The 48,807-nt window shown below is 38.3% G+C and carries 47 protein-coding genes, 2 tRNA genes and 4 pseudogenes; 14 read left to right on the top strand and 39 right to left on the bottom strand.

Annotated elements, in window-relative coordinates:
• Positions 1 to 50: 50 nt before the first annotated feature.
• Together J7E63_RS25950 and J7E63_RS25945 are read left to right on the top strand one after the other, a co-directional pair.
• Complete coding sequence (locus tag J7E63_RS25950; RefSeq protein ID WP_215017798.1) at positions 51 to 998, top strand: DNA-directed RNA polymerase subunit alpha; 948 nt, start codon at positions 51 to 53, stop codon at positions 996 to 998.
• A gap of 309 nt (positions 999 to 1,307) precedes the next feature.
• On the top strand, positions 1,308 to 1,502 hold the full coding sequence (locus J7E63_RS25945; protein ID WP_215017796.1) for an IDEAL domain-containing protein: 195 nt from the start codon (positions 1,308 to 1,310) through the stop codon (positions 1,500 to 1,502).
• Between the two features lie 160 nt (positions 1,503 to 1,662).
• Here the strand turns inward: J7E63_RS25945 and J7E63_RS29875 are convergent.
• Positions 1,663 to 1,776, bottom strand: a pseudogene (locus J7E63_RS29875) (VOC family protein); the annotation flags it as partial.
• A gap of 323 nt (positions 1,777 to 2,099) precedes the next feature.
• On the opposite strand from J7E63_RS29875, the gene J7E63_RS25940 reads away from it, so the two are divergent.
• Complete coding sequence (locus tag J7E63_RS25940; RefSeq protein WP_215017794.1) at positions 2,100 to 2,369, top strand: helix-turn-helix domain-containing protein; 270 nt, start codon at positions 2,100 to 2,102, stop codon at positions 2,367 to 2,369.
• A gap of 14 nt (positions 2,370 to 2,383) precedes the next feature.
• On the top strand, positions 2,384 to 2,665 hold the full coding sequence (locus J7E63_RS25935; RefSeq protein WP_215017792.1) for a hypothetical protein: 282 nt from the start codon (positions 2,384 to 2,386) through the stop codon (positions 2,663 to 2,665).
• 78 nt (positions 2,666 to 2,743) lie between these two features.
• Here the strand turns inward: J7E63_RS25935 and J7E63_RS29870 are convergent.
• The 5 genes and pseudogenes from J7E63_RS29870 to J7E63_RS25920 all read right to left on the bottom strand — a co-directional run.
• Positions 2,744 to 2,857: pseudogene (locus tag J7E63_RS29870) on the bottom strand (DNA replication protein DnaD); the annotation flags it as partial.
• Between the two features lie 205 nt (positions 2,858 to 3,062).
• Positions 3,063 to 3,194 (bottom strand): hypothetical protein, encoded by a 132-nt coding sequence (locus J7E63_RS30235; protein WP_285289976.1) that lies wholly within the window; start codon positions 3,192 to 3,194, stop codon positions 3,063 to 3,065.
• A complete protein-coding gene (locus J7E63_RS25930; protein ID WP_215017790.1) occupies positions 3,181 to 3,357 on the bottom strand; it encodes a hypothetical protein in 177 nt (58 codons plus the stop codon). The genes J7E63_RS30235 and J7E63_RS25930 overlap by 14 nt, the downstream gene beginning before the upstream one ends.
• A gap of 240 nt (positions 3,358 to 3,597) precedes the next feature.
• Positions 3,598 to 4,839 carry an NADP-dependent malic enzyme gene (gene ystJ, locus J7E63_RS25925; protein WP_215017789.1) on the bottom strand — a complete coding sequence of 414 codons (1,242 nt, stop codon included), beginning with the start codon at positions 4,837 to 4,839 and terminating at the stop codon, positions 3,598 to 3,600.
• A gap of 91 nt (positions 4,840 to 4,930) precedes the next feature.
• On the bottom strand, positions 4,931 to 5,077 hold the full coding sequence (locus J7E63_RS25920; RefSeq protein ID WP_215017787.1) for a hypothetical protein: 147 nt from the start codon (positions 5,075 to 5,077) through the stop codon (positions 4,931 to 4,933).
• Between the two features lie 410 nt (positions 5,078 to 5,487).
• On the opposite strand from J7E63_RS25920, the gene J7E63_RS25915 reads away from it, so the two are divergent.
• A complete protein-coding gene (locus J7E63_RS25915) occupies positions 5,488 to 5,661 on the top strand; it encodes a hypothetical protein (protein WP_168242971.1) in 174 nt (57 codons plus the stop codon).
• 103 nt (positions 5,662 to 5,764) lie between these two features.
• Here J7E63_RS25915 and J7E63_RS30640 read toward each other — a convergent pair whose 3' ends face one another.
• From J7E63_RS30640 to J7E63_RS25900, 3 genes are all read right to left on the bottom strand, one after another.
• The gene (locus J7E63_RS30640; protein WP_374193803.1) at positions 5,765 to 6,124 is read right to left on the bottom strand and encodes a tyrosine-type recombinase/integrase; all 360 of its coding nucleotides are present in this window, start codon (positions 6,122 to 6,124) and stop codon (positions 5,765 to 5,767) included.
• Between the two features lie 18 nt (positions 6,125 to 6,142).
• Positions 6,143 to 6,421: a site-specific integrase gene (locus J7E63_RS25905; RefSeq protein WP_215017783.1), complete on the bottom strand. Its 279-nt coding sequence runs from the start codon at positions 6,419 to 6,421 to the stop codon at positions 6,143 to 6,145.
• 200 nt (positions 6,422 to 6,621) lie between these two features.
• Positions 6,622 to 7,875 carry a sensor histidine kinase gene (locus J7E63_RS25900; protein WP_215017781.1) on the bottom strand — a complete coding sequence of 418 codons (1,254 nt, stop codon included), beginning with the start codon at positions 7,873 to 7,875 and terminating at the stop codon, positions 6,622 to 6,624.
• A gap of 382 nt (positions 7,876 to 8,257) precedes the next feature.
• Between J7E63_RS25900 and J7E63_RS25895 the strand changes: the two genes are divergently transcribed.
• Positions 8,258 to 8,464 carry a tyrosine-type recombinase/integrase gene (locus J7E63_RS25895; protein WP_215017779.1) on the top strand — a complete coding sequence of 69 codons (207 nt, stop codon included), beginning with the start codon at positions 8,258 to 8,260 and terminating at the stop codon, positions 8,462 to 8,464.
• A gap of 118 nt (positions 8,465 to 8,582) precedes the next feature.
• Here J7E63_RS25895 and J7E63_RS25890 read toward each other — a convergent pair.
• A tRNA-Sec gene (locus J7E63_RS25890) sits at positions 8,583 to 8,679 on the bottom strand.
• Positions 8,680 to 8,993: 314 nt separating this feature from the next.
• On the opposite strand from J7E63_RS25890, the gene J7E63_RS25885 reads away from it, so the two are divergent.
• Positions 8,994 to 9,419 carry a DUF2621 domain-containing protein gene (locus J7E63_RS25885; protein ID WP_215017777.1) on the top strand — a complete coding sequence of 142 codons (426 nt, stop codon included), beginning with the start codon at positions 8,994 to 8,996 and terminating at the stop codon, positions 9,417 to 9,419.
• Positions 9,420 to 9,717: 298 nt separating this feature from the next.
• Here J7E63_RS25885 and J7E63_RS25880 read toward each other — a convergent pair whose 3' ends face one another.
• Both J7E63_RS25880 and J7E63_RS25875 read right to left on the bottom strand, forming a co-directional pair.
• The gene (locus tag J7E63_RS25880; protein WP_215017775.1) at positions 9,718 to 10,197 is read right to left on the bottom strand and encodes a CcdC family protein; all 480 of its coding nucleotides are present in this window, start codon (positions 10,195 to 10,197) and stop codon (positions 9,718 to 9,720) included.
• 196 nt (positions 10,198 to 10,393) lie between these two features.
• Positions 10,394 to 11,101, bottom strand: coding sequence for a cytochrome c biogenesis CcdA family protein (locus tag J7E63_RS25875; RefSeq protein ID WP_168242909.1), 708 nt, complete (start codon positions 11,099 to 11,101; stop codon positions 10,394 to 10,396).
• Between the two features lie 276 nt (positions 11,102 to 11,377).
• On the opposite strand from J7E63_RS25875, the gene J7E63_RS25870 reads away from it, so the two are divergent.
• The gene (locus tag J7E63_RS25870) at positions 11,378 to 11,554 is read left to right on the top strand and encodes an aspartyl-phosphate phosphatase Spo0E family protein (RefSeq protein ID WP_215017773.1); all 177 of its coding nucleotides are present in this window, start codon (positions 11,378 to 11,380) and stop codon (positions 11,552 to 11,554) included.
• A gap of 91 nt (positions 11,555 to 11,645) precedes the next feature.
• Here J7E63_RS25870 and J7E63_RS25865 read toward each other — a convergent pair whose 3' ends face one another.
• The 8 genes from J7E63_RS25865 to yneA all read right to left on the bottom strand — a co-directional run bounded on the left by J7E63_RS25865 (position 11,646) and on the right by yneA (position 19,838).
• On the bottom strand, positions 11,646 to 13,439 hold the full coding sequence (locus J7E63_RS25865; RefSeq protein ID WP_215017771.1) for an ABC transporter ATP-binding protein: 1,794 nt from the start codon (positions 13,437 to 13,439) through the stop codon (positions 11,646 to 11,648).
• A gap of 1 nt (position 13,440) precedes the next feature.
• Entirely contained in the window at positions 13,441 to 15,192 is a 1,752-nt protein-coding gene (locus J7E63_RS25860; protein ID WP_215017769.1) for an ABC transporter transmembrane domain-containing protein, read from the bottom strand.
• Between the two features lie 185 nt (positions 15,193 to 15,377).
• Positions 15,378 to 15,593, bottom strand: a complete 216-nt coding sequence (locus J7E63_RS25855; protein WP_088086539.1) for a YneF family protein — start codon at positions 15,591 to 15,593, stop codon at positions 15,378 to 15,380.
• A 71-nt stretch (positions 15,594 to 15,664) separates the two neighbouring features.
• Positions 15,665 to 16,105: a sporulation inhibitor of replication protein SirA gene (gene sirA / locus J7E63_RS25850; RefSeq protein ID WP_215017767.1), complete on the bottom strand. Its 441-nt coding sequence runs from the start codon at positions 16,103 to 16,105 to the stop codon at positions 15,665 to 15,667.
• A gap of 257 nt (positions 16,106 to 16,362) precedes the next feature.
• On the bottom strand, positions 16,363 to 18,369 hold the full coding sequence (gene tkt / locus J7E63_RS25845; RefSeq protein ID WP_215017765.1) for a transketolase: 2,007 nt from the start codon (positions 18,367 to 18,369) through the stop codon (positions 16,363 to 16,365).
• Between the two features lie 177 nt (positions 18,370 to 18,546).
• Positions 18,547 to 18,777, bottom strand: a complete 231-nt coding sequence (locus tag J7E63_RS25840; RefSeq protein ID WP_088086536.1) for a DUF896 domain-containing protein — start codon at positions 18,775 to 18,777, stop codon at positions 18,547 to 18,549.
• Between the two features lie 77 nt (positions 18,778 to 18,854).
• The gene (locus J7E63_RS25835; protein ID WP_215017763.1) at positions 18,855 to 19,502 is read right to left on the bottom strand and encodes a YneB family resolvase-like protein; all 648 of its coding nucleotides are present in this window, start codon (positions 19,500 to 19,502) and stop codon (positions 18,855 to 18,857) included.
• 12 nt (positions 19,503 to 19,514) lie between these two features.
• Positions 19,515 to 19,838 carry a cell division suppressor protein YneA gene (yneA, locus tag J7E63_RS25830; protein WP_215017761.1) on the bottom strand — a complete coding sequence of 108 codons (324 nt, stop codon included), beginning with the start codon at positions 19,836 to 19,838 and terminating at the stop codon, positions 19,515 to 19,517.
• A gap of 157 nt (positions 19,839 to 19,995) precedes the next feature.
• Between yneA and lexA the strand changes: the two genes are divergently transcribed.
• The gene (gene lexA / locus J7E63_RS25825; protein WP_168242900.1) at positions 19,996 to 20,619 is read left to right on the top strand and encodes a transcriptional repressor LexA; all 624 of its coding nucleotides are present in this window, start codon (positions 19,996 to 19,998) and stop codon (positions 20,617 to 20,619) included.
• Between the two features lie 679 nt (positions 20,620 to 21,298).
• On the opposite strand, the gene J7E63_RS25820 is transcribed toward lexA, so the two are convergent.
• From J7E63_RS25820 to hflX, 5 genes are all read right to left on the bottom strand, one after another.
• Entirely contained in the window at positions 21,299 to 21,553 is a 255-nt protein-coding gene (locus tag J7E63_RS25820) for a hypothetical protein (RefSeq protein WP_215017759.1), read from the bottom strand.
• Positions 21,554 to 21,905: 352 nt separating this feature from the next.
• A complete protein-coding gene (glnA, locus tag J7E63_RS25815; protein ID WP_215017757.1) occupies positions 21,906 to 23,240 on the bottom strand; it encodes a type I glutamate--ammonia ligase in 1,335 nt (444 codons plus the stop codon).
• 37 nt (positions 23,241 to 23,277) lie between these two features.
• Positions 23,278 to 23,679 carry a MerR family transcriptional regulator gene (locus J7E63_RS25810; RefSeq protein WP_215017755.1) on the bottom strand — a complete coding sequence of 134 codons (402 nt, stop codon included), beginning with the start codon at positions 23,677 to 23,679 and terminating at the stop codon, positions 23,278 to 23,280.
• Positions 23,680 to 23,804: 125 nt separating this feature from the next.
• Entirely contained in the window at positions 23,805 to 25,076 is a 1,272-nt protein-coding gene (locus J7E63_RS25805) for a methionine gamma-lyase family protein (protein WP_215017753.1), read from the bottom strand.
• A gap of 14 nt (positions 25,077 to 25,090) precedes the next feature.
• Positions 25,091 to 26,350, bottom strand: coding sequence for a GTPase HflX (gene hflX, locus J7E63_RS25800; RefSeq protein ID WP_215017751.1), 1,260 nt, complete (start codon positions 26,348 to 26,350; stop codon positions 25,091 to 25,093).
• Positions 26,351 to 26,547: 197 nt separating this feature from the next.
• Between hflX and J7E63_RS25795 the strand changes: the two genes are divergently transcribed.
• Positions 26,548 to 27,153, top strand: a complete 606-nt coding sequence (locus J7E63_RS25795) for a trimeric intracellular cation channel family protein (RefSeq protein WP_215017749.1) — start codon at positions 26,548 to 26,550, stop codon at positions 27,151 to 27,153.
• A 54-nt stretch (positions 27,154 to 27,207) separates the two neighbouring features.
• On the opposite strand, the gene spoVK is transcribed toward J7E63_RS25795, so the two are convergent.
• The 3 genes from spoVK to miaA form a co-directional block, all read right to left on the bottom strand.
• Positions 27,208 to 28,155 carry a stage V sporulation protein K gene (gene spoVK / locus J7E63_RS25790; protein WP_088086526.1) on the bottom strand — a complete coding sequence of 316 codons (948 nt, stop codon included), beginning with the start codon at positions 28,153 to 28,155 and terminating at the stop codon, positions 27,208 to 27,210.
• 304 nt (positions 28,156 to 28,459) lie between these two features.
• Positions 28,460 to 28,690, bottom strand: a complete 231-nt coding sequence (hfq, locus tag J7E63_RS25785; protein ID WP_088086525.1) for an RNA chaperone Hfq — start codon at positions 28,688 to 28,690, stop codon at positions 28,460 to 28,462.
• Positions 28,691 to 28,716: 26 nt separating this feature from the next.
• On the bottom strand, positions 28,717 to 29,673 hold the full coding sequence (miaA, locus tag J7E63_RS25780) for a tRNA (adenosine(37)-N6)-dimethylallyltransferase MiaA (RefSeq protein ID WP_215017801.1): 957 nt from the start codon (positions 29,671 to 29,673) through the stop codon (positions 28,717 to 28,719).
• 308 nt (positions 29,674 to 29,981) lie between these two features.
• Here miaA and mreBH point away from each other — a divergent pair, with 308 nt between their 5' ends.
• Entirely contained in the window at positions 29,982 to 30,989 is a 1,008-nt protein-coding gene (gene mreBH / locus J7E63_RS25775; RefSeq protein ID WP_088086524.1) for a rod-share determining protein MreBH, read from the top strand.
• Between the two features lie 686 nt (positions 30,990 to 31,675).
• Here the strand turns inward: mreBH and J7E63_RS30770 are convergent.
• The 3 genes and pseudogenes from J7E63_RS30770 to mutS all read right to left on the bottom strand — a co-directional run.
• Positions 31,676 to 31,851: pseudogene (locus J7E63_RS30770) on the bottom strand (transposase); the annotation flags it as partial.
• Between the two features lie 312 nt (positions 31,852 to 32,163).
• The gene (gene mutL, locus J7E63_RS25770) at positions 32,164 to 34,080 is read right to left on the bottom strand and encodes a DNA mismatch repair endonuclease MutL (RefSeq protein ID WP_215017747.1); all 1,917 of its coding nucleotides are present in this window, start codon (positions 34,078 to 34,080) and stop codon (positions 32,164 to 32,166) included.
• Between the two features lie 13 nt (positions 34,081 to 34,093).
• A complete protein-coding gene (gene mutS, locus J7E63_RS25765; protein WP_215017745.1) occupies positions 34,094 to 36,703 on the bottom strand; it encodes a DNA mismatch repair protein MutS in 2,610 nt (869 codons plus the stop codon).
• A 233-nt stretch (positions 36,704 to 36,936) separates the two neighbouring features.
• Here mutS and J7E63_RS25760 point away from each other — a divergent pair, with 233 nt between their 5' ends.
• Positions 36,937 to 37,680, top strand: coding sequence for a YwaF family protein (locus J7E63_RS25760; protein WP_215017744.1), 744 nt, complete (start codon positions 36,937 to 36,939; stop codon positions 37,678 to 37,680).
• 64 nt (positions 37,681 to 37,744) lie between these two features.
• Positions 37,745 to 37,818: transfer RNA gene (locus J7E63_RS25755), tRNA-Arg, on the top strand.
• Positions 37,819 to 38,122: 304 nt separating this feature from the next.
• On the opposite strand, the gene J7E63_RS25750 is transcribed toward J7E63_RS25755, so the two are convergent.
• From J7E63_RS25750 to J7E63_RS25725, 6 genes are all read right to left on the bottom strand, one after another.
• Positions 38,123 to 38,281 carry a hypothetical protein gene (locus J7E63_RS25750; RefSeq protein WP_214718423.1) on the bottom strand — a complete coding sequence of 53 codons (159 nt, stop codon included), beginning with the start codon at positions 38,279 to 38,281 and terminating at the stop codon, positions 38,123 to 38,125.
• Between the two features lie 151 nt (positions 38,282 to 38,432).
• Positions 38,433 to 41,618 (bottom strand): carbamoyl-phosphate synthase large subunit, encoded by a 3,186-nt coding sequence (carB, locus tag J7E63_RS25745; RefSeq protein WP_215017742.1) that lies wholly within the window; start codon positions 41,616 to 41,618, stop codon positions 38,433 to 38,435.
• Complete coding sequence (locus tag J7E63_RS25740; protein WP_215017740.1) at positions 41,596 to 42,702, bottom strand: carbamoyl phosphate synthase small subunit; 1,107 nt, start codon at positions 42,700 to 42,702, stop codon at positions 41,596 to 41,598. The genes carB and J7E63_RS25740 overlap by 23 nt, the downstream gene beginning before the upstream one ends.
• Positions 42,703 to 43,183: 481 nt before the next feature.
• Positions 43,184 to 44,947: a GMC family oxidoreductase gene (locus J7E63_RS25735; protein WP_374193802.1), complete on the bottom strand. Its 1,764-nt coding sequence runs from the start codon at positions 44,945 to 44,947 to the stop codon at positions 43,184 to 43,186.
• Between the two features lie 466 nt (positions 44,948 to 45,413).
• Complete coding sequence (locus J7E63_RS25730) at positions 45,414 to 45,551, bottom strand: TetR/AcrR family transcriptional regulator (RefSeq protein ID WP_215017736.1); 138 nt, start codon at positions 45,549 to 45,551, stop codon at positions 45,414 to 45,416.
• 92 nt (positions 45,552 to 45,643) lie between these two features.
• Positions 45,644 to 46,411: an MBL fold metallo-hydrolase gene (locus J7E63_RS25725; protein WP_308162023.1), complete on the bottom strand. Its 768-nt coding sequence runs from the start codon at positions 46,409 to 46,411 to the stop codon at positions 45,644 to 45,646.
• Between the two features lie 17 nt (positions 46,412 to 46,428).
• Between J7E63_RS25725 and J7E63_RS25720 the strand changes: the two genes are divergently transcribed.
• Positions 46,429 to 46,626 carry a hypothetical protein gene (locus tag J7E63_RS25720; protein ID WP_215017734.1) on the top strand — a complete coding sequence of 66 codons (198 nt, stop codon included), beginning with the start codon at positions 46,429 to 46,431 and terminating at the stop codon, positions 46,624 to 46,626.
• Positions 46,627 to 46,830: 204 nt separating this feature from the next.
• On the opposite strand, the gene J7E63_RS25715 is transcribed toward J7E63_RS25720, so the two are convergent.
• Both J7E63_RS25715 and J7E63_RS25710 read right to left on the bottom strand, forming a co-directional pair.
• Positions 46,831 to 47,808, bottom strand: a complete 978-nt coding sequence (locus J7E63_RS25715; protein WP_215017732.1) for an AraC family transcriptional regulator — start codon at positions 47,806 to 47,808, stop codon at positions 46,831 to 46,833.
• Between the two features lie 135 nt (positions 47,809 to 47,943).
• Positions 47,944 to 48,271: pseudogene (locus tag J7E63_RS25710) on the bottom strand (class II aldolase/adducin family protein); the annotation flags it as partial.
• Between the last annotated feature and the right edge of the window lie 536 nt (positions 48,272 to 48,807).

Raw genomic sequence — 48,807 nt, 5'->3', positions numbered from 1 at the left:
TTGATTTAGTGTTGACATACCATAATGACTAAAAGGGGTGTATAATTCGGATGTTAAAAATTGAAGTGCCAAGAATTGAAAAGGTTATGATTAGCGAGGATGCCAAGTATGGAAAGTTTGTCGTTGAACCACTCATGCGAGGATTTGGAACGACACTTGGCAACTCATTACGTCGCATCCTTTTATCTTCACTCCCCGGTGCCGCTGTCACTACCATACAAATAGATGGGGTGCAGAATGAATTTTCAACTATTGATGGGATAGAAGAAGATGTAACAACTATCATTTTGAACATAAAAAAATTATCTATGAATATTCTCTCTGACGATGAGAAAGAATTGATGATCGATGTACATAGAACCGGTACAATAACAGCTGCAGATATTTCTCATGATAGTGATGTAGAGATCTTAATCCCCGATTTGCATCTTGCTACCCTTATAGAAAATGTACATTTTAGAATGCGCCTAACTGCAAAACGCGGACGTGGTTATGTTCCTGCAGAGCAAAACAAACGTGGTGGCCTTCAAGTAGGAGTCATACCAATAGATTCAATCTATACACCGGTTTCACGCGCCAGTTATTTAGTTGAGAACACTCGTGTAGGTCAATTGGATAGTTTTGAAAGGTTATATTTTGAACTTTGGACAGATGGGAGTTTAGGGCCCAGCGAAGCCATTTGTGAAAGTGCAAAAATGTTTAATGAACATCTTTCTATTTTAGTAGGACTTAATCCTGAATCACAAGATATCCCAATTATGGAAGAACAAGAAGAAGTTTCAAATGAAAAAGAAATACTTAAACTGACTATTGAGGATTTAGACTTTTCTGTTCGTTCTTTCAACAGTCTAAAACGCAGTGGGATTAATACTATTCAAGACTTAGCTAATAAATCCGAAGAAGATATAAGAAAATTACGTAACTTAGGACAAAAATCTTTAAAAGAGATCTTAGATAAATTAGAAAGTTTGGATATAATCGTACGCAAAGATGATTAAAATCCATCATTATTTTCCTTGTGATTTCCCCTGAAGCAAAAGTTCACCGGTATCTCGAAGAAAGTACTAATGGGCGGTAGTTATAAATGATTTTAAATGTAGTAAGTAGGTGATAATTAATTATGAATACCTACTTACTGCATGGACAGTGCAATTATGTTTTCCTCCATACTCATGAATTGATTCGTAACCAAATATGCAGATAAAGTATGTTTCATTTTGTTGCTTTCTCAAATTACCAATTTCAAATATTTGAATAGTCAGAAAATTATTAGTATAATAGAAAAAAGGTCAAGGAGTTGATTTCTTATGGAAAAGAACTTGCTTAATTCACCACAACCTGAAGTATATGTCATGGATTCTCTATTTGCTGAAATGGTGTTAGACAAAGCCCTGCGTGATTTCCGAAAAGAGAAAATTCAAAAGAAAATCGACCTGTCCTTACGAGACAAAAATAAAGCAGAATTCCTACGATTAACAGAGGAATTAAAGAAAGTTTCTTAAAATTGTTTTATGTAATCGTTCTTAAAAGGATCTTCCAGTCGAAGATCCTTTTATACTGCTTGTTGAACTATTATTGGACTCGGTGTCGCCTTTTTTTTACCTTTTTAATAGAAATCTCCTAGCTACCAGTTTTGTTGTACCACCCATTGCCCCCATCATCGTTTTCGTCAGTCATTACAGCAAATGAATCGCCATGTATGCTCTTGGTTTGTAGCTCGAAATATTTCGCCAAGAACTCTCGGGCAGCGTTAACGTCAGTGACCGTAAGATTGATATGATTTAGTTTCCTAGGTTACACTTCCTCTTCTTAGGAATAACTTTCTAAACCGTTCTACCACACTTGATGTAGACCTTCTTGTTTCTTCCTCTCTATTGTAACGATTAATATAGGTCCAGGAATCGATAAAATGAATGAAGTTCCCTACAACTTTAGATCGAGGTTAAGACCTCGGTTTATTTATCGAATTGTTCGTTAAAAACGTAATTTACTTTTGATGCTGACCTTATATCCAAAACGGGCGCGTATCCTTTCGCAGGAAACGCGCCCGATTCTTACATAATCTATTGCAATCCTAAAAATTAGGAGGTGTTTAAACATTGGATTGTAATAGAGGCCCCTACAATACCCATTTAGATTACCGTTACATCAAACAAGTCCGTTTCATACGTAATAAGACTCTCGCTGAGTTCAGTACTTATATGAATGTAGATAAATCCACCATAGCGAAACTTGAAAAGAACGAACTAGCCTTTACACCACACTATGAGGATAAATTAAGGGACGCTATTAAGCGGTTAAGGGTATCTAATGTTGAGTTGAACAGTATCAATAAAATTCTTGAAATAAAAGCTATGAGAAGCTATTAATAGGGGGAACTGAAATGATTTTTAAAGTAGATAGAAAAGCGATTGATAAAGCTGTTGAGGGTATGAACCTATTTAATGATACTAAAAAGTGTTTAGCAGCGTATCATGCTGAGGCTAATAAGCTAGTCGATAAGGGTAAACTGCTAGACCAAAAACTACAGGATTTACAATTTAAACATACGGCTATTTTACTTGACCTACAAAATACTGATGATATTTCGGAACAAATATATCTAAACAAACAAGCTAGGGATGCAGTCAATGAAACAACCGTGATTGAATACACCTTTTTCTGAATAAACCTTTATCCACCTATTTCTTGATTGTTTAGATATTGTTCTAGCAAATTGGATGGTGCCTGGCACTTTATCATTCGTATGTGGATTGGAAAGAAGATACAGATAAAAGTATTTGTCCTCGGGGCTCATCTCTTCTAAAACAACCGGATTCTTCCAAAAATCAGTACGCACCATTCTATATTTTGCCATCCTCGACCACTGCCTTTCTTCTAATAAAATTCATTCATAATTGATATAGAATTAAATGTCTGTTTTTCTAGTATCACTATGTACCCTCAAGTACTGATAAATCAAGCCTTTTTGCTTCCTAGTGTTTTCTGGTGATTTGTAATTTATAAAATTTGGGCACCAAAGCACCTAGGCATGAGGATCTCCAGTGATAATTTGTTGTTTATCAACGGCTTCTTAATCTGCCTAAAGCTTGGACATCTACGGCTCCCCAAAATATTGGAAGTAAGTTTTCTTCTGGTGGAATCGTGTATCGAGTTGTCCGTTGTTCTGCAACATTTAAATTATTTATTTTCACTTGCTTTATCTCCTTTAGATTTTAATTGTTCCAAGCCCCGTTTAAGAAAAAAGTTGTCCCGGTATTTCCGAGCCTTTGCCCTGTTTTCTGGTTTCTCCCTATATCGGCAATAATAAGCCCGCCTGCCTTGGTCAATGAGCGATGCAATCTCATCTTTTTTCACAATTTTTCACCGCATTTCTAGTCATTTTTGTTTGTTTTATTTTGCATAATTTTTGGGATTTTTATGCATCCTATATACTTTTGTATACCATTAAAAAGAACCCCTAGTTAAAATTTAGGGGTTCGAAAGGCAGTCGATAATTCGTGATTTAATTCGCACTAACTGAAACTTCAAAAAATTTATATTAAATTTCTGAACAACTAAAGTAGTAGAGAAACTTTCTTTGTTGTTCAGTAAGAATTATACAAAAACAGGTTGTTCTTCCTCTTCTAATAGGCGCCTTTTGATTTCTTCTCCATTGATATATTTTTGTGATACTCCTGTTTCTATTGCAGCGTTCGCAACAGCTGCTGCTACATTAGCCACTACTCGCCGGTCAAATGGATCTGGAATTACATAATCCGCGTGAAGGTCTTCATCTGAAATCAATCCAGCAATGGCATAAACGGCAGCAAGTTTCATTTCCTCATTAATTGCTTTTGCACGAACGTCTAAAGCACCACGGAAAATGCCAGGGAATGCGAGGACGTTATTCACCTGATTGGGGAAATCAGAGCGTCCGGTTCCAACTACGAGTGCCCCCGCTTTTTTTGCCTCTTCCGGCATAATCTCAGGTATCGGATTGGCCATGGCAAAAATAATAGGATTCTGATTCATAGAACGAACCATTTCCTCCGTAACAATACCTGCAGCAGATACCCCCACAAACACATCAGCCCCAACAAGAGCATCTGCTAATACACCTTGTTTTTGTTCGCTATTGGTGATGCATGCCATTTCCTCTTTAAATTGATTCATTCCAAACGGGCGGCCTTTATAAATGATTCCTTTTGTATCACATAAAATGACATCTTTTACACCCATTTGAAGAAGCAGCTTAACAATCGCCACCCCTGCAGCACCCGCCCCGTTTGCTACAACACGAATGTCTTCAATCTTTTTTTCAGCTAATTTTAAAGCATTGATTAACCCAGCAGCAGTTACAATGGCTGTTCCGTGCTGGTCATCGTGGAAAATAGGGATATTACAAACTTTTCGTAATCGATCTTCAATTTCAAAGCAATGCGGTGCTGCAATGTCTTCTAAGTTCACTCCGCCAAATGTCGGCTCCAATAAAGTAACGACCTCCACAATCTTGTCCGGGTCCGTTGTATCTAAGCAAATCGGGAATGCATCGACACCCGCAAACGATTTGAATAACAAAGCTTTTCCTTCCATGACCGGCATGGCCGCTTTCGGACCGATATTTCCAAGACCGAGTACTGCTGTTCCGTTCGAAACAACAGCTACCAGATTTCCCTTCATGGTATATTCATAGGCTTTGCTTTCATCTTCATAAATGTCCAAGCATGGCTCCGCTACACCTGGAGAATAAGCAAGACTTAAATCTTTTGCATTACGTACGGGAACTTTTGAATGAACACCAAGCTTTCCTCGATTTTCCTTGTGCATCTTTAATGCTTCTTTACGTAAAGTTGACATATAATGTCTCTCCTTAATTTAATAGATGTTTGTTTTAGTAAACAAATAGTTAAAAAATTCTCAGACCTCTGAGAAAGATCTTAAACAGTAGCTAAGCAACATAATGATCATTAAAGTAAACAACCTCGGAAAGAATCTTGCATCCTTGAATATTCTTGAAAGCTTCCCTTGCTTCTTTTTCTGTGTCAAATTCAAACATCGAAGTAATTTCCTTTGAATAGACAGTGATTACCCACATATAAAATTCCCCCAATAAAAGATTACTTTTCTCTTTTCCCATAGACTGATTGATAATTTCTAATACTGTAGGTTTAATTTATATAAGGAACTACATAATCTTACGTAAAAATACAAAACAAATTAAAATTTTCAAAATTTATTTTGCATTACGTACGAGAACTTTTGAATGAACACCAAGTTTCCCTCGATTTTCCTTGTGCATCTTTAATGCTTCTTCACGTAGTGTTAACATATCAAAGTCTCTCCTTTTGTAATACCGAGTTCCTTCTACTATATACCCCGGGTAGGTATATTTGTAATGTCCTCTATAATTCCGTCAAATAAATAATATTAAGAAGGAAAACGCTTACAACTTGGCGAATATATACTTTGAGTTACTAATAAAAGTACACGGAGGGATGTCTTTTGATGAACTGCAAAAAATGTGAAAAAGAGTTTTATTTCCAAGTTACGGAAATGAATGTCCCTGGAGGCAGAGAGCGTGAGTATATAAATTGCCCCCATTGCGGTGAAACAAATGGTTCAGTTGTAACGAGCGGTGTCGTGTATATTCATAAAATTGAGGAAAACTCTAAGAATTAATTATCGATACTTTACACGACAATTGGGCCCTTGAACATAGGGCTTTCTTTAATTTTTGTACAAATAAAAACGCCACCCGTTAAGGTGACGCATTTGGTAAACGTTATTTAAATACATAATTCAGCGGAGAGTGCGCGCTATTCTGATTTTGTACGTCCATGTTCGTCATTTGCACATAACGTCGTACCATGTTCATATGCGAATGGCCGAGTATTCGCTGCAAGCAAAACGGAGCACCTCCGTTAAGGATATAATATAACGCCCCAGTGTGCCGAATCGTGTGCGGACTGACTCGCTTATTCGTTATCTTCGCAACCTGACCATAGACACGCAAGTTATCGCGGACAGTGGCCTCGCCTATCTTTTCACCCTTATACGTCAGAAACAAGTACTCATTACCGCAGTCTTCCGTCTCATGTAAATACTCGCTTAATAGTTTCGCAGTACGTGCGGAGATTGGCACCACGCGTCCGACTCGCGACTACGTATCCGCTGTTTCTAGCCGTATAGACATGGTTTTAAAATCGACATTCTGCCGCTTTATATCTACCAACTCGCATACACGCACCATCGTGTCGAGTAAGACAAACGTCATAACCTTCGTCCGAAATCCGACATAGGTTTCGTCATCTATGGCGGCAACTAACTGTCTGTACTCCTCGACTGTAAATGCCTCAACCACGTCTATAGGTGTCTTAATCGGCTTGAAGCGTTTATGTATCGGCTCATGAATCCACGCTTTATACCTTGATGGGCACACTTGCTATCCACCTATTTTTCATTATAAAGAAAATCTCTTTCATTTTTAAAGTTTTCCATAATACAAGTTTTTACAATTACTTTAAGTATATAGCATCAAATTTGAATTTCTCCCCAATAGCCTTTTGACTTTTCGGCAAACCAATTGATAATAAAGGTGCCAGGTGCCATCCAATATCTGGATGGCACCTGGCACCTTGTTCATGAAGTATAAATAGGAAGTGTTATTCTTATCGTTGTTCCTTTATTTAAAACACTATTTATCTTAATTTTCCCATTCATTGTCTCGATTGTTTTTACAACAACCATTGAACCTAATCCAGTCCCCTTTTCTTTAGTGCTGTAATAAGGTTCGCCAAAACGGTTTATTTGTTCTTTACTCATTCCAACACCGTTATCGCTTATCTCGATAATGATATCGAATTTACTTACGAGTGTAACTAAACTAAGCTCCCCACCGTTTGGCATAGCCTCTATACTATTTTTAATCAGGTTTAAAAAACATTGCTTGAAATGTTGAATATTTCCGCGTGTAATTCCTGGCACTAACTCTTCTGATACCTTCACCGAATTCAAATTGGCCAATGGTTTCGTCATTTCAATAATACTTCTTATTTCACGATCTATTAAAATAATACCTATATCTTCGGTTGCAGGTTTTGCATATGCTAAGTAATCACTAATAATTGTCTCTGCAGATTTAAGCTCTCTAACCACATGTTGAAAGTACTGTTCTCTAACTTCTTGAGAAAGGTTAGGGGCTTTTAGGAGATCAATAAACCCCTTTACAACTGTTAAAGGATTTCTAACTTCGTGGGAAATACTCGCTGCTAACTGGCTAACAACTTCCATCTTTTCTAGCTTTACTATTTTTGACTTTATACTAATTGCGTCACTTAATATTTCTATTATATATACAACGAAAAACATGACTACTGGAGGAAGGAAAATAAAATAAAACATATAAGCTTCAGTCACCCTAAATGAATCAGATATGATAACAGCTATAGAAGTTGTTAGTATTCCAAGACACAAAGATAACAGAACTGTGAAAATAAGCTTATTTTTTCTATTGAACATGCTGAACTTTTTTGAAAAAAGTGCCGTTATAATAAAGATCACGATATAAACAATAAGAGTTAGAGAATTGAATCCATAAATAAAAAATCTAATCGCCAACGAAATTATCAACAAGGCAGCCCCGACAGGCCATCCGCCATAAAGTATACCAATTAAAAAAGGAATTTGCCTTAAATCATGTACACAATATTCATCAATATAAATAGGGAATTTCATACATAAAATACTTGGTAAACTCATGCATGCTGTAATAAGGGTTTTTTGATAATTTTTAAGCGTTTTAAAATTATCACTTAAAACGAAGAAAACAAAAATACTTACTAAAATGTAAAACAAGTTATCTATAACATTTTGATTAATATAAATGAAGTCCATAGTAAATATCCTTTGTCAAAATTTATTAACATATTTAATTATAAGGGATAAGTCCTATAAAAGAGAGCTTTTTTTATTTAAGTGAAAAATTCCCAAAAATGAATATTAACCTACTAGTTAAGCTTCAATGTTATGACCAAAAAAAATATATTACTAGAACAAAGTTCACTGTGACGCCCCGAAAAGTCTTGTTTCATTCGATTGTTCCACACACAGATAATTGAGAAGAAAAAGATTATGCTCCTTCAAATTATACTAAAAAAACATTTGCAGCAGTTTTCACATACTTGATTGCTGTTTGTAGAAAAAAATTAGTCCATCCATAGACTCACTCACCTTTTCATCGCTCTAATATCTGTAAATCTGACGTGGTAAGAGAGCATTGAAAGCAGCTAACCTTCCCGACATCTGGTTTCAAGATTTGCGGCGTTCCCACGCGACCATGTTACTTAAGGAAAACGTACATTCCAAAGTAGTCAGCGAGCGATTAGGACACTCCAAAATTCAAGTTACATTGGATACCTATTCCCATGTAACTGATTCCATTGAAGGCATCGCAGTAGATCACTTAAATGGATTGCTTGAATAAATATCAAGGGCACCAAAATGTGAATGGCACCATTTGGGCACCAATCAATAAAAAAAGACCGAGTGCCCTCTGGTCTATGTAAAATAAGAATTCGTTAGAACCCTTGATATGATTGAGTTGGCGGGACTGCGTAGGAATCGAACCCACCAGACCTGGCACGCAGGTCTCAAGCAGTTTTGAAGACTGTGGAGGACACCAGTACCCCATTCAGCCCCATGGATGAAGATGTTTGGACTACATTAACACAGTCTATTGGCGAAAGAAACAAATTACTTCGCTTCCCTATCATTTGATATCATATTACTATGGAATATGGTGATAATCAATAGAATCAATGGATTTGTCATTTTTTCGACAAGCTTTTCATCAGGAAACTACAGAACCATTACCTGTTTCGCGCATTCATTATAATTCGATTCTTGATTAAAATCTTAAGTATAATTTCATTCAATTTTGTCCAATACTTGTCTTAATTCATAAAATCAGACTATAATAAGAAGAAAAATAGTTATCTTGTAGGTGAATAGATATGCTTCATGGTTGGTTTCTATGGTTTATCCTGTTCTGGGTATTTTTCCTAGTTGGCTCATTTGCCATCGGTGGATTTTTTATGTTCCGAAAGTTTTTGAAGAAGATGCCGAAAGAAGACGGAAAGTCAGTTATGGATTGGGAAGAACATTATGTAAATGAATCGCGGCACTTGTGGGGGCCCGAGGAGAAAGAACTCCTAGAGGATTTAGTCAGCCCTGTTCCCGAATTATTCCGCGATGTTGCCAGACATAAGATTGCCGGAAAGATTGGCGAAATCGCCCTTAAAGAAAAAGCTCCTAAAATCACTCAGGACCTCGTCATTCGTGGATATATTCAAGCAACACCCAAAAGAGATCATAAATTTTTACGAAAAAAGCTTTTTGAAAATAGAATTGATGTCGCTCCTTTTGAGCACCTATTTTAACCGTCTAGCTAATAGACGGTTTTTTTATTTTGTCATCAACGGACTCCATTGGATACATTTTTCATAGTTTTTTCCTAACTTTTGTCGTCAACAGCCCTCATTGGCGATACTTTTCACTGTTTTTTCCTGCCTTTTGTCGTCAATAGCCCTTATTGAAGACACTTTTTATTAATTTCCCCTGAATTCCTGTATCCAATACCCCGGTCCTATCAAACTATTCCCTCTACAATTCAATAACATAATCCAACAAATCCTAAAAAGAAAAACTGATCCAATAAAGGACCAGTCTCTCACATAATTATAATTGCTTATCTCCATGAAGTTGCCTAAACAACTTTTTGTAATCGATATACATCGCAATACGCCAAGGCACAATCATACAGTAAGCAAGGAAGAAGAACATGCCACTTAATTCTCCAAAATCAATGGTTGCACTTAGAACCGACTTCATAACAAGGCGAACAACTAATAGTCCAATTAAAATAAAGAAAAATGCCTTGGATCGCTTTAGATAAATATCGTTATCGCGGATCTCAAACTTTGAGGTTTTAATTAGTAAGATTGAGAATAGCATCCCCACAATCGCTGCCTCGATCATTTCTGCTCCAGTTAGTCTAAATTGCGGATCTATATACATTAAAGCCCCACTCGACATGAAAAATGGAGGTAGAATTATTTTACGAGCATTCGTGGGTTTCTTTGCGGCTTTCATGCGGACAACCAAGGCAAGGGTGCCCATAAACACCGCTCCAATTGAAGAAGCAAGAACTATGTTCATTAGATTCATTCCTTATCTAATTTATTTTCTAACCCATTATATCGCAAATAAATTCATTTGAAAAAATTTAGCTCATAATAAAATGTTCCCATTTTTACCACACAGGTAATTGATACAAAAAAGGAAAAAACCTCCTAAGGAAGTTCCCTTTCAAAGAATATAATATTTTTATATATTTATCATTTTCGAGTTTACATTAGAACCCCGTAAAGCCACCAAACATTCCTGAAAAAATAGTAATGATTTTAGTCATCCAGTCAAAGAAGAGAACAACCCCCATGACAATCATTATGTAACCGCCAATTTTTACAATTTTGCCGCTGTTCTTCTTAATCCAAGTCATGCGGCCAAGGAAGAACGAAAGAATAAAGAATGGTATGGCAAAGCCTAGGCAATAGGCAATCATATACATCATACCTGAACCTGGATTTGTGGCTGCTAGGGAAATAACAAACGATAGAATCGGACCTGTACAAGGCGTCCAACCAGCTGCAAATGCCATCCCAATTAAAACAGAACCAAAATAACCTGAAGGACGATTTTTAAATTCAATGCGGCGGTCCTTCATCATAAACTTCGGATTTAAAATTCCTACGATCACTAAACCAAAGAAAACAATAAAAATTCCGCCTAGTTGACGAATAAGATCTTTATACTGTAAGAAAAAGCTTCCTAGAAACGAAGTTCCAAATCCAATCGCAATAAAAATAATCGAAAAGCCTAAAAGGAAAAATAATGTGTGGAGTAGACTCCGCTTTTGAAGCATGGCGTTTTCACTTTTTAGCTCCCCAACAGACATACCTGTGATGTACGAGAGAAATGCAGGATAAAGCGGTAAACAACAAGGAGAAATAAAGCTTAAAAATCCTGCCCCTAAGGCTAAAAATATATTTACATCTGACATATTAACACTCCCACTATAGTCGATACGTTTATATTCTAACAAATGTTTGATATAAATGATAATGGTTAACTTGAATATTTTGTGTCGCCGCCTTTTTTTGTTTCACTGAAATGCCTCTTCCATAAAATATATGCATAAATTCGTTGGATATTTATTTACAAATGTCTTTGAAAAAATTTACATCATAGGTTATACTAGTAAAACCAATGTCATTTTGATATATTTGTAGTCTATTTGCACCATAATTTAGGGGTTACTCCGGAAAGGACATCGGCCGTGACAAAAAATGATTTAGGTACATTAATTGAAAAAAAACGAGCTGAATTAATTCAAGTCGCCATCACCAACGGCTTGACATCCTCCGTTGCAATTCGTTACAGCCAGGAACTTGATCATCTCTTAAATGAATATCATAGAATATATATAAACAAGATGCCTTCATCAGCTAGTTAAAAGAAAGTCGTTGTATGTCGTCATCATTAGAAATAGACAATAGACCTATATAATGGAAAAAAGCCTGGCGACTCCGCCAGGCTTTTTTCCATTAATTCACGACATCCTCAAGACGTTCTACCGCTCCGTTTTGCAAAAGGAACATTTTATGGTACAAGCCACCCTGGGCAAGCAGTTCTTGATGGGTTCCCCTTTCAACAATTTCCCCCTGATGCAATACTAAGATTAAATCAGCATCCTGAATGGTGGACAGGCGATGCGCAATGGCAATAGTCGTTCTACCTTTTCGCATTTTGGCGAGTGCGGTTTGAATGGCTTCTTCTGTTTCTGTATCAATGTTAGCGGTCGCTTCGTCGAGTACCAATATTTTGGGATTAGCGGCGATCGTTCGGGCAAAAGCGATTAGTTGCCTTTGACCGCTTGAAAATGTGGTACCACGCTCGACAACCTTATGTTCAAAGCCATCCTCCAACTTTTCAATAAAGGTGTGGGCTTGGACAAACTTTGCTGCTTCTTCGACTTGTTCATCCGTCATCTCATTCGAATGAAGGCGGATATTATCCTTCACCGTCCCGTAGAACAGGAATGGATCCTGTAAGACTAAGCCCATTTTCTCCCTGAGTTCTGTCTTTGTGAAGTTCCGAATCGATTGACCATCAATCAAAATGTCCCCCCTTTCATATTCATAAAAACGCATTAACAAATTGATAATCGAGCTTTTTCCACTTCCGGTATGGCCAACCAGTGCGACTGTTTCACCAGGATTTGCCGTAAAGGAAATAGATTTTAGCACATCACGTTTTCCATCATAGGAAAAACTTAAATTCTTAAACTCAATCATTCCTTTTTCAATGGAAATGGTCCGCTCTTCCTTTTGTATTGGTGCTAATTCTTCCTCATCCAACAGTTTAAAAACACGCGAGCCAGCAACAATCGCTTGTTGGTACAAGGAAAGCCTCATCATCATCTGATTAACCGGTTCGAAAAAACGATCCAAATAATTTATGAAGGCATATAACACGCCGATTTCCACCACCTTGTTAAAAGACGTTATTCCGAAATAACTTAATACAATGATTAAACCCAAAATATAGATTAAATCAATCGCTGGTCTTAACAGGAGGCTATCTATTTTGATATTTTTCATTCCTGCCTGATAGTGTTGGTCATTAATAGCTCCGAATTCTGCCTGGAGTCTTTTTTCCTGCCGAAACACTTGGATAATACCCATTCCAGATAATGATTCACTGAGCTTGGCATTCAACTGGCTTAGCCGTTCGCGCATATCAAGGTAAAATCGTGAACTTAATTTTCTGTATAGGTTCATGACAAACAATAATAGTGGAAGGATCACGACACATAATAAGCCAAGTTTGATGTTCAGAATAAACATCGCAATAAAAATACCTAGCAATAAAAATCCACCTTGGATAAACGTTGCAATAACGGTAACAAACATGTCTTTAATGGCTTCCGTATCATTGGTCACCCTTGAAACGATACTTCCTGCTGGGGTCTTATCAAAATACTTTAGCCCGAGCGACTGTACTTTAGAAAAAACATCAATGCGCAACTGTTGGATAATTTTCAAAGCCAGTTCCTGGAATTTAACCAATTGAAAAAACATTAGAATCGCTTTAATGATTTGGATTGACATGTACGTGGAACCTAGGATCAAAAGTGGCTGAAACTCAAGCTTTCCAGGTGTTAAATAATCATCGATAAATATTTTTACGATTATCGGCAAAACGATATCGCCGATCGTTGTTAGTATTAAGAAAATAAATGCTATGACAATCGTTTTTTTTTGTGGTTTAGTATAGGATAGCAGCCGGAATAAAATATTTCTTTGTTCACGATCTGTAAGCTGAATTTTTTCGTCCATCTTAATGCCCTCCATGCTCAACCAACTCTTCTAGCTGCTGGCGTAAATACATTTCCTTATACCATCCACCCGATTCCATCAATACTTCATGTGTACCTCTTTCCACAATCTTTCCATCCTCAAGAACCAGAATGAGATTTGCATGTTGAATGGCACTTAATCGGTGTGAAGTGATGATGGTTGTTTTTCCTTCCCTATTCTGTTTTAATGCTGAAAGAATGGCTTCTTCTGTTTTTGCATCTACTGCAGATAAGGAATCATCGAGTACTAACACTTCTGGCTTCATCAAAATAGCCCGGGCAATCGAAATCCTTTGCTTCTGCCCGCCCGATAAGGATACCCCACGCTCTCCAACAACCGTTTGATACCCTTCAGTAAATTGAAGGATATCAGTATGGATATTGGCAAGCTTAGCGGCATTCTCGACTTCCTCTATTAATGCCCCATGGTTTGTAAAGGCGATATTTTCACCAACAGAGGCTGAAAACAGGAAATGATCTTGCGGTACATAACCAATGGCCTCGCGTAATTTTTCAAGCTTGTAATCCTGCAGAGAATTCCCTCCAAATCTAATCTCACCTTGATAACTATCAAACTCACGAATGAGCAGTTTTAAAAGAGTGGTTTTACCAGCACCGGTTTTACCAACAATGCCCACCGTCTCGCCGGTATATAACGAAAAATTTATATCCTTTAAAACCGGTGTGGTTTCTCCAGGATAGGTAAAGCTAGAAAGATTGTATTCAATATCACCCGCGGGCACCACGTTTAAGGCCCCCTCCTTATCGGTTATATCTTCTTTTTCTTGAAGGAGCATGGAAACTCGGTCATAGGAAGCACTGCCTCGCTCAACAATGTTAAATAACCAGCCAAATGCAAGCATCGGCCAGATGAGTAAACCTAAATATGTAGTAAACGAGAGTAATTGCCCGATTGTTAGTTCCCCATTAAGCACGTATTTTGCACCAAACACAATCGATAAGAAAAAGGAAATACCAACAATAATCGAAATCGTCGGATCGAAGAGAGAATCAATTTTGGCGACAGTGATATTTTTTTGGACGACATCTTCTGATTGCTTCCGAAAATCCTCGATATCTTCCTTTTCCTGACCAAACGTCTTAATCACTTTAATCCCAGTAATACTTTCCTGAGTTTTATCATTTAATGACGAAAATGCTTCCTGTGCCTGATAAAAGGTTCGATGGAGCATTGTTCCAAACCAGCTTGTAAGGATTACCATAAAGGGCATCGGAATTAAACAGATTAATGTTAATTTCCAGCTAATCGTAAATGCCATGGCACAGATAACAAACCCACCAGTTGAAAGAGAATCAACGAAGGTTAGCACGCCTACGCCCGCTGTTTGTTGAATGGCTGACAGATCGTTGGTGGCATGTGCCATTAAATCCCCTATTCGACGTTTTTGGTAAAATGATGGCGACATATTTGTAAAATGATGATACAGCCGATTTCGAAGCAACTTACTTAACTTAACTGATGATCCAAAAATCATAATTCTCCAGTAGTACCTAAGGAAATACATTGCAAGAGCAATAATAACTAATACGGCCATCCACTTCAAGAGAATTCCCGTTGTCATCGTCCCATTCTTAATTTGGTCAGCAATGATTCCTATGATCTTAGGCGGCACCAGTTGCATAATTGCTACAAGCATTAAGAGGAAAATCCCCGATATATATGCTTTTTTCTCCTGTTTAAAATACCAGCCTAATTCTAAAAATACTTTCATTAAACCGCCCCCAAAACACGAGTAATCGATCTGCCAAAAATTGAATACGTTTTTAATTAAAGTTATTCGGAAAAATAATCCAACGGACTGAGGTTTAATTTTACCAAATTTTTATAAAATAATAAAGATTTAGAATATTTTATCAGCACGTAAAAAGCACCCATCTATATGAGTGCTAGTCCGTTTTATTTTGATTGTTGTTTGTTCATGGCAGCCATCATTTGGTTGATCTTCTTTTGTGATGGTTTTTGTCCCATTTGCATCATCATCATTTTTAACATTTGTTCATTGATTGGCGGATTTTTCTTTAAGTAGCTCATCATATATTTACGAGCAATGAAAAATCCTAGTGCTACACCAGCTGCTAATGCTAGTATACCAACTAGAATGTAATAACCCATATTCAACTTCCTCCTTCATGTTGTCTACCATACAGTGTACTAAATAAAACACGATTAGACAATATCTGCAATTAGATAAATTTTCTTTCCTTTATCGGCTTTAACCAACCGTATCGCTGATGTTCAAGGTCAAGTGCCAAAAAGGAAGTTTCACATTTTCTTAGAACTTCAAAAAAAGCCGTCTCAGCTTCATAGCTGCCTTGTGCCTCGATTGTAATTAAGTCTTGAAAAACCTCTAACTTTGCCGTACTTAGTTTTCCACTTAATTCAATTGAATATGCACCATGCTCAGCTTTAAATCCCTTGATTTTTCCAAGCTGCTTTTGGATAAGTTGATGGATCTTTAGTACCTCAACCTTTTTTGTTATATAGGAAATTTGTTTTTGTGTAATAAATTTAAGTTCGCCGTTTGCTTTTCGATGTTCCTGAAAAAGCTGAAAAAACAATCGTTCTCTTCCGAAGTAATGGGTCGCAAATTCATCTTCTATTAAATATAGCTGATATTTTCTCACCACTGTTCTCTCCTTCGTTGATTACCCTTTTTACTATTATAAAAAAAGACTAACGAAACATATGTCTTACGGCGGCAAAAACTTCCACTATTTTTGTCGATTTGCAGGAAACTAAACTATTCTTCTATAAATTCGGTAGATTTGTTGAATTTTCCTGCAAATAATAACTTTGTTCATAATATTGTTGAAATTTGTACTCATTAAACCATCAAAAAAGGAGAACGGATGATTTCCGCTCTCCCTAAAATCTCATTATTTTATTTTTGCAAAAGTGCTTTTACACGTGCAACTACGTTGTTTACAGTGAACCCGAATTCTTCCATAATCTTTTCTCCTGGTGCTGAAGCTCCGAAATGATCAATAGCAAGAACATCGCCTTCGTCACCAGTGTATTTGTGCCAGCCAAATGATGCTCCCACTTCAATTCCAAGACGCTTTTTCACACTTCTTGGCAGAACAGAGTCTTTGTACTCTTGAGATTGCTGCTCGAATCGATCCCATGAAGGCATACTTACAACCGAAACATGAACACCTTCTCCAGCAAGCGCTTTTTGAGCTTCCACTGCAAGGCTTACTTCTGATCCAGTTGCTAATAACAACGCATCTGGAGTTTCTCTTTCTGAAGGAGACACTACATATGCCCCTTTAGAAACTCCCTCGTACGCATTGGTATCCGTTCCTTTTAATGTAGGTAAATCTTGACGAGTTAAAACAAGTGCAGTTGGTTTGTTGGTAGACTCCACTGCAAGTTTCCAAGCAGCTGCCGTTTCATTACCGTCTGCAGGACGAATGATTGATAATCCTGACATTGCACGTAATGCTGCAAGCTGTTCAACTGGCTCATGTGTTGGTCCATCTTCCCCTACAGCAATACTGTCATGGGTAAAGACATAAGTGACAGGTAATCCCATTAAAGCTGCTAGACGAATGGCAGGACGCAAGTAGTCAGAGAAGACAAAGAATGTTCCGCCAAATACTTTTACGCCGCCATGAAGAGCAATACCATTCATTGCAGCTCCCATCGCAAATTCACGAACGCCAAACCAGATATTGCGACCTTCATAGGAACCAGGCATAAAGTCTTTCGTACCTTTAATCATCGTTTTATTCGAACCAGCAAGGTCTGCGGATCCACCGATAAAAATAGGTAGATTCTTAGCAATACCATTTAATACTTCCCCTGAAGAGGCACGGCTTGCAAGGCTTTTTCCTTCTGGATATACAGGGATTTCTTTATCCCAACCTGCAGGAAGTTCATTATTTAATGCTTGTTCAAGCTGAGTAGCTAGTTCAGGGTACTCTTTTTTATATTGAGCGAAAAGATCATTCCACTCTTTTTCCTTTTTCTCGCCATTTTCAACGATCAGCTTCTGGAAGTTGTCATAGACTTCTTGCGGCACATGGAAATCTTCTTCAAAAGTCCATTTATAAGCCTCTTTTGTAAGTTTTAATTCATTTGCTCCAAGTGGTGAGCCATGAACACCTGAAGTTCCAGCACGGTTTGGTGAACCATAGCCAATGACCGTTCTTACTTCAATCATTGTTGGTCTGTCTAAATCATTTTTAGCTTCTTCCAAAGCTTTCGCAATTTCATCCAGATTATTGCCGTCTTCAACACGAACATATTGCCATCCGTATGATAGGAAGCGATCTTTGACACTTTCTGAGAACGACTTATCTAGGTCTCCATCAAGTGAGATATCGTTTGAATCATAAAGGACTACCAATCGCCCTAATTTCAAGTGTCCTGCTAGCGACGCTGCCTCAGCAGATACACCCTCCATCAAATCTCCATCTCCACAGATACTGTATGTAAAATGGTTCACAAGTTCATATTTATCTTTATTATAAACACTTGCAACATGGCGTTCTGCCATTGCCATTCCTACTGCCATTGCAATCCCCTGTCCAAGTGGACCAGTAGTTGCTTCTACACCCTCAGTGTGGCCATACTCTGGGTGTCCCGGTGTTTTAGAGCCCCATTGGCGGAATTGCTTTAAGTCATCCATTGTTAAGTTGAAACCAGACAAGTGAAGCATGCTGTATAACAACGCTGAACCATGACCTGCTGACAAGACAAAACGATCACGGTTAAACCACTGTGGATTCTTTGGATTTTGGTTCAAGAAACGCGTCCATAAAGTATAGGTCATTGGCGCTGCACCCATCGGCATTCCTGGATGTCCTGAGTTTGCTTTTTCGATCGCATCAATGGAAAGCGTTCGAATGGAGGTTACAGATAAATCATCAATAGTATTAAACATGAATTACATCCTTTCCTAATCACAAGGTTACTAAATACATTTTCAATTTTATATCGCTACCGTTTTTTATTCAACAAATAGCATAATAATAAGAAACAAAAGTCACTATTTTTTTATTTTTACACAAAAATAGTCAGTATATGTAAATAGGAATACAAAAAATGTATTCCTGAACTTTTAGTGAAGTGTATTTTTTTTCCTAGCCTTGATTTTTTCCGGTGTAACGTCATTTCCTTCCGGATCAATAAACTTGGTGTTGGTAAGGGTATCAAGCATATTCGAACGAAAAGTAGCCAAATATTCACTTCTTAATTTAGTTTGCTCTTTCGCTTCTGTTTCAGTCAATCCCGTTGCTTTTGCTTTTCGTGCCAGCTCATTAATTCTAGCCATCTTTTCTTTTGAAAGCATTCAAAGACCTTCCTTTCAACCTATTTACATGACACCTGATTTTACTAAAAAAAAAACCTAATGACAAGGCAAAAGGTCTATTCTTCTTGTGATTCAATATATTCCTGGAATCTTCTATGAACCGTGGCTTTAGAAATGTTATAGCCAAAACCTCTAAGTGTAGCAGCTATTTCTGAAAAAATTAATCCATTTTTTCTTAACCGGACAATTTCTCCAATTGGAACTTCAATTTTCTCTCGTCCAGAGGATTCTCCGAGATTTTTTAAGTTTTTTTCTGGTTTATATCCATTCTGGACTGCTCGCTTCATTCCACGTTTGATTTTTGCATTATGTAGTTTCCGTTGGTACTCTTCAACCATACTTACGATGTTCAAAACCATGGAATCCGATTCGGAAAGCTGTAATTCTCCACTATGGGAGATACTATAAAGTTTAATATTTTCTTTTAATATGCAATGCAAGAGTGCAATTTTGGCATTCCCCCTACCGAGCCGTGTTTCATCCTGAATTAAGAGGGCTTGTACCTGTTTATCTCTAATTCGTTCTAATAAATGAAAAATCCCCTCACGATTAAAATCATAGCCACTAGCCTTTTCCCTAATTACCCTATCAATCTCAAAGTGATAGGTGTTAGCTAGTTGCGTTAATTCCTCTTCCTGACGCTTTAACGAAGTTTCTTGTGTTTCCTTATTTGTGCTGACACGGCAGTATATAATTGCTTTCATAAAAATTCCTTTCTATTCACCAACGGCACTAGCAAATTCATTCTTAGATGAGACTTCTTTACTCACCGGAATGATAATTTCTTCACCAGGAAAAATTTGATCATCATCTAATTCATTATGCTTTTTTATCCAAGCAACAAACTCCTTGTTTGATAATGAATGTTGACCCGAAAATTGATTAGAGATTTTCCATAGTGAATCTCCTTCTGTGATTGTAACCTTTAAAAAATTTTCTTGCGCGTTGGAATGATGTTGGAATGATAATATGATTGAAAGTGAACAACTTAAAATAATAAGAGTAATAGCATAGGAGTATTTGTTCCATAATTTTTTCATAAATAACACCTCTATAAGAATGTATGTTCGTTTTATTATTTTCATTATAAATCGAACGTTTGTTTGTTGTCAACCATATTTTCGAACTTATGTTTGTATAAAAAATGCGAACATGTTATAATAAAGTCAACATTAACCAGGCGAGGTGGATTTTATCATGGCTAAAATATCAAAGAGGCAGCAAGATATCTTAGACTTCATTAAAAGTGAGGTTAAGAGTAAAGGATATCCCCCTTCAGTAAGGGAAATTGGAGAAGCGGTTGGACTCGCATCCAGTTCTACTGTTCACGGACATCTAGCAAGATTGGAAAGCAAAGGACTTATTAGACGGGATCCTACAAAACCAAGAGCAATTGAAATATTAGAAGCAGATGTTGCTGCACATATACCAAGAAATACAGTTGTCAATGTTCCAGTGGTTGGGAAAGTAACTGCAGGACTCCCAATAACAGCGATTGAAAATGTGGAAGAGTATTTTCCGCTTCCAGAAAGTCTTGCACCTGCAGATGAACAAGTTTTCATGTTAGAAATCATGGGTGAGAGTATGATAGAAGCTGGGATCCTAGACGGGGATTATGTAATTGTGAAACAGCAGCCAACCGCTAATAACGGGGATATTGTTGTAGCAATGACCGAGGAAGATGAAGCCACCTGTAAAAGATTTTTCAAGGAAAAAGATTACATACGCCTGCAGCCGGAAAATTCTACAATGGACCCTATTATATTAAGGAATGTTTCGATTTTAGGTAAAGTTATTGGGGTTTACCGACATATTCATTAAGTTTAAGAGAGTTGGCATACACGTGCCGACTCTTTTTTTGTTGTGCTAATCAACCTAAAGCTGAAGTAATTACGGAAGCCGGGATAGAGTGGGTCTACGCGACCGTTCCAGCAGAATCTCTACGAGTTGGGGCACGTAGAGACGGCCTACGTGACCGTTCTAGATGAATTTCTAGAAGTTGGGGCACGTAGAGGCGGCCTACGTGACCGTTCTAGATGAATCTCTACGAGTTGGGGCACGTAGAGGCGGACTACGTGACCGTTCTAGAAGTATCTCTACGAGTCGGGGCACGTAGAGACGGACTACGTGACCGTTCTAGATGAATCTCTACGAGTTGGGGCACGTAGAGGCGGACTACGTGACCGTTCTAGAAGTATCTCTACGAGTAGGGGCACGTAGAGACGGCCTACGTGACCGTTCCAGAACAATTTCACAGAGTTGGGGCACGTAGAGGGGGGCTATGTGACCGTTCCAGAAGAATTTCTACGAGTTGGGGCACGTAGAGGCGGCCTACGTGACGGTTCCAGAAGAATTCATAGAGTTGGGGCGCGTAGTGGCTTTCCTACGCGACCGTTCCAAAGGAATAACAATGAGGTCGTGTACTGTTGTCACTATGACAGAAGAGCTGCATTCATTCTCAAACTAAAAAGGAGCAGCCATAAGCCACTCCTTTATCTGCCTATTTCGCTATTCTTGCTTGTATTTCAGATAGTTTCACCTTAAAAAGCACTTTATATACTTTCGTGTCCCCTTCATTAAAACTGGAATGAGTAACATACGTTCCTTTCAAGGTCTTGCGCTGTTCATCAAATAGAAAACATTCCTGACCTTTTATTCCTGATTCTATCAAACTTAAAATAAGGTCAGGCTTCTTATACGTCTTTTCTCGTAGTATTTCTTGGGTTAGAGCATTACAAATTTGCAGTTTATACAATTTAGAGCACCTCCCAAATGTTTACAACTTAAGCATATATTATTTAGGATTAAATAAACCGTAAAAATTGTGAATTTTTAAAGAACATCAAGCACCTCTTCCCTTCTTCTATTCTATTCCTATTAATTTTATTTAGAATGATCGAGGATGCCTAATTGGAAAAAGAGCCATTGACGTCCAAAGTCGTTGAGAAAGACCAATTGGGTCGTCAATTAGGCTTATTAGCTACCGTAATTGTTGTAATGGAACAAACCTGGTAGCCAATGGGATGGCATTTTTCACTGAGAGAATCTAAGAAAAGAAGCGCGACATAGAAAAACCCTGACGCTAGGCGCCAGGGCTTTAGATGAGATTAATACATGCTCATATATTGATCGCGTTCCCATTGGTGAACGACTGTGCGGAACATATCCCACTCGATTTCTTTTGCTTCAACAAAGTGTTCCATAATGTGCTCGCCAAGACCTGACACAATTACTTCGTCAGATTTTAGTTTATCTAATGCTTGAGCTAATGTTGCAGGAAGATCGACGATACCTTCTTCGATTCTCTCTTCTTTGCTCATTACATAGATGTTTCTGTCAACTGGTGCAGGAGGAGTTAATTTGTTTTTAATTCCGTCTAAACCAGCTTTTAGAAGTACTGCCATTGCTAGGTATGGATTAGCAGATGGGTCTACACTTCTTACTTCAACACGTGTACTTAATCCACGAGAAGCAGGAATACGAATTAATGGTGAACGGTTTCTAGCTGACCAAGCAACGTAGCAAGGTGCTTCATAACCAGGAACAAGACGCTTATAAGAGTTTACAGTTGGATTCGTTACAGCTGTAAAGGCTGGAGCGTGCTTAAGGATACCTGCAATAAATTGACGAGCTGTATCGCTCATTTCTAAGTCGCCGCTTGGCTGATAGAATGCATTTTCTCCATTTGTAAATAATGAAAGGTTCATGTGCATTCCAGATCCATTGACTCCGTATAACGGTTTTGGCATGAATGTTGCGTGCAAACCGTGTTTACGAGCAATTGTTTTAACAACTAGCTTGAACGTTTGGATTTGGTCACATGCTGTTAATGCATCTGCATATTTAAAGTCAATTTCATGCTGACCTGGTGCTACCTCATGGTGAGAAGCTTCAATTTCAAAGCCCATTTCTTCTAACTCAAGCACGATATCACGACGACAGTTTTCACCTAAATCTGTTGGTGCTAAGTCAAAATATCCGCCTTGGTCATTTAACTCTAAACTTGGTTCGCCTTTTTCATCTAATTTAAATAAGAAGAATTCCGGCTCAGGTCCAAGGTTAAAGTTAGTGAAACCTAACTCTTCCATTTCTTTTAATACTCTTCTTAAGTTATTACGAGGATCCCCTTCAAATGGTTTTCCTTCTGGAGTATAAATATCACAAATTAAGCGGGCAACTTTCCCTTTTTCTGCTGTCCATGGGAATACAACCCAAGTGTTAAGGTCAGGATATAGTAACATGTCAGATTCTTCAATCCGTACAAAACCTTCAATTGAAGAACCGTCAAACATCATTTTGTTATCAAGTGCTTTTTCTAATTGACTAATTGGAATCTCCACGTTTTTGATAGTTCCAAGGATGTCTGTGAATTGCAAACGAATAAATTTCACGTTTTCTTCGACCGCTAATCTTTTTATATCTTCTCTTGAATACTTTGCCATTTTCTTACCTCCTATTTTTTAAAAAGAAACTTCCACATTAATGAAAGAATCTTGACATATCTCCTTGACGTAACGAGGATCGATTGTTTCGACCTAAATGCATCATTTCGTTGCGTAGCAGCTTTCTAAGCTGTTCATCTGTTAATTCGCGCTTAGTCTTTTCTGTTTGTTGTTCAAGAATGTTTGATTGTTGCTCTTTTACTAGGAACAATTGTTTAATGCCAGCCATATTGACACCTTGATCAATTAAATCCTTAATTTCTAGAAGCCTATCAATATCATTTAAACAATATAGCCGTCTATTCCCCTCGGTTCTTGCCGGAGAAATCAATTGGTGTTCTTCGTAGTAACGAATTTGCCTGGCTGTAAGTTCCGTTAGTTGCATGACTGTTCCGATCGGAAACAGTGGCATGGAACGGCGAATTTCCTTTCCACCCATCTAATTCCTCCTCCCCTCGGGTTATTCATAATACTATTATATTTCGTGTTAGAAAAGTTGTCAATGATATGTTAGGTTTTCTTACATTAAAATTTTTAAATAAATTGGACACTTAGCTGTTCTCCCTAAAACAATTCGATTAATCCTTTATCGGTTAAGTGGTCTATGGCCAGACAAACAGCCATCTTTACGTGTGCATAGGTTAAGCCGCCTTGTACATAGGCAACATATGGAGGTCTAATCGGTCCATCTGCGGTGAGTTCAATGCTCGCCCCCTGAATAAAAGTACCTGCTGCCATAATTACATCGTCCTCATACCCTGGCATATAGCTGGCATGGGGTGTGACATAAGAATTAATCGGTGATGCGAATTGAATGGCCTGACAAAAAGCAATCATTTTATCTCGATCATCAAACTGGACAGACTGAATTAAGTCTGTCCTTTTAGCATTCCATTTCGGAGAAGAATTCATGCCTAATTTCTCCAACATCGCTGCTGTGAAAACGGCCCCTTTTAATGCCTGGCCAACCACATGGGGGGCAAGAAAAAAGCCTTGATACATTTCTTGAAGGCTATAAAGGGACGCTCCTGCTTCGGCTCCTATCCCTGGTGAAGTCATTCGATACGAACATGCCTCCACCCACTGTTTTTTACCAACAATATAGCCGCCAGTCTTCACAATCCCGCCGCCTGGATTTTTGATAAGTGACCCTGCGATTAAGTCCGCACCGACATGACAAGGCTCGGTCTCCTCAACAAATTCCCCATAGCAATTATCTACAAATACGACCATATCTTGTTTAATTTCTTTGACAAACGTTATCATTTCTGCAATTTCTGCAATCGTAAATGATGGTCTTGTCGCATAGCCCTTGGAACGCTGAATGCCAATCATTTTTGTATTCGGTTTTATTTTCTTTGAGACAGCCTCCCAATCAATTCCACCTTGATTCGTCAGAGCTACACTATCATAGGAAATTCCAAATTCCTTTAATGAGCCAACCCCGTTCCCACGAAGTCCAACAATTTCTTCAAGCGTATCATAGGGTTTGCCAGTTATATATAGAAGTTCATCCCCAGGTCGAAGAACGCCAAATAAGGCAATGGAAATGGCATGTGTGCCTGAGATTATTTGCGGACGAACAAGTCCTGCTTCTCCCCCAAAGACGTCTGCATAGACCATTTCTAGTGTATCTCTGCCATGATCGTCATAGCCATACCCGGTCGACGGATTAAAATGTGAATCACTCACTCTTTTGTTTTGAAAGCTTTTTAATACCCGAAATTGATTTGTTTCGATTCTATTGTCTATTTCTTTATGTACTTTAGCGATTTGTTGTTCAACTTCCTCTACCATCGGCTGAAGCTTTTCCCCATTTTTTAACTGTTGAAACATGTTGTGACTCCTATCTATATTGTGAATTTCTGTAATTGTCCTGTTATTTGATGATCCTGAAGTGTATATCCTTTGCATCGATAGAATTGATCTTCTTCATCAAACACAAGCTCTCTTAATATTGTCTCATTTTTTAATAAAGAAAGCAGCTTTCCTTCTGTGGACGGAATCTGAACTTCGTAAGAATCCATCATTTCCATAACTACCTTCTCCATTTGCTGCTTCAAGGCTTGACGGTCCTCTTTATCAAATGCACTAATAAACGCGGTCGGTGTATCAGCGGTTGGGACAAAATCTGAATGCTGAATATCTTTTTTATTATATACTGTTATTTGCGGGATATCTTTAACTTCTAAGTCTTCAAGCAGCTTTTTTACTGTTTTTTCGTGATGAAAATAATCTGGGTTGGACATATCGACCACATGAAGAAGCAAATCAGCTTCCTTGACTTCCTCAAGCGTGGATCGAAATGCAGCAATAAGTGTTGTCGGTAAATCTTGTATAAACCCAACCGTATCTGTAATCAAGGCTAGGAAACCACTAGGTAAAATCAATTTTCGTGTCATTGGATCTAGTGTTGCAAACAATTGATTTTCCTCGTACGATTCTGCTTCGGATAAACGATTGAAAAGACTGGATTTACCGGCATTGGTATAACCGACAATCGCGACCTGATAGGTTTTATTTTTCTTTCTTCTTTCTCTGTATCGATCCCTGTGCTGAACGATGACGGAAAGTTGGGTTTTAATTTCATCGATTCTCCGACGGATATGCCGGCGGTCTGATTCTAACTTTGTTTCACCAGGTCCTCTTGTTCCGATCCCAGCCCCCAAACGGGATAATGCTGTTCCCTGACCCACAAGACGAGGAAGCATGTATTGCAATTGGGCAAGTTCAACTTGTAATTTACCTTCTTTGGAGCGAGCTCTTTGTGCAAAAATGTCTAAGATGAGCTGGGTTCTATCGATTATACGAGCATTTAGGTCCGTAGAGAGATTTCTTTTTTGACTTGGTGAAAGCTCGTCATTAAAAATGACTATATCTGCCTCCAGTTCATCCACCAGGACATTAAGTTCCTCCACTTTCCCTTTACCTATATAGGTAGCTGGGTGACGCCGGTCCCTTTTTTGAACGACTGACATCAATACTTCACCCTGAGCGGTTTCTGTTAGTGCACCTAACTCTTCCATTGAATAATGAAAGCGCAAATCAGTATCCCCATTGGTCTGACAGCCAACGAGGATCGCCTTCTCTTTCGTGTCTTTTTGTTCCATATGGCATCGTTCCTTCCGTAATCTTCTATCTCCCATCATAACAAAAAAAGGTTGTATACTCTAATTTGCCCAACATTAGAAAAAACTTATTGTAATTTCTCCACATCCTGATATAATCTTACTGTTTTCTAATAACAATTTTATTACTTTTTTCATAGTGTTATATAATATATAGATTTCAAGGAGAATTTGGATAGATGACTTGGGAAGTTTTAAGTATGATCGGAACAATCGCCTTCGCCGTTAGCGGGGCCATTGTTGCGATGGAAGAGGAATATGATATTTTTGGCGTATACATTTTAGGTATTGTCACCGCTTTTGGCGGTGGGGCGATTCGAAACCTATTAATCGGTGTACCTGTATCAGCACTTTGGGAACAAGGGTTATTTTTTCAAATTGCCTTATTATCCATAACAGCTGTGTTTTTATTTCCAAGCAACCTTTTAAAACACTGGCAAAAATGGGGGAACCTATTTGATGCGATTGGCCTTTCAGCCTTTGCCATCCAAGGTGCTCTTTACGCCGTTAAAATGAATCACCCGCTTAGTGCTGTTATTGTTGCAGCGGTGCTAACCGGAATCGGTGGCGGGATTATTCGAGATTTATTGGCAGGAAGAAAACCAATCGTCTTACGATCGGAAATCTATGCAATATGGGCGATATTGACAGGCTTGTTTATCGGACTTAAGATCGTGACGCATTCTTGGGAATTGTATTCTCTCTTTTTCATTGTGACGGTTTTACGCGTCCTTTCCTATACCTTTGATTGGAAGCTGCCAATACGTAAATTTGAGGCCAATTAATAACTAATCCAAATAGAAACGGCAGATTGCTTAGAATCTGCCGTTTTTTTGTCTCTAATCTTCTTCAAACACAAGATCATTACTTCTAATTGTCATTAATTCATGCCTGTCATAACTATTTAACATGAGCAGCCTCATGGCCTGGGCGCGGATCGATTTTTCAATGATATTTCGTACATACCTTCCATTTGAAAAACTATTTGGACTTAATACCGCTTTAACCCATATTAAATGTTCTTTTAACTTTTTTTCCGCCTCATGGCTAAACGTGTATTCTCTTTCGATTAACATCCTCGCCGAAATTTCCATTAGTTGATTTATATTGTAGTCAGGAAAATCAATAACTAATGGAAAGCGTGAATGGAGTCCAGGATTAAGGGTCAAGAAATACTCCATTTCACGGGAGTATCCAGCAAGGATAAGAATAAACTCATGCTGCTTATCTTCCATATGCTTAACCAATGTATCGATTGCTTCTTTGCCGAAATCCTTCTCACCGCCGCGCCCCAATGAGTAAGCCTCATCGATAAACAAAATTCCCCCTTGGGCCTTCTTGATTAAATCCCTTGTCTTCTGTGCTGTATGACCAATATACTCCCCCACGAGGTCCGCACGTTCCGCCTCAATTAAGTGTCCTTTTGTTAAAACGCTCATTTTTTGAAATAACTTACCTATTAATCTAGCGACTGTCGTTTTACCTGTTCCAGGATTTCCTTTAAACATCATATGGAGGGCTTGTTTTCTTGCTTTTAAACCCATTTCCTCACGTTTTTTATTCACGTAAATCCATGCATAAATTTCCTTTATCATCTTTTTCATTTCTTCCATGCCAACAAGAGCCCCTAACTCTTCTTCAATTTCCTTTAGAGCCGAATGCTCAGGTGGAATGTCCTTTGGAACCACCTGAAAGTCAGGTAACTCTTTTGTCATCGTTTTCCCTATTTGTGAATTGAGAACTACTCTTATTTGGCCGTTACTTTTCATTCTGATGGGTTGGTCCAAAGCTTTCACCTCTCATTTTTACCAACAGTTTATATGATGAGTTTTTATGGCCACTCAGAATTTACATTCTGAACTGATTATTTGCACAAAGGAAAGCATAATCCTTCATTTTATATGTATTCAAACTCCCTGAATTTCATTAAAAAAGTTTTTTTTAATAAATAGCTATGTTAAATTGGCATGTTGATTTCCACTTCAGGCGCTTCGATTTCATCTCCAATCAACATGGTGCCAATATCACCAATGAGCTTTAACAGAGCTATATAAATAAAAAAAGCCCAATGTTTGGGCTTCTAAAAATGACTTATTGGTTATCCAGTTCAAGCTGCACGTTTCTTTGCGGTGCAAAAGTTGAAATTGCATGCTTATATACTAATTGTTGCTTTCCTTCTGATTCAAAAAGAACTGTAAAATTATCAAAACCCTTAATTTGGCCTCTTAATTGAAAACCGTTAAGTAAGAAGACCGTAACATGTATGTTATCTTTGCGGCACTGGTTTAAAAATTGGTCCTGAATATTGATTGTTGTTTTCATTTGTATTTCCTCCTCTTTTATCTCTACTAATATGTATTCGATTTTACTTTAAGCTTTCCTTCAACACAACGTGAAATTTCCGTTATTTTTTTTGAGGTGTCCTCCACATTGGTCATATCAAACCATGATACATCCATTTTGTTCCGAAACCAAGTTAATTGCCTTTTTGCGTATCTTCTTGAATTTTGTTTTAAATTCTCTATCGCCTCTTCTAAAGGTACTTTACCTTCTAAATAGGCATACATTTCTTTGTAGCCAATTGCTTGGATCGATTGACAATCGCGCAAACCCCTTTGATACAAACCTTTTACTTCCTCGATAAGCCCTTCTTCAATCATTAAATCCACTCGATAATTAATGCGCTCATAAAGTTTCACGCGTTCCATCGATAAACCAACTATTGCTGTATTGTACAAAAGATCTGGTTGTTGTGTGCTTTGGAATTCTTGCATCGTCTTACCTGTAAGATGGAAGATTTCAAGTGCGCGTATGACTCTTCTTACATTATTTGGATGGATTTGTGAAGCACTACCTGGATCCACCTCCAACAATTCTTTATAAAGTGCCTCATTCCCTATTTTCTTGGCTCTTTCCTCTAGCTTAAGACGATAGGACTCATCGCCTGATACATCAGAAAATTGATAATCATAAATGACGGACTGTATATACAACCCTGTTCCACCGACAATAATGGGCAGCTTTCCCTTTTTAGCAATCTCACCTATTTTAGCCCGAACAAGGAGTTGAAATTCAGCAACGGAAAAATTTTCAAAAGGCTCTTTAATATCAATAAGATAGTGAGGAATACCTTCCATTTCATCCTTTTTGATTTTTGCCGTCCCAATATCCATGCCACGATAGATTTGCATAGAATCTCCGCTGATAATTTCACCATTATAGCGTTTAGCCATTTCGATACTTAACTTTGTTTTTCCGACGGCGGTTGGTCCGATGATCACTAATAATTTTTGTTTTGAATCCAATATTTTCACACTGCCTTATCCCATTTTCAGTGAAAGCAGGTTTATGATTCCACTTCCACCCCTTTATCGTAACATAATTTTTAAAAGCAGTAGAACATCAAACTAGTATATACATAAAAGTTCATTTCTATGCCGTTAATTGGACATGAATTTATTTTATCCATTTTTCTTCCCAAATAGGAATAATTTTCATGTAAATTTACAAAAGGATAACGGTTCATTTACAAAAGGCTTTCCACCCCCAAATTTATGGTAGACTAACGCGTAGCTTATTTTGAATGAAAAATAGGGAAATTAGGTGAAATAATATGTTATCTACTTTTGATATTGGTATTGATTTAGGAACTGCAAATATATTAGTTTATAGTAAAAATAAAGGAATCGTTATTAATGAGCCTTCTGTTGTGGCGATTGATACAGTGACAAAAAATGTTGTAGCTGTTGGTACAGAAGCAAAGGAAATGATAGGAAAGACACCTGAAAAAATCGTCGCCATTCGTCCAATGAAGGATGGCGTAATAGCAGATTATGATGTAACCACTGAATTGCTAAAACACATTATGCGTAATGCATCCAAAAAGATTGGTTTTGCTGTTCGCAAACCAAATGTCGTTGTTAGTATTCCATCTGGTTCCACAAGTGTGGAAAGACGAGCAATCCAAGATGCAGTAAGACAGGCTGGGGCAAAAAAAATCAGCTTGATTGAGGAACCAGTTGCTGCTGCAATTGGTGCTGGATTACCTGTCGATGAACCAGTTGCCAATGTGGTAGTGGATATTGGCGGCGGCAATACTGAGGTAGCAATTATTTCCTTTGGCGGGGTAGTTGCATGCCATTCCATTAAAATTGGCGGTGACCGCCTCGATGAAGACATTATTCAACATGTTCGGAAAGAATATAATATCCTAATTGGTGAAAGAACTGCAGAAAACATCAAAATGGAAATTGGTTTTGCTCTCATTGACCATGAAGAACGTTTCATGGATGTCCGCGGACGCGACCTTTTAACTGGACTGCCAAAAACGATTAAACTATCATCCTATGAAATTCGTGTAGCGATCAAGGAAGCACTATTGCATATTTTAGAAGCCATTCGTGCAACCCTTGAGGATTGTCCAGCAGAGCTCAGTGGAGACATTGTCGACAGGGGCGTAATTCTGACTGGCGGAGGAGCATTATTGAATGGCATGGAGGCATGGCTAAGTGAAGAGATAGTTGTTCCTGTCCAGCTTGCCCCAAACCCTCTTGAATCGGTAGCCATAGGAACTGGAAAGGCCCTAATGTATATGAGCAAGCTCCCAGTAGCTGTAAAATAAGCAACTTTGGCGGCAAGATCATTTCCAGAGATTGCACTCAAATTAATAGTAATATCAAAGCTGCAGAAAAATCCTTTTCTGCAGCTTTTTTTCTTTTGGGTCGTCATGAATAGCATGTCTACGTTACCCGATTCTTTATTTCCCCTTGGTTTCGGTTACGTAGGACCTCTCTACGTGACCAGGTTCGATGGTTATCTCCGGTTTCGGGCACGTAGGACCTCTCTACGTGACCGTGGTCAATGTTTTTCCTTTGTTTCGGGCACGTAGGGCCTCTCTACGTGACCGGGTTCATTGGTTATCCTCGGTTTCGGGCACGTAGGGCCTCTCTACGTGACCGGGTTCATTGGTTATCCTCGGTTTCGGGCACGTAGGACCTCTCTACGTGACCGGGCTCATTGGTTATCCTCGGTTTCGGGCACGTAGGGCCTCTCTACGTGACCGATTTCTATAGTTGCCTCCGGTTTCGGGCACGTAGAGCCTCTCTACGTGACCGGATTCATTGGTTTTCCTCGGTTTCGGGCACGTAGGATCTCTCTACGTGACCGGGCTCATTGGTTATCCTCGGTTTCGGGCACGTAGGGCCTCTCTACGTGACCTATTTCTATAGTTGCCTCCGGTTTCGGGCACGTAGAGCCTCTCTACGTGACAGGATTCATTGGTTTTCCTCGTTTTCGGGCACGTAGGATCTCTCTACGTGACCGGGTACGCTGATACGCCGTAGCCTGTAAATGGTCATCACGTTCTTTTTCCATGAATTCATCAACACTAGGACTAGAGAAGCTTTCATCACAGCATCTATATTAGAATTCACTACGTAATCTTTTAAATGATCGAGATTTAGGTTAAACTGTAACTGGGTCATAATTAATTCCTCCACATTGTTTTCGTCGCTGATAACATTGTAGACAAAAGGAATTAATTTGACTCATTTTCTTTTTACACAATTATACGGACTTAATCGTTATCCTCGGTTTCGGGCACGTAGGACCTCTCTACGTTACCATATTCAATGTTTATCCTCGGTTTCGGGCACGTAGGATCTCTCTACGTGACCGAGTTCGATGGTTACCTCCGCTTTCGGTCACGTAGAACCATTCCTCTTTTCAATAATATAATGAAACACTCAAAAAAAAAAAAAGAACGCACCCTAATAAAATAGGAACGTTCTTATTAGTTACATAACCCGTTTAAACATTTTCTCCATCTCATAGACCGAATAATGCACAATGATCGGTCTGCCGTGCGGACAAGTAAATGGATCAGATGCTTTCCTCAAATCATCAAGGAGTGCTTGAATCTCATCATTTCGTAAATGCCGATTGGCTTTTATGGATGCCTTGCAGCTCATCATAATCGCTGCTTCTTCACGTAGTTTCTTAATATCCACCCTTTTCATCAATAAAAGCTGTTCAATCATGTCTTCGATGATTTGTTTTTCTTCCCCTTTTGGGAACCACTGCGGATGGGATCGGACAATAAAACTATTTAGTCCAAATTCCTCAAGAAAAACCCCGACCTTTTCAAGCTCACTTTGGTATTCATTTATTTTCAAAAATTCATCCGTCGAGTATTCAAAGGTTAATGGTACAAGCATTTCCTGCAGTTCTGATTGGACTTGCCCAACTTTCTCACGGAAATACTCATACTTCAACCGTTCCTGGGCCGCATGCTGATCAATGATATATAGGCCATTTTCATTTTGAGCAAAAATGTAGGTTCCATGCATTTGTCCAATCGGATATAGCCGTGGAACTCTGCTCTCGACCGAAACATTTCCTGTCTCAATAGGATCCACATGAGGTTCAATTGTTTGATTGCAATCATCTGGTTCGTCATCTGATTCACTAAATGGATTAATAGATTGCCAACTTGCTCTTCCACCCGTCGCTTCATCACGCTGGAAACTCGGTAATTTATTAACATGTGTCTCAACAGGCACTTCCAGCCATGGACGGGTCTCCTGAATAGTTGCAGCTGCAACTGGTTGATTCCATTCAAACTCTTTCTCATCAGGTGCCGGTCTTGTACCTTCATCTAGAACCAAAGAAGTTTGTTCTTCCTTCGGTACATCCTTTTTCACCGCTGTATAGGCTGTCGGGATAAGGATCTTTGATTTAAACGCTTCTTTTATAATCGAAGTGACAAGCTCATTCAGTTCCGCTTCTTTACTAATGCGGACCTCCATTTTCGAGGGGTGAACATTGACATCAACGAGTAAAGGGTCCATTTCAATATTAAGGAGCACAATCGGGAACCTGCCGATTGGAAGCAAGGTATGATAGCCTTCTTGAATTGCCTTGGCTAATGGATAATTTTTTATAAATCGGCCATTAATCATCGTCGAAATATAGTTTCTTGAGGCTCTCGTTACCTCAGGCATCGAAGCAAATCCATTAATTTTATAATCCAGCGATTGTCCGGTGATTGGAACTAACTGCTTGGCGATCCCCATACCGTAGATCGATGCCAGAACCTGACGAACATCCCCATTACCATTCGTTTGAAGCAGTTTGCGATCATTGTGAATCAGGCGGAAGGCCACCTCCGGATGGGAAAGGGCCAGTCGATTCACGACATCTGTGATATTTCCGAGTTCTGTATGAATCGTCTTCATATACTTTAGGCGGGCAGGTGTATTAAAAAACAAATCGGTAATCGTAATATCTGTCCCGCGTCTGCTTGATGCTTTTTCAAACGTTTCAACTTTCCCGCCTTCAATCACCAATCGATTTCCGGCACCTTCTCCTGTAGAGGTTTTCATCTCGAGCCGTGAAACCGAGGCCACACTTGGCAGGGCTTCACCACGGAACCCGAGGGTCCGGATTCGGAACAAATCATTTTCATTTTTGATTTTAGATGTGGCATGACGTTGAAAGGCGAGTAAAACATCCTCTTCCTCGATTCCATTTCCATTATCGGTAATGCGGATTTTTGCGAGGCCCGCTTCTTCTACCTCAATTTCAATCACAGTGCTGCCGGCATCAATCGAATTTTCAACCAACTCTTTTACAACAGAAGCAGGGCGCTCGACTACTTCACCGGCCGCGATTTTATTGGATAAGGCATCATCTAATTGAATAATTTTACCCATTCGGATTCACCCCCTACTTTAACTTTTTCTGAAGCTCGTACAACAGGTTGATCGCCTGAAGTGGTGTTAAATCCAATATATCAAGTTCCTTCATTTTCTCTATGACTCTTTTCTCCTTCGAAGAGAGTTCTTGCTTTTTCACTTCTTTTGGTTCATCAAAGAAAGATAGTTGGGCAGGTTGTTCTTGTACCTCCACTACTTCCGCTACTTTTACCACATCTTTTTTTGGCGTGTCTGGTTGGATATCAGACTGCTCGAGTGCGGTTAATATTTCATTGGCACGGCTGATTAATTCTGACGGCAGCCCTGCAAGCTGGGCAACATGAATCCCGTAGCTCTTATCAGCCGGTCCTTCTTTAATTTTATGAAGGAAAACAACTTTTCCATTCTGTTCAATCGCACTGACGTGAATGTTTTTTAACTTATCCAGTTCTTCCTCTAAAACCGTTAATTCATGATAATGGGTGGAGAATAGAGTCTTTGCCCCAATCTGGGTATGAATATATTCAATGATGGCTTGAGCAAGTGCCATTCCATCATAAGTAGATGTACCGCGCCCGATTTCGTCAAACAAAATTAAGCTGTTTTGTGTCGCATTTGAAATCGCATTTTTGGCTTCCAACATTTCAACCATAAAGGTACTTTGTCCTGAGATCAAATCGTCAGCGGCACCGATGCGGGTAAATATTTGGTCAAAAATCGGCAGTATGGCTTCTGTGGCCGGAACATTACAGCCAATTTGGGCTAATATCGAGATTAACGCGATTTGGCGCATGTACGTACTTTTCCCTGACATGTTCGGACCCGTGATCAACATGACTTCGCGCTCGCTGTCCATGAAACAATCATTCGGAACATATTCCTGGGCGTTTAATACCTTTTCAACGACTGGATGGCGGCCTTCCTTTACATCGACCCGGCCTTCCATAGAAAACTGCGGTTTTATATAGTGCCGGTCTTCACTAACTTGGGCAAAGCACTGCAGGACATCTAGTTCACTAATCGTTTTTGCCAAGGCCTGTAGGCGCGGGATTTGTTCCTTCACAATTTCGCGAATTTCAGTAAACAATTCATACTCAAGCTCACCGCATTTTTCTTCAGCTTGTAAAATTAATGCTTCTTTTTCTTTTAAATCTGGAGTAATAAACCGTTCTGCGTTCGATAAGGTTTGCTTTCGTTCATACTGCCCTTCTGTTAAAAGATGCAGGTTCGCCCGGGTAATCTCAATATAGTAACCAAATACCCGATTATAGCCAACCTTCAACGATTTAATACCGGTTTTCTCGCGCTCTTCACGTTCGAGTTGGGCAATCCACGTTTTCCCGTTCCGGCTGGCATCACGATATTGATCGAGCTGAGCATTGTATCCATCACGAATCATATTGCCTTCTTTTAAGGAAAGCGGTGGATTTTCAACAATCGACTGCTCCAATAGATCGGTGATCTCTTCACACGGGTCAAGAAGATCGGCAATTTGGCTCACCTTTTCATTCTGCATGCCTGCAAGGATTTGTTTCAAGTAAGGGACCTGCATTAATGAACGCTTTAATTGGACCAAATCACGGGCATTAATATTGCCAAAGGCTACTCTTCCCGCTAATCGTTCTAAATCGTAAACTTCTTTCAGCTTTTCACGAAGTTCCTGACGCTCGAAATAATAAGACATCAGGACTTCAACGATGGTTTGACGCGATTCAATTTCATTCTGATTGATTAACGGGCGATCGATCCAGTGTTTTAACATCCTTCCGCCCATTGCGGTCATCGTCTCATCAAGGAGCCATAATAATGAACCTTTCTTTCCTTTGGAACGAATCGTTTCCGTAAGTTCAAGATTGCGCTTTGAATAGTAATCAATTTTCATATATTGATGGATTTGATAGGTAGTGACTGGCTGAAGATGGTCCAAACTTCTTTTTTGCGACCGATATAAATAGTTAAAAAGTCTTGCTATGGATTGTTTTAATTTTTCTTGATTCAAATCTTGAAGTAAATGTGAATAATTGATATCTATTGAACTATTATCTTCAAACGAAATCGCTAGTACATCGCGTTCACGAAGTTTTTTTTGTAATTCTCCGTCAAAACTGCTAGAGACAACTACTTCCTTTGCGCTTAATACGGCTAGTTCATTTAAAACTTCGTCAAAATTATTCGATAACAATGTTACCCGGCTTTCACCCGTTGAAATATCATTGTAGGCAAAGCCATAGGTTTGATCATCAAAACTAGTAATCGAGGCAATATAGTTATTCTCTTTATCATTTAACCCCTTGCCCTCCATCACTGTTCCCGGTGTGATCAATTGGACAACTTCCCTTTTTACCATCCCTTTGGTCAGTTTCGGGTCTTCCACTTGCTCACAAATGGCCACTTTATAGCCTTTTGAAATGAGTTGTTCAATATAATTCGGTGCAGCATGGTAAGGAACTCCGCACATCGGAATTCGGTCATCCGTGCCACCTTGTCTGCTCGTTAATGTTATTTCTAATTCTTGCGAAGCTTTAATAGCATCGTCAAAAAACATTTCATAAAAATCGCCTAAACGAAAAAATAAAAAGGCATCTTGGTAATCTGCCTTAACTGTTAAGTATTGCTGTATCATCGGCGTATATGCAGCCATAATGACCTCCACTAAATAAAGACTTTCGATTTTCTTCGACAAATTATTATACCATACTTCTAGAGGACTTTTTTAGGAAGAAAAATCCTAATCGCAGTCAAAAAGGGAATAATTAAAATTCCTTAAGAGGAGTAAAAGCAAATCCCATCGAATATAATTATTAAGGTAAAACTAGCATTAATTTACAAATAATAATAATGATATGATTAAAGTCTGTAAGGGGTGGTGGTTATATGGATGGAGTGTTTGGCCGCAGTAACAAAAACTTTGATTTTGAGATGTTTTCTGCAAGTCACTTTATTATTATCTCTATCTTACTCTTAGTTTCAGTCTGCCTATTCCTGTTTAGAGATAAATTGAAGGCTAATGAATGGAGAAGAACTGAAATCGGGGTCGCTATTTCACTAATCATCATAGAAACGACTTATCATACCTGGATGCTTTTAAATGGAAGTTGGAATGTAAGTCACGCCATCCCATTAGAATTGTGCAGCATCAGTCTGATATTAACAGTCATTTTATTGTTAACTAAGAAAAAAATAATATATGAGATTTTATTATTCACAGCATTATTAGGAGCATCTCAGGCGTTATTAACACCAACATTAAATTATGATTTCCCGCATTTTCGGTTTTTCCATTTCTTTTATACACATTTGATGGAAATCTGGGTGCCGCTTTATTTTACATGGGCTAAGGGATACAGCCCGACGATATGGTCTGTATTAAAATTATGTATCTTTTTGAATGTACTCATGCCGATAATTATGTTGATCAATAAGCTGGCAGACGGTAATTATATGTTCTTAAGTCATAAGCCTGACAGTGCGAGTTTATTAGATGTTTTAGGACCATATCCATGGTACATTTTATCGCTTGAAGGACTATTAATTGGGCTTAGTCTAATCGTCTGGTTGATCTTCCGTGAAAAGACTGCGAAAAAAAACGAAGTGGCCAGAGACCTGCCAATTCAATAATCTCAACTTTTTATTGACCTTTTAGAATTAACAAATTATAATAAATAACGTTCCTATTTTATTTGTCTCAGTAGCTCAGTAGGATAGAGCAACAGTTTCCTAAACTGTAGGTCGGAGGTTCGAATCCTCTCTGGGACATCTAAAAACCCTTGCCATTGCAAGGGTTTTTTTCTGATTTAACTGTTATTAAATAATCTGTTCCAACACAATTGTTAAGCTTAAAAAAGGGGTCAGTCCTCCGGTGCGTTAAAGCTTTAATTCACTGGGGGACTGACCCCAGCGTTGAAACTAAGAAATTAAAAAAACACTAGATATTATCCAGCTTTCGGATAATAACAAGTGTTTTTTTCTTAGTTCAGATAGCTATTTACTTGGTATAGTTCCTAAATAATTAAATAACACCTGTAAAACAAGATTTTTCGGGGCGTGCCAGGCACCGGAACTATTCCTGATCTAGTACTCCAGTTGTCTCTTGTGAAGACATTTGTTTTTGCGCTTTGGCAACTTGATTGCTTTCATGGTTGAATTCATTGACTTCACTGTATTTTTTAATGTTATCTTGTTTCTGTTCCTTTTTAGTAACAGCTTCCGACTTATTCATATTTATCCCTCCCTATCCTACCAATAACTTTTTGAATTTGACCTGAAAAAAATCTAGTAATACTCTGATTATTAGAGCAACTTTGTCCTAGTGTTAAAAAATGGAATCAATTGTGTATTGTCTTAGCTTCATCATAAAACCAAGCAAGCTCTTATTTACTTCGCATTGGTGTTGTTTGGAAACGAATGGTTTCAAGTACGCGAAAGATTGCAACTACTGTATCAAGAGAGGTTAAACATGGAATACCATTTTCAACTGCTTCACGGCGAATTTTAAATCCGTCACGTGCAGGCTGTTTTCCCTTTGTTAGTGTATTGACCACAAGCTGTGCTTTACCATTACGAATTACCTCTAACAAGTTTTCCTCTTCGGATTCAATTTTATTCACAACATTTACAGGAATCCCATCTTGCTTAAATGCAGCAGCAGTCCCTGCTGTTGCCAGGATTCGATACCCAATGTTATAGAAACGTTTAGCCAGTTCAGCAGCTTCCGCCTTATCTTTGTCCGCAACTGTGAACAATACATACCCGTGGGGCTTGATTGAAGTACCGGAAGCAATAAATCCTTTATACAGTGCTTTTTCCAATGTTGTATCTTGTCCCATAACTTCCCCGGTTGATTTCATTTCGGGTCCAAGTGTTATATCTACTTTCCTTAGCTTTGCAAATGAGAATACAGGGACTTTCACATAAACATTTTTCTCTTCGGAATGAATGCCTGATTGAAGCCCGAGCTCCGGTAACGTTTTTCCTAACATGATTTTGGTAGCAAGATTTGCCATTGGAACACGTGTAATTTTGCTTAGGAATGGCACTGTACGGCTCGCGCGTGGATTAACTTCCAATACATACACTTTACCTTTTGATAAGACGAACTGAATATTTAGTAAACCTACTATTTGAAAACCTTTTGCAATTCTTGTTGTATAGTCAATAATTGTCGCCTTTGTTTCTTCTGATAGGCTTTGTGGTGGATACACACCGATCGAGTCACCTGAATGGACACCTGCACGCTCAATATGTTCCATAATACCTGGAATGAATACATTCTCCCCATCAGAGATAGCATCTACTTCCATTTCCTGGCCTGTTAAATAACGGTCAATCAATACCGGCTGATCCTCATGTACTTGGACCGCATTTTTCATGTAATGAAGTAATTCCTCTGTTTGATATACAATTTCCATTGCCCTTCCGCCTAGTACATAAGAAGGCCGAATAAGTACAGGGAAGCCAATTGTCTCTGCAATTTTAACCGCTTCTTCTACAGACTTTGCTGTTTTCCCTAAAGGCTGCGGAATATCCAGAGATGTCAATGTTTTTTCGAACTTTTCACGGTCTTCTGCTGCCTCAAGACACTCAAGCGATGTTCCTAAAATTTTCACACCTCGGCTTGCCAATTCTCCAGCCAAGTTAATCCCTGTTTGTCCACCAAATTGTACAACAACACCAAGTGGTTTTTCTAAATCAATAATATGCATAACGTCTTCGATCGTTAATGGCTCAAAATACAGCTTGTCTGAAATACTAAAATCGGTTGAAACAGTTTCGGGGTTATTATTAATAATAATTGCCTCGTAACCGGCTTCGCGAATAGCCCAGACAGAGTGAACCGTTGCATAGTCGAACTCCACTCCTTGTCCGATACGAATTGGTCCGGATCCAAGTACGATCACACTCTTCTTTTCAGTAACAGCTGATTCGTTTTCATCTTCATACGTACCGTAAAAATAAGGCGTTTCAGATTCAAATTCAGCTGCACATGTATCCACCATTTTATAGACAGGGATAATTCCATTCTCTTTCCGATATTCATAAACTTCAAGTTCTGTCATACCCCATATTTTTGCTATAGTTTTATCTGAGAAACCGATTTTCTTTGCTTCAAGCAAAACCTCTCTATCGCCTTTGTTTTCTTCCATAACCTTCTCAAACTTGACTATATTGTCAAACTTCGCAAGAAAGAAAATATCAATTTGGCTCCACTCATGAATTTGTTCAATCGTTATACCTCTTCTGAGTGCTTCACCTATGTAGAATAAGCGCTCGTCACCCGCAACACGAATACGTTTTTCAATCAATTCGTCATTGATTTGATCGGCATCTTTTAAATTTAGATGATATACTTTTAATTCAAGTGAACGAACCGCTTTTAATAATGACTCTTCGAGAGTACGTCCGATTGCCATTACTTCACCAGTCGCTTTCATTTGTGTACCAAGCTTACGATTGGCCGATTCGAATTTATCGAATGGAAAGCGCGGAATTTTTGTTACTACATAATCTAGGGCAGGTTCAAACGATGCATATGTTCTTTCTGTTACAGGATTCATCATTTCATCTAACGTCAAACCTACTGCAATTTTCGCCGAAAGTTTCGCAATTGGGTACCCTGTTGCTTTTGATGCTAGCGCGGATGACCGGCTGACTCGCGGGTTTACCTCAATAACATAGTATTGGAAGCTCAAGGGATCTAAAGCAAGCTGAACATTGCATCCACCCTCAATCTTCAGTGCACGAATAATCTTTAAAGAGGCATTACGCAATAATTGATACTCACGGTCGCTTAAAGTTTGACTCGGTGCTACAACAATTGAATCACCCGTATGGACACCAACAGGATCGATGTTTTCCATGTTGCACACAACAATAGCATTGTCGTTGCTGTCACGCATTACTTCATACTCTATTTCTTTAAACCCGGCAATACTTTTCTCGAGCAGACATTGGGTAACAGGACTGTATTTTAAGCCGTTCGTTACAGTTTCAATTAATTCCTCTTTATTGTGGCAAATACCGCCGCCCGTTCCTCCAAGTGTATAGGCCGGACGAACAATAACAGGATAGCCGACTTGTTCCACGAATGCATATACCTCATCAACCGTATGAATAATTTCACTGTCCGGAACTGGTTCATTTAGTTCGTTCATTAATGAACGGAATAAATCTCGGTCTTCTGCTTGTTCAATCGCGCTTAATTTTGTTCCTAAAATTTCAACGCCCAGCTCTTCTAAAATACCTGATTTGGCAAGTTCTACGGTAAGATTTAACCCTGTTTGTCCACCTAGTGTCGGTAAAATGGCATCCGGACGTTCTTTATATATGATGGAGCTTACGAACTCAACAGTTAACGGCTCAATGTATACTTTATCTGCCATTTCCGTATCGGTCATAATTGTCGCTGGGTTTGAGTTAACAAGAATGACTTTGTACCCTTCCTCCTTTAATGCGATACATGCCTGCGTGCCCGCATAATCAAACTCTGCCGCTTGTCCAATAACAATTGGTCCTGATCCAATTACTAAAATTGTTTCAATGTCTAAGCGTTTTGTCATCGTTCGTCCCTACCTTCTTCCTTGCTTCCATTAAGTCAATGAAACGGTCAAATAAATAGTTTGCATCTTCTGGTCCCGGGGATGCCTCTGGATGGTATTGGACAGTAAAAGCTGGATACTTGTCATGCTTTAACCCCTCAACTGTCCCGTCATTTAATGCAATATGTGTGACAGATAAATCGGTTCCTTCTAAAGAATCCATACAAACTGTATACCCATGGTTTTGCGAGGTAATTTCTACGCGATTTGTTTCTAAATTTTTAACAGGATGGTTTGACCCGCGGTGGCCAAACTTCAATCTTTCTGTATCTGCTCCGCATGCAAGTGCAACCAATTGATGACCTAAGCAAATGCCGAACAATGGTATTTTCCCAAGCACACCTTTAATCATTTCAATTCCTTCTGTTATTTCTTTCGGATCCCCAGGCCCATTACTTAACATGATGCCATCCGGATTTAGATTAAATATTTTTTCTGCCGTTGTATCATACGGAACGACTATAACATCACAGTTGCGTAGCGTTAACTCCCGTAAAATACCGTGCTTCATTCCATAGTCGACTAGCACGACTTTAAAACCTCTTCCAGGACTCGGATAGGAACGTTTTGTTGATACTTGTTTCACCTGATCTCTAGTCCATTCTGCTTTCTTTAAATCTTCCACTACTTCTTCAACAATAACATCCATGCTGCAGATTCTTCCTTTTAGAATCCCATGCTCGCGGATTTTTCTTGTAAGCTTTCTTGTATCAATTCCCGCTAAACCTGGAATATCTTTGTCTTTTAAAAATTTATTAATTGGAAATTGACTACGGAAATTTGACGGTATTTCGCAAAATTCTTTTACAATCAAACCATTAATTGTTGGTTCAATCGATTCAAAATCATCACGATTAATTCCATAGTTACCAATAAGTGGGTAAGTCAATGTAACAATTTGACTGCAATAAGAAGGATCCGACAAAATTTCCTGATAGCCGGTCATCCCTGTGTTAAATACAACTTCACCTATCAATTCCTTTTCACTGCCAAATCCTTTTCCAACAAATACAGTACCATCTTCTAAAATGAGTTGACGTTTCACACCATTACACTCCTTTCTTCCATACGCATTATCCTTCTACCCCGCAATCGTTTGATTAACGACTGTTGACCTTCTCTTCCTCGTAAAAGGAGGATTCATTTTAAAGTATCTGGAGGGCATCACGAGCAATTCCAATGATTTACAAATTGAAGGATTTCCGCTAAAAATTCTAATATTGTATAAAGTTAAAACTACTTCATTCCTAATTTGTATTTTTACAGGTCATTCCCTATAATCTCCTTATTTGCCACTATAATGTATTATTTAAATAAGAAAAATTGTCCACTATTATTGGGTTCTTCTTTTATATAATCCTTTCATTCCTTTTCATTTAGAAAAACAAACTTGGTTATTTATTGCTGGTCGAACTCCTCCGTATATATTAAACTTGAACAAATGTTCTTATGTATACAAAAAAATAATATGTCACGAAAAGACCGCCCTTTAGAAACAAAAAACGGTCTAATATGCTATTCCTACGCTAGTCGCTGCTTTCATCATGGTGATGGTAGTCGTGATCGTCGTTTTCAAAATCTTCAAGTTCCTTATCTTCCATTACATAATGACAGGAACCCTCCAGAATAAATCGTACTGCATTTAAACCAATCATATGAACAGCCAAGGAAGGATTACCATCTGGTAAAACAGGTGCAACAGAAAGGTCAGCCACTTTTAGATTTTTAGTACCAAAAACATTTAGGAAACCATCTACAACTCCTTCTTGAATTCTTTTACCCATTTTACATTGTCCCCCAAAATGAGCTAGATTCGTATAAGATGCCTTGACATAATCAGCAAGCAGGCTTCTTTTTTCTTCCTCATTAGTTAAATGAAATATACTTTCCGTTGGGTATACAACCTTATAAATACCATCCGGATCTAGTTCACGAGCCTTCATCATAATATTGAAAGTCTCAATATATTGGTCTACCATAAAATTTAAATCATCAGGATTTTCTAATGGATTAAACTTAATAGAAGGATAAGCCTCTGGATCGCTATGCGCGGCCGTAATCGTACCTTTGCTACTAGGGTTAAGGTCGGAAATTGCAATACTCATGATATTGCCCGGTTTTGTTGGATTAAACCCCCAATTATTAATAAAAACATCTTGAATTGGAACAAACAAGGGTATTGGAACCCCTAATAATTGAAGGCGACGGCCCGGTCCTCTTTCCTTATTAAAAGCACCTATTGCGATTGGTTCATTAGGGTCAGCCGACAACACCTGCAGGAGTCGGTTGGTTTCTACTTCTACTCCCATCCCAACATAATATTGAGTTTGAAAATTGTAACCAACATTTGGACTCTCTACCAATGTTGATATGCCTGCCGTAGTCAAGTCATTCGATCTACCAATTCCTGAGCGTTGTAAAATAACCGATGAAAAATTACCTGCTGAGACAATTATCCCTTTTCGAGCAAAAGATCTTTGTGACACACCGTCTCTGACATATTCAACCCCAACAGCAATGTTAACCCTTTTCTTTTGTTTAAATAGAATTTTATTCACAGTTGTTTTTGCTAAAATGACTAACTTTCTCCGACCAATCCCAAACTCATCAGGTTCGAACTCATTTCCTTGTGTGACAATATTTTCATTTAAATATCCTGTTGCAGTAGATGAACGGACAAATTTTCCATCAACTTCTTGTTGGGTAAGTTGAAATTTGAGAAATGTGCAATCTCTAATCCCAGTATTATAATCTTCGACAATCGGGATCCCTAAAACATCAGAAGTTGCTTGAGCCAAAGTCGAGATTAATCCATCATTCGGAATGATTTGTTGTCTAACAAAAATCGGACCTTTTTTCCCCCTTGTGTTGGGGCTTTGTGTATTTCCTGTGTAGGTTTCATTTTTTTTAAATAAGCGACGAACATTATCGTAACTCCATTGTCTTCCTTTTTTTCCAACGAGCTTTGCCCACTCATCATAAAGGTCACTACTTCCGCGTACTGCACCCATGAAATTATGTTGTGAGCTCCCCCCAATTACTCTTCCACTCCATAATTTAAGCTGACGTCCTATATTTTCCTCCGTTTGAGAAAGAGCGTTAAACGAAAGCTTATTATCATTAGCTAAATTGCTTGCTGTCTCAATAGATGGACTAGGATTAGGGATATTTGTACCTGCTTCAAGGACAAGCACAGAAGTCCTTTTGTCATCTGTCAATTTTTTAGCAATTACACCGCCAGCGGTTCCAGCACCAATGATTATATAATCAAAAATAATTGTTTTTTTCACAATTTCATTCCTTTCAAATAAAAATTTACTAACCATAATAGTAAATTCAAAAGGCGTTCATTTTGATAGGGACAAGTTGTGGTTAATATGTACATTTTTTTGATATAAAAAAAAACGCCACCGTTAAGGTGGCGCAATGGTAATTGCTTATTTAAACAGGTATATCGACACGTATTGACAATCCGCTGACTATTCGGAAAAATAGCTATGTAGGTTATTAAAATTTAAGCCGTAGATCCTGCGCTGACACTGTCGGTCAATCAACCGCAATGACAATACGTTGAGACTAGCGAATACATAACGTAAAGTTTCCTAAACTGTAGGTCGGAGGTTCGAATCCTCTCTGGGACATTAAAAACCCTTGCGCAAGGGTTTTTCTTTTTTTATATTTAATTTTCCTAGTTAATACATTAATTAAATCTTCTTTATAAGATTGGGTAAAACATACGAAATAATTTTTAATGGGTCACTTGCTTTTTGTGTTAAATAAAGCACCTTTTGAAATGTTACATGCTTTTAAAATTTCGGCAATTCCTACACTCTTATATCCTTTTTGCTGGAAAAGTGATTTCGATCTGTCGATTATCTGTAATTTTTTATCCATATCTGTAAAAAACTCCTTCATACCGACCTGCCTTTTTATAACTATATCAACAAAGTTTTCCATCTTTCAAAAATTTTTACGTTAAACCTAATTTAGTTGCAAAAATAATGCCAAATTCCTTTCTCCATTTCCTTATTAATTTTCCCTTGTATTTCAAGATAATCTAGATATCCAATAATTTCTGACATCACATTGAAAAACTGCTTTTCATACTTTTCTTTATATCGAAATTGGGCTATTTCACTTGCGGTTGAAATTCCGGATATGATCATGTTTTGGTATTGGTTGGCTTTTTCATCTATCTCTTTTAATCTTTCATTTATTAAATCAACAGGATTGTCTATGATCATACCGTGACCTGAAAAAACGAGTTCAACATTCAATGATAAACATTTCTCTAGTGACTGCTTTTGTTGTACCAGGGATTTTATACGGGTCCCATCATAATTTGGTTCAATGAAGGCATTGCTTGTCATATGTTCAATTAATAAATCTCCAGCAAATAGCCACTTACACTCTTTCTGATAGAAGGCAACCTGGTCTGGTACATGCCCTGGGATTCCCAAAATATCAAAGCCAAAAAGTTGGTTGTTGGTTATTTCTTGGATTTCGAAATGGATTTTCTTATCCTCATGTAGAATTATTGGATGATGTAAATTAGCTGCTTGCTTCTCACCAATTTCACCACATCCCATCTCTTCGTACAGCTTTCTAAAAAAATCTACCCTCATTTTTATATATTCAGTGTCTCTTTTCAGCACCTTAATGGCATAAGGATGCGCGTATACTGGAATGGAATGTTTGGAGGCAATTCGGTTGAGTAAGCCAATATGGTCTGTGTGATGATGCGTTAGTAAAATCCCTCTGATATCAGAAAGTGTATAATCATGTTCTCTTAATGAGGCGGGCTGGTCGACTACTTTCGCAAACAGGGAATGGACCGTTTTTTCGAATTAACGAGATTCTTGCAAAGTTAGGAAATTCAATCTTGCGTAGAGCAGGTGTGACAGAGGGACAAATTCGTATTTTATTAGAAGAAAATCCACAAAGTGTACTTGCTGTTGAGGCCGAGTAGTTACAGATAAGGAATCAGTTGTGCCACAAAATAACCAATTCCTCCGGTAGAAACTAGGGATGGGCGCACATCATCCACCATCAAATAAATCAAAAAGCCACGAATCAAGGATTCGTGGCTTTCTGTTGGTTCAGTTAAAATTTGACCGATTATTAAAAAACATAATTTTACTGAATCTCAGAAATATCTTCAATTTATTTGTCTCTATAAATCAAAGCCTTTTGGGTTATTTTCTCTAAATTCCTTTGGCGTCTGCCCATACTTCTTTTTAAAAATCCGATAAAAATAGCTAATATTATCATAGCCCACTTGCTCCACTATAGAAGTAATTGCCATGTCGGTTCCTTCTAGTAATTCTTTCGCTTTAACCAGTCGCCTTTCTTGCAAAAGTTCTTTGAATGTGTGGGATGTGGCCTTTTTTATTGTTTTACTTAATCTATAGTGAGATTGTTTCAATCGAACGGCTAATTCATATAACGAGGCATCCTTAAACCGATCTTCAATATACTTTAGTGACTCTACTACCAAATAATGATTGATAGATGCCTCTTCTTTTCTCTCTACCTTATCGGAATTCTTAATGAGTTCAATCAAGAAAAGCCCCATATACAGTTTAATGGTTGACTCTGAGAAAGCAGAAGGATGCATGATTTCCTCAATTATTTTTCCAATCATATCCTGAATAGCAGGTACATCAGCCACTTTAAAATAAAGGAATTGACCGTTCTGCGTGTTGTTATATAAGCTATTAAGTAGAAAATCACTAATAATATTTTCGGAACTTAAAAAGGAAAAAATAAAGTCGAAGAAAGAAGGACGAATGATGAAATTAATAACAATGTCTTCTTTGGCACAGGCTTTTATCTCATGTTCAATATGTTGATTTAATAAGAGAAGCTCTCCTTTTTTCAAGGCTAATTGCCTGCCGCCCACAGTTTGATTCAATTCCCCGTTATAAACATAATTGACTTCTATATAGTCATGTTTATGCAAGGGGAAATCAACAAATCTAGTGTGCTTTCGAACCATGATCATTTTGTCTTTACTAAGAAATTTTTCGCTTTCAATAATAAAATTTGTCTTACTTGTATAGATGTCTTTACTTACTTCTATTTTTTGCTCAAGGATGCTTTTCTCTTCATCCGTAATCTGTAAAAGTTCATTTAGAAGGTCATGGATCATGGGAATCACCTAGTTTCCTGAGTTCTATCTCAGTGTTTCATTCGTCATGAAAATCATATCACATTTCGCTTCAACCTCAGAATAAAAGGCATGCACCTTATTTCCGGTACATGCCTTTTGTTTAAGCCAAATATCTTACAGTTTCAAAATCCCTTCCCTTGGAACAACCTTGAAAGCATCAGCAAGGTCTTGAAACTGTTGATCGGTAATGGTTTGTTTTTTACCTCCTTGCGCACAAACAATCGTATAAATCTGAGCCGCTTTTTCAGCCGTTCCAATCAAACCAAATGTTTCATCCATTGTTGCCCCAGCACCAAATATTCCATGATGCGGCCAAACTACTAAGCGAACATGTTCCGTTTTCTCTGCAGTTGCTTCTCCAATTTCATTGGAATGATCAAGGGATTACGCCGACTCCATCAGGGAAAACAACAATACATTCTGTACACATTTCCCAAAGCGTTAAATTGACTTTTATATTGTTTATTTATCCTTCACATAAACATCATAACTTCATAACCAACACGAATCAACATGAATAAAGATTATTTTTTTGTTTATTTTTGTTTTATTAACAATTTTGTCACAAATATAATTTGTTTACTTCTGATTAAATAAACAAAAACAGACCTTTGAGGTCTGTCAGGCTGTCGAGAAACTTTCGACAGCCTCTTATTTTCTACAATAACTTTAACAATTCAACGCGTTAATTCGTTATAATATTATTAATATATAGGCTTTGCAACATGTCTGTTGATTTGCGCTCCAGGCACTTCGCTTTCCGCGGGCGGTCCGGGGAGCCTCCTGATATGAACGAAACTGTCAAGGCCCCCACTCTAAATTAGTATTTGTATTATTTTTGGGCAATTTTAAGAAGAGAAGCTAATTTTGGCTTCTTTTCATTGTTGTCTTATTAGCCTTCTGGCTAGATTATCTCCTTCTTTAGCTTACCAACCTATTCTCATCTCTTAGAATGGCTGTCAAGTGCTCTCCTTGACT

Source organism: Bacillus sp. ISL-75 (assembly GCF_018613095.1).
Note: the sequence above shows the minus strand (reverse complement) of the source record. Positions and strands in the feature narration are given on the sequence as shown.

Coding starts and splice junctions, on each gene's coding strand:
- lexA (WP_168242900.1), top strand. CDS start 19,996: ATGGCTAAAATATCAAAGAGGCAGCAAGATATCTTAGACTTCATTAAA.
- J7E63_RS25865 (WP_215017771.1), bottom strand. CDS start 13,439: ATGGACGAAAAAATTCAGCTTACAGATCGTGAACAAAGAAATATTTTA.
- J7E63_RS25885 (WP_215017777.1), top strand. CDS start 8,994: ATGCTTCATGGTTGGTTTCTATGGTTTATCCTGTTCTGGGTATTTTTC.
- J7E63_RS25795 (WP_215017749.1), top strand. CDS start 26,548: ATGACTTGGGAAGTTTTAAGTATGATCGGAACAATCGCCTTCGCCGTT.
- J7E63_RS25945 (WP_215017796.1), top strand. CDS start 1,308: ATGGAAAAGAACTTGCTTAATTCACCACAACCTGAAGTATATGTCATG.
- J7E63_RS25900 (WP_215017781.1), bottom strand. CDS start 7,875: ATGGACTTCATTTATATTAATCAAAATGTTATAGATAACTTGTTTTAC.
- ystJ (WP_215017789.1), bottom strand. CDS start 4,839: ATGTCAACTTTACGTAAAGAAGCATTAAAGATGCACAAGGAAAATCGA.
- J7E63_RS25855 (WP_088086539.1), bottom strand. CDS start 15,593: ATGGGTTATTACATTCTAGTTGGTATACTAGCATTAGCAGCTGGTGTA.
- J7E63_RS25915 (WP_168242971.1), top strand. CDS start 5,488: ATGAACTGCAAAAAATGTGAAAAAGAGTTTTATTTCCAAGTTACGGAA.
- J7E63_RS25920 (WP_215017787.1), bottom strand. CDS start 5,077: ATGTGGGTAATCACTGTCTATTCAAAGGAAATTACTTCGATGTTTGAA.
- J7E63_RS25860 (WP_215017769.1), bottom strand. CDS start 15,192: ATGAAAGTATTTTTAGAATTAGGCTGGTATTTTAAACAGGAGAAAAAA.
- tkt (WP_215017765.1), bottom strand. CDS start 18,369: ATGTTTAATACTATTGATGATTTATCTGTAACCTCCATTCGAACGCTT.
- J7E63_RS25810 (WP_215017755.1), bottom strand. CDS start 23,679: ATGGGTGGAAAGGAAATTCGCCGTTCCATGCCACTGTTTCCGATCGGA.
- J7E63_RS25875 (WP_168242909.1), bottom strand. CDS start 11,101: ATGTCAGATGTAAATATATTTTTAGCCTTAGGGGCAGGATTTTTAAGC.
- J7E63_RS25840 (WP_088086536.1), bottom strand. CDS start 18,777: ATGCTTTCAAAAGAAAAGATGGCTAGAATTAATGAGCTGGCACGAAAA.
- glnA (WP_215017757.1), bottom strand. CDS start 23,240: ATGGCAAAGTATTCAAGAGAAGATATAAAAAGATTAGCGGTCGAAGAA.
- J7E63_RS25805 (WP_215017753.1), bottom strand. CDS start 25,076: ATGTTTCAACAGTTAAAAAATGGGGAAAAGCTTCAGCCGATGGTAGAG.
- J7E63_RS25730 (WP_215017736.1), bottom strand. CDS start 45,551: ATGGATAAAAAATTACAGATAATCGACAGATCGAAATCACTTTTCCAG.
- J7E63_RS25835 (WP_215017763.1), bottom strand. CDS start 19,502: ATGAAAGCAATTATATACTGCCGTGTCAGCACAAATAAGGAAACACAA.
- mutL (WP_215017747.1), bottom strand. CDS start 34,080: ATGGGTAAAATTATTCAATTAGATGATGCCTTATCCAATAAAATCGCG.
- hflX (WP_215017751.1), bottom strand. CDS start 26,350: ATGGAACAAAAAGACACGAAAGAGAAGGCGATCCTCGTTGGCTGTCAG.
- J7E63_RS25880 (WP_215017775.1), bottom strand. CDS start 10,197: ATGAACATAGTTCTTGCTTCTTCAATTGGAGCGGTGTTTATGGGCACC.
- J7E63_RS25760 (WP_215017744.1), top strand. CDS start 36,937: ATGGATGGAGTGTTTGGCCGCAGTAACAAAAACTTTGATTTTGAGATG.
- J7E63_RS25950 (WP_215017798.1), top strand. CDS start 51: ATGTTAAAAATTGAAGTGCCAAGAATTGAAAAGGTTATGATTAGCGAG.
- J7E63_RS25935 (WP_215017792.1), top strand. CDS start 2,384: ATGATTTTTAAAGTAGATAGAAAAGCGATTGATAAAGCTGTTGAGGGT.
- mreBH (WP_088086524.1), top strand. CDS start 29,982: ATGTTATCTACTTTTGATATTGGTATTGATTTAGGAACTGCAAATATA.
- J7E63_RS25715 (WP_215017732.1), bottom strand. CDS start 47,808: ATGATCCATGACCTTCTAAATGAACTTTTACAGATTACGGATGAAGAG.
- hfq (WP_088086525.1), bottom strand. CDS start 28,690: ATGAAAACAACAATCAATATTCAGGACCAATTTTTAAACCAGTGCCGC.
- carB (WP_215017742.1), bottom strand. CDS start 41,618: ATGACAAAACGCTTAGACATTGAAACAATTTTAGTAATTGGATCAGGA.
- mutS (WP_215017745.1), bottom strand. CDS start 36,703: ATGGCTGCATATACGCCGATGATACAGCAATACTTAACAGTTAAGGCA.
- yneA (WP_215017761.1), bottom strand. CDS start 19,838: ATGAAAAAATTATGGAACAAATACTCCTATGCTATTACTCTTATTATT.
- J7E63_RS25750 (WP_214718423.1), bottom strand. CDS start 38,281: ATGAATAAGTCGGAAGCTGTTACTAAAAAGGAACAGAAACAAGATAAC.